The sequence below is a fragment of the Rhodococcus sp. NPDC058521 genome (assembly GCF_042719695.1).
Lineage (GTDB): Bacteria > Actinomycetota > Actinomycetes > Mycobacteriales > Mycobacteriaceae > Rhodococcus_F.
In genome coordinates this window covers 55,539-110,841 of sequence record NZ_JBHXNL010000015.1, presented here as the reverse complement: position 1 = coordinate 110,841, position 55,303 = coordinate 55,539, and the positions used below count along the sequence as shown (strand labels likewise).

Genomic DNA, 55,303 nt, shown 5'->3' with positions numbered 1-55,303 from the left:
CCTTCCCAGGAAGCGAGGTCGTCGATCGTGTGACAACCATGCTCGCGCAACAGCTCTGCGCGCGACCCGGTTGCCACGAGGCTGACGTCGCGTGACTCCATGAGTTGCGCTTTGCAGCCCGACCACCAGGGGCACGAACGGCATTCGCCGATCTGCGAGGGCTTGGTCGCGGTTTCCCCACGCGCAACGGCGATTCGGTCGGCGAACCGCTCGTCGTAATCGTCGAGGATCTCGGACAGGTCGTGCACGTAGATGCAGTCTCCGCCGTAACCGATGGCTCCACCCACGAGCGTCGGAGTGGCGAGGGATCGACGCTCGAGCATCCGGTAGATCTGCGCTACGCGCATCTGATCGCGGATCTGACTGCGCGGTTTTCGCTTCTCGTCGACAGAGGGCTCCCATTCGAAGAGCCCCGAGGTAGTCGCGCCGCGCCCCGGATCTGTCACCTTGTGGTTGACCACGATAACCGGAATGTATCCGCCGCGTTCGGCATCGCGCATCAGTATCTCGCAGTGCCCTTTGCGGCCGGTGTCACGCTCCGAGGGCAATACCGCACCCCAGACTCGGTCGGCTCCTGCCGCACAGGCTTCGAGGGTTGCCGCTACCCGGTCACGACGCGGCAGGTCCGCATCGATCACCACCCACCGATCTGGATCGGCCGCAACGAGCTGAGCGCGCACCTCCGCTCGCTTCGCGGCCGCAGATTCCTGACGCTGACGTACGCCGGGATCCTCCGGACCGTCGAAGACCTGCCCTGGGTTGGCGGAATCCAGTTGAACCCGATGTCGACAACGCGTGAGAGCCCCCGGATCGAGCAGCACAGCGGCGGTGCCCGGCGTCCGCTCGGGGCCGACGTCGGGTTCTGATTGCCGACCGTTTTTGGAACACACGATGACGAAGATTATGTGCTCCCCTAGGCTGATCCCGAACCACCGGATGCAGTTGGTAGCGTGGACTGCGCTGAAACACCAGGAAAAGGGGTCTTTTCGATGGCGTTGTTCAAGAAACGTACGTCCCGAGCTACCCGCAAAGCGGAAGCGAAGGCGCTCAAGCACAAGGCCGAGGTCGAGGCCAAGCTGAGCGCGAAGAACGAACGCAAGCGCGACAAGGCAGTCGCCAAGTCGCAGAAGAAGGCCGAGAAGGCCGACAAGAAGACGCAGAAGAAGATCGACAAGGCCCAGGTTGCGAGCCTGAAGGCCCAAGAGAAGGCCGCCGCCCAGAAGGGTTTGAGCGTTGCGAAGGTGCGCAAGTATCTCGGTGTCGCTCGTCTGCTGACGCCGGTCCTGCTCCCCATTGTGTACCGCGCTGCCACGGCTGTCCGCGGACAGATCGATGCGAAGCGCGCCCACAAGTTGGGCGTCGGTGTCGACCAGCTCGGCGAGTTCACCGGGCACGGCGGAAAGCTGAGCGCCCGTGTCGTCGGCGCCGAATCCTCTGTCAAGAAGGTCCTCGCACAGAAGCCCGACGATGCCGAGACCCAGTCGTTCGCCTCGGCGACCCAGGACCGGCTGAACGATCTGAACACTGCGGTCCACGCCGCCGAACAGATGCCGGCGACACGGCGGAAGTCCGCCCATGCCGCCATCGCCGCGGAGCTCGACGGGGTCGAGGCAGACCTCCTGGCACGCCTCGGCGTGCGTTGATGCAGCACCAGTAGCCCGCCATGTCCGCCGCTCATCCCGAACCCATCGCGATCCTGCGAGGCACCGCTGTCGGCGCCCTGTCCGCGGGCCTTGCGTTTGCGGCTCACGGGATGGGCGGCGGACCCGCGCCGCCACCTTCTGCTCTCGTACTGTTGTTGATCGTGTGCGCGGGCCTCGGTGCTGTCGTCGCCTCGATCCCCGCACACCGTCACGGTCGTATGTATCTGACCGCTGCGCTCGGTGCCGGCCAGCTGCTCGGGCACGTCGCTCTCAGCGCGACTGCACACGCGCATTCTGCAGTTCCACCCGTAGCCATGCTGTTGGCGCACACTGCTGCCGCGGTGTTGTGTGCTGCGCTGGTGGCCGGCGCCGAGAGGCTGTACTGGCCCATGGTCCGGGTCTTGCGCGTGATCCTGCGCAACCCCACGCCCCTGACCCCTCACGGCCCGTCTCCGGTCCTCGTGCCGGTCCACTCGGACCCGGTCGATGCTCTGCTTCGCGTCAGCATCTCGCGGCGTGGTCCTCCTGTACGCATCTGAATCCACTTCGATCCGTACAGACCAAAAGGACAAATTCATGAACTCCCTCGTTTCGCGTGCCCTCTTCACGGCAGGTGCGGCCGGCTGCGCCATGCTGCTCACCGCTGGTGTCGCGTCCGCACACGTCACCGTCGTCGCTCCCGACGCGGAGCAGGGCGGATACTCCGTTCTGACCTTCCGTGTCCCCACCGAGTCCGAGACCGCCTCCACCACAAAGGTTTCCGTGCAGCTGCCGGGCCTGAAGTCCGCTCGCACCGAACCGTTGCCGGGCTGGACGTCCGTCGTCGACAAGGACCCCGAGTCCCAGCTCGCGACCTCGGTCACGTGGACGGCCGATCCCGGGGTCGGCGTCGCCCCGGGCCAATTCCAGCAGTTCGTGCTCTCCGCCGGTCCCCTTCCCGAGGAAGAGGAGGTGTCCTTCGCTGCGGCGCAGACCTACAGCGACGGTGAGGTCGTCAATTGGGACCAGAAGCCGGCCGACGACGGCAGCGAGCCCGAGAAGCCCGCTCCGTCACTGACGCTCGCCGCAGCATCCGAGGACGGGCACGGCCACGGTGATCATTCCGCGGGATCGAGCGGCGCTTCCGAATCCTCCGAGGCCTCCGATGATTCGTCGACCGACGACACCGCCCGATGGCTCGGTGGAATCGGCCTGGTCCTCGGTGCACTCGGCGCCGCTCTCGGTATCGGAGCGACCATCAGAGGCCGCCGGTCATGAGCGCACCAATCCGCACGGTCGCGGTCGGGCTCCTCGCACTGGTCGCGCTGTTCCTCACCGCCGGTCCCGCAGCGGCGCACTCCGTCGTGACCGGTTCCGACCCGGAAGACGGCGCCCAGATATCCAGCGGTCCCGCAGAAGTCACCGTGACCTTCAACGAGGCGTTACAGGAGGGGTTCGCATCCCTCACCGTGGTCGGGCCGGACGGCAACCTGTGGTCCCGCAGCGACGCGAAGGTCGACGGGCCGACCGTCAGCACCGAGGTCGGCGATCTCGGCCCGGTAGGCGACTACACGATCGCGTTTCGTGTCACCTCTGCGGACGGGCACCCCGTCAGCGGAACCCGCACCTTCACGCTGACCGAGGAGGGTTCCGGCACACCTGGTCCGGCGGCGGACAGCTCCGGTTCCGGAGACTCGGGTTCGGGTGGCGTACCGATCTGGGTTTTCGTGGTCGCCGGTGTGGTGGTTTTCGCGGGCGCACTCGCTTTCGCGCTCCGGAAGCCCCGCGAGGACAACTGATGCGCGTGGGTGCGGTGAGCCGCTGGTGGCTGCTGCTCGCCGTACCCACGGCACTGCTGGGGGTCGGTATCGCGTGGGTGCTCGCCGATTCCGTTGGCCCGGCGCTGGTTCGAGTCCTGACGCTGAGCCTGGGTTCGGTGGTGTTGGGTCTCGGTGTGCTGTCGTGGATGAGCCGCGACGACCGTCGCCCGGTCATGTCTGCCGCTACTCTGTGGCGTGGCGCAGCCGGACTCGGCGGGCTGTGGGCATTGAGCGAAGCGGTGCTGTTTACGATGACCGCCGCCGACGTGGAGAACGTCGAAGTGTCCCGAATGTCCGGGGTCCAGTTCACCGAATTCCTCACGGATGCAACTCCCGGCCGAGTCGGCGCGGCGGCCGTCGTGTGCACGGTCGCCGTCACTGCCATGTCGGCCTACGGCTTTCGGTATGGACGCGACCTCCCCGTGGTACCCCTAATCGCGCTGTCTGCCGTTGCTCTCGTTCTACGTCCCGTCACCGGACACATGTCACAGCAGGTGCTGGGTTCGGCCCTCGATGCCGCTCACGCCCTCGCGGCCGCGACCTGGATGGGGGTGCTGGCGGCGATGGCCCTTGTCCTGAACTCACGGGGCGCCTGGGCCACGTGGCTGCCCCGCTATTCGGCCCTGGCCTGGCGCTGCGTGTGGGTCCTGTCCATCACCGGGGTGATCGATACAGCGGTGAAGCTCGGGTCCGTGGTCGCCTTCTACGAAACCGGTTACGGGCGAATTGTTCTCGCCAAGACGCTCGCCCTCGCGACGCTGCTCGGCCTCGGGTGGTGGTGGCGGCGAACGTGGGTGAAAGATGCTGCCGCCCACCGCGTCAGTGCCGATGCCTCCCTGACACGAGCGGTGATCGAGGTGGTGGCCATGGGCGTGCCCTTCGGACTTGCCGCAGCCCTGGCCACCACCGCGTGACGCAGTGCGACTAACGCGATTCGACTGTCCGGGCGAGAATACCCAGCGTCGCTCGCAGTCCCGCCTCCGGAATCACCGGGAAGATCCCTTTGTCCCGGTACCGCTCCGCTATGTGACTCCAGTCGTAATACGTGGTGACGAGGGTCCCCGTGTCGCTCGGCTCCAGCCGGTAACCGTAGCGGTGCTCGATGGGCGGCTGGATGGTGCCGGAGATCGTCCATTCGATGTGTGCATCCGGCTCGAAATCGGTGATGATCACCGTGACGTCGTACTTGCCCATCGGCAGATCGTTCAACGACTCGCGGTCCATGTGGACGACGAAGGTGTCGCCGGACCCACGAACGTGATCGCCGTCCGCCGATTGCAGCATTCCGGTGCTGTCGATGGCGACGTGCCCTGCCGGATCACACAGCAGCGCAAAGATTTCCGCAGGATTCGCTGCGATCTCACGCCGAACTTCGAATCGTTCCTCCGCCATATTCACAGTCCTTTCACGATGACATCCAGACGTTCGTACCCCTCACGTACACCAGTTTCCATACCGCTCTCGACCATGCCGTCGCGGGCCTCGACGCTCGGAAACACCGAGTGTCCCTCGATACGAGTGCGGCCGTCACCCAGGTCGACGAGGGTCATCGACTCGATACTGACGGCGTCGGCGAACATCTCGCATTCGAAGGTCTGGATGACGAAATCGTCACGGACGACATGAAAGACGCCGTTGAACGCGTACTCTTCGCCCTGCGGATCGCGGTGGATGTAGCGGTAGCGCCCGCCCGTCCTGAAGGCGTATTCCTCGATCTCCATTTCGTACCCGTTCGGGCCGAGCCACTGCTTGACCAGCTCAGGGTCGGAATGGGCGCGGAACACTGCCGCAACGGGCGCGTCCACGACCCGGGTGATGTCGATGAACGGGACACCTTCGGGCGCCTCGATGGTGACGGGGTTGGTCGACGTAGTCATTGCTCTGTCTCCTTCAGATCGTTCAGCACGTTGTCGAGTTTGCGAAACTGCTGCTCACTGACGAGTCGGTATCTGTCGATCCACGCAGTGAGGTCTTCGAGTCGGGCCGCATTCAGATGCACCGGCCGCCGTTGGGCCTCCCGCGTACGGGTGACGATCTCGGCCTGCTCGAGCACGTGAATGTGCCGGGAAACGGCTTGCTTGGTGATCTCGAAGGGTTCGGCCAGTTCGTTGACCGTTGCCGGTCCCCGACTGAGGCGGGCCACTATCCGCCGCCGCACCGGATCTGCGAGGGCCATGAACGCCCTGTCCAATCGGTCTTCGGCTTCAGGATCCCAGATCATTTATCAACCGTTTCCTTTATCAACCTTTACGTTGATAACGTTACGCCGGGAAACGTAGCGGGTCAATGGCTGCATCACCCAGGTGGCGACCGTCGCTCCCTCGCTCGCGCTACCCATGTCAGTGACCTTGCGACAAAGCCTGCTTCTCCGCAGCGGGTTCGACCGGGCTCGGGTTGGTGATGCGCGTCTGAACCGCGAAGAAGAAGAGGACGAATCCGACAGTGAGCAGGATGTGCCCGAGGCCTGCGATACCGGAGATCGCCGGAGAGACTTCCTTGCCGAGGACGGTCATGGTGCCGTGCACGGCCAACATGCCTGTTGTCACGACGACGCCCGCGTTGTAAGTGCGGAAGAACCAGGTGAACTGCCGACTCTCGCTCAGCCGGAACAACTTCTCGAATGCCAGCACGACGAGTAGGAAGACGACACCCAACGTCAACAGGTGTGTGTGCAGCACGCCGAGCTGGGTGTCACCGGTGAAGCCCTCCGCCTTGGTCAGCTCCCGGAAATAGAGTCCCGCGAGCAACCCGGCGATCAGGTAGCCGAATGCAAAGTTCCAGATCTTCTTCATGACGGTTCTTTCCTTGTCGGGCCGTCGCGTTCAGGCAGCGGCGGCGTATCGATCGAGACCGAGGGCTCCGTCCACCACGCGGTAGACGGTGTCCATCCGACCGAGATGAGCTTGGTCATGGGTGACCAGGAGAGTGGCTGCGTCGTGCTCGCGCGCCACGCCGAGGATGAGCTCGATGATGGCCGCACCCCGCTCCTGATCGAGCGCAGATGTCGGCTCGTCGATCACCAGAAGTGCAGGGTCGTTCATGAGCGCACGAGCAATGTTCACTCGCTGCCTTTGACCGCCCGACAGCTGCGCAGGACGCTTGCGCGCATGGTCGGCCAACCCGACCGCATCGAGCAGGCCCATCGCCTTCTCACGGGTGGCCTTCCGGATACTGCGCGGCGTGAAGATGCGCTGCCCGAGATGGGACATGGCTTCGAGCTGCTCGAGCGCACTGAGCGAGGACACCATGTTCGACTGCTGGAAGACGATGCCGATGTTGCTTCGCCTCAGCTCCGAAGCATCGCCGCGGCTGAGCGACGCGATGTCGGTCGTCCCTTCCTCGCTGCGAAACAGCACCCGGCCGGAATCCGGGCGGATCAGCGTGGACGCCACCGCGAGCAGTGTCGACTTACCGGAGCCGGAGGGACCGGTGATCGCGGCCACCTCGCCACGGCCGAGTCGCAACGACACGTGGTCCAGCGCGGTGATGCGACTCTGCCCGTCCGGGAAGGTGAGCGTGACGTCGTCGATGTCGAGAACGGTCTTGTTGTCGGCAATCATCGTGAACCTCCGAGTGCAGTGAGTGGATCCGTGGTGGCGAGGAAGCGAAGGGCGAACGCAGCGCCGACGAGGCCGAGGCCGATCAATGCGGCTGCGGGAACAAACGTGGTGGACGCGTCGAGAACGAACGGCATGGCGTCGCCGATGAGACTGCCGACGACTGCGGTGATGCCGATTCCGACGGCGACACCCGCAACCAGCACGATCAGTGCTTGACCGAGCGCGTCGCGGATCAGTGAAGACGTGGTGGCCCCCAACGCCTTCAGAGTGGCGATATCGGGCATCCGCTGGATGGTCCACACCGTGAAGAAGGCGCCGATCACCAAAGCCGAGATCGCGAACAACATCAGCGTCATCAGGGTGAGCGATCCGTTCTCGGATTTGTAGGAGCCGATCGCGTTCAGCGAATCCTGGACGCTCGTCGACGACGTGGAAGCGGCTGCGTCCGCGGCTGCTTCGTCGTGCACGCCGCTGACAGCGAGCACTGTTGCTTCGCCTCCGCGAGGGTTGTTCTGCTGCCAATCGGACAGTGTCATCCACACGACTGGGGTGTGGCTGTACCAGTCGTCTCCGTCGACCGCACCGACCGTGAACTGGTCCGAACCGATATCGACCGTGTCGCCGACCGCGGCCCCCAATTCCTTGGCGGCCCCCTCACCGAGAACGACCGTGCCCGGATCGGCCGGGGTGCGATCGCCGAACCCGGCGTCCGCACCGAACAGCGAGACCGACTTCTGGGCCTGGTCGGCGAGCCCGGCCTTGCCGCGTCCGATGCCGATCGGGTCCACCGTGTCCGCATTGGCCTGCCACGTGGAAATCTGCGCTGCGGACAGCGAAGATTCGTCGAACGAGGGGTCGGCACCGTTGTCGGCGAACACCACACGGTCCGCCGACACCGATTCGATGGCGGAAATGTTCTGGTGGCCCAAACCCGCCGTCAATCCGCTGAGGAAACTGACGAGCAGCGCCACCAGCAGAACGACGATCGAGATGAGCGCGAAGCGGCCCCGCGCAGCACGCAGGTCCCTCAATGCGACGAACACGACGTAGTCCTTTCGTTCGAAACCACCCTCGTGTGGCTTCGATACCCACTCTGTCGCGATTCGTCGCCCGTTCCATCGCACGTCGGATGGGGTTTTCGGTGTCGAAGGTTGGTGGTCGGACTACAACTTTCGATGGATGCCGACAACGCTATTCTGGCTAAGCTGGGCGGGATGCACCGATCACCCCTGACGCCCGTGTTCGCCGGCCTGCAGCTGAGCATGCATGTATTGGTCGGCGCGCTGACGGCTGTCGTGTTTCTGCGGGCAGTACTTCTCGATGCCCCGCACAAGATTCCGATCGCGGTGCTCTCGGTGCTCTTCGTCGCCGGCTATCTCTTCGGGCTCGCCCGCCATTGGCGTGGGGTGAAAATGCACGTGTGGCTTGCCGGCGGCACGCTCGTATGGCTGGCTCTCATGTGTCTTACCCCGGACGCGGCGTACATAGCCTTCGGCATGTTCTTCCTCTATCTCCACCTGCTACGTCCGCCGTGGAGCCTGATCGGCGTTACTTTTGCCACGGCCGTTGCCGTGGTTGGCACCGCGGCCCACCGCGGTTGGTCGGTGGCCGGCGTCGTCGGTCCGGTGTTCGGTGCGTGCGTGGCCGTGGCGATCGGACTCGGCTACCAGGCGCTGTATCGGGAAGCGGCAGAACGGGAACGAGAATCTGCCGAACGCCAGCGCCTGATCGACGAATTGATGAACACCCGCGAAGAGCTCGCGGTTCAAGAGCGCAATGCCGGTGTGCTCGCCGAGCGCGAAAGACTCGCGCGGGAAATCCACGACACCGTGGCGCAAGGGCTTTCGAGTATCCAAATGCTGTTGCACGCCGCCGAACGGGCAGCGCCCGATCACCCTGTCCTCGACCGAATCCATATGGCGCGCGACACCGCAGCCGACAGCCTCGCCGAAACTCGCCAGCTGATCGGCGATCTCACGCCGGCTGCACTGGACGGACAATCACTGGCCGAGGCACTCGGGCGTATCTGCGAGCGCGCGAGCAGCGATGCTCTGCGGGCTGAAGCAGTCGTGGAAGGCGAGGCAGTTCGGCTGCCGATGCCACTCGAGGCGGCGCTCGTGCGCATCGCTCAGGGCGCCGTGTCGAACGTGCAACGTCACGCGAACGCGTCCCGCGTGGCGGTCACACTCACCTATGCTCCCGATGTGGTGAGTCTGGACATCGTCGACAACGGCGACGGATTCGACGTCGAGGTTCTGCGCCGCGCGCCCGCCGAATCCTTCGGGCTCAATGCGATTCGCCGACGGGTCGAGATGCTGCACGGGACGATGAACGTGGAGTCCGAGCCAGGCCTCACAGCCGTGGCGGTGTCGTTCCCCGTGCACGGTATTCCTGTCCATGAATCCGAGGTGACCGCATGATCCGCCTGCTCCTCGCGGACGATCACGCCATCGTTCGTGCTGGGCTCCGCGCCCTGCTCGACGGGGAGGACGACATCGAGGTCGTGGGCGAGGCTCCCACCGCCGAGGATGCGGTGGCGTTCTGTTCCACCACGGCCGTCGATCTGGTCTTGATGGATCTCCGCTTCGGCCCCGGGAAATCGGGGGTGGACGCCACCCGCGCACTCAAATTACTGCCCGAGGCCCCGCACGTACTCGTCGTGACCAATTACGACACCGACGCCGACATCCTCAGTGCCGTCGAGGCCGGGGCAAGCGGTTATCTACTCAAGGACACACCACCCACCGAACTGCTGGCCGCGGTGCGTGCGGCGTCTGCGGGTGAGAGCGTCCTGTCGCCCGCCATCGCGTCGAAGTTGATGACGCGGGTTCGTAAACCGGAGACGAGTCTGAGCCCTCGTGAGATCGAGGTGCTGCGATTGGTCGCGTCCGGCAGTTCCAACCGGGACATCGGCAAAGCGCTGTTCCTTTCGGAAACCACGATCAAATCCCACCTGGTCCACATATTCGGGAAGCTCGGTGTGAGATCACGAACCTCGGCAGTGGCGCGTGCACGCGAGCTGGGCGCGATCTGACCGGAAACGAATCGCCATCGCGCGGCGAAGTACAGTTACGCACGTCACCGCCGATACGTATACCGAAGGGTCGAGCATGGCAATCGCGAGCAACACCGGGCGCAGCAACGTCGCAATGTTGGGAATCGGCGCATGCCGCCCGAAGCGCCTGGTCAGTAACGACGAGGTGTGTCAGGTTCTCGACTCTTCGGACGAGTGGATCTACGAACGCAGCGGCATCCGCAACCGCCGCTGGATCAGCGGTGACGAATCGGCTCGGACCCTCGCGGAAACAGCTGGTCGACGCGCGATCGAGAATTCCGGCATCCCGAAGGAAAAGATCGGCGCACTGATCCTCGCCAGCAGCAGCTGGAAGACGAAGATTCCACACGGGGCTCCCATCGTCGCCTACGACCTCGGTATGAACGGCATCCCCGCGTACGACGTCGGGGCAGGCTGCGGCGGCTTCGGATACGCCCTCGGCATTGCTGCAGACACGGTCCGCGCCGGCTCCGCAGAGTACGTGCTGGTGGTCGGTGTCGAAACCATGTCGGTCGTCATGGATCCGACCGACCGCGGCACGGCGTTCATCTTCGCTGACGGCGGCGGCGCTGTCGTCGTCGGTCCGAGCGAGGAGAACGGCATTTCGCCCACCGTGTGGGGCAGCGATGGCGAGAACGCCTCGGCGATCGGCCAGAACATCGACATCCCCGCATACATGGACCGCGCTCAGGAAATGCAGGGCCTCGACCCGGAAACCGACCCGGTCGGGCGCATGGTGGTCACCATGGAGGGCCCGCGCGTCTTCCGCTGGGCGGCCATCACCCTGCCCAAGGCTCTCAGCGAGGCCATCGAGCTCGCGGGCATCGACAAGTCCGAGCTCGATGTCTTCGTTCCCCATCAGGCCAACGCACGAATCAACGACCTCATGGCCAAGAACCTCGGCCTGCCGGACGACGTCCCCGTCGCCAACGACATCGAGAACACCGGCAACACCTCGGCCGCATCGATCCCGCTCGCCATGGAGGAAATGCTGGCCACCGGGAAGGCGAAGGGCGGCCAGACCGCACTCCTGCTCGGCTTCGGTGCGGGTTTGAGTTACGCCGGTGCCGTCGTCACGTTGCCTCCCGCCCCGAAGGTCACCAGTTTCGACGATCTGGACTGACTCACAATGTGACCGGTGGTTCGGCTTCGTACGCCTGATGCAGGATGCCGACCAGCAACGGGTATACCTGGACTCCAGGAGTTCATCACCACCCCTGCAATCTGTGCGCTCAGCTCGTGCGTGCGGATCGGGCGGGTGTACTGATCGATCTCGGGGGTCGCGAGCTGCCGTTGCAAGATCCTCGTATCCACGGCGCCGGACGCCTCGACCCGTGCGCCGTCCCGGTCGTGGTCGAGCACCTCGACGATTACGACGCACGGATCGCCGGTCTCGTCACCACCCGGAACTCGCTCCAAGGACTCATCGACGCCTCGACACCCGCCGCTGGCCTGCGGGACTGAACCCTCACTCCTCGTCGGGGTGCTTGTGGAGATGGATCAGGCTCAGCGCCAGTCCGCCCCAAAGCACCACCAGCGCGATCACCATCATCACGATAGATGTGAAGCTCACGAGTACTCACCAACCTTCGTCGTGTCGGGTGCGTCGTGCTCGGGCGTGTACTCGAGGTCGTCGGCAGAGCGACGCCACGGTGTGAAGGTCAGCAGAATCGCGACGACCACGATCAGCCCCTGAGCGGCCCATCCGAACGCCGTCACCAAGCCGTTCGGCAAATCGTTGTACCCGTCGTTGATCCGGGTGACCACCTCGTTGATCAGCATGTACGCGAGAACGATCGGGGTGATGACGCCGAGGAATACCCGCCAGACGATGCCGACCTTGAACGAGGAGACGGCGTTGAGGTGATCCTGCATCTCGGGCAGGCGACGCAGAACCCACGTCACCGTGACCACGGCGATCAATGCCACCGACACGATGCCGATGTTGTTGGCGAAGTTGTCCACGATGTCGAGGGTGTTGAGTCCGGTCGCCGTCGGGAACAGCAGCAGCGAGACGACGGTCATCGAGCCGCCGACACCGATGACCGCAGGCACCCGGCCGATGCCGAGCTTGTCCTGGACTGCTGCCACGCAGACCTGGACGATGCTGATGAGCGACGTGAATCCCGCGAAGAGCAGAGACACGAAGAACAGCACACCGAAGAACGGCCCGCCCGGCATCGAGGAGATGATGGTCGGGAACGCGATGAAGGCGAGACCGATTCCGCTGTCGACCACCTCGGCGACCGGGACACCGGAGATCGAAGCCATGTAGCCGAGGGTCGCGAAGACACCGATTCCGGCGAGCATCTCGAAGCCACTGTTGGTGAAACCCACCACCAGGCCCGAGCCGGTGAGGTTGGTCCTGCGCTTGAGGTACGAGGAATACGTGATCATGATTCCGAAGCCCACGGACAACGAGAAGAAGATCTGGCCGTACGCCGCGATCCAGACACTGGAGTCGGTCAGGGCCGACCAGTCGGGGTGGAAGAAGGCGTCGAGTCCGATGTTCGCGCCCTCGAGAAACAGTGAGCGGACGACAAGGACACCGAACAGGGCGATCAGTACCGGCACGAAGAACTTGGCCGATGCCCCGATGCCCTTCTGTACCCCCAGTCCGAGGATGACCAGAGTCGCGATCCATACCAAGAGCAGCGGGAACACCACTCCCGGTACGAAATCGAGGCCGAAGCTGGAACTGCTGTCCTGCTTCAGGAAGTCCTCACCGAAGAAGGTGGCGGGGTCGTCGCCCCACGCCTCGTTGAACGAGAAGAAGACGTAGCGCAGCGCCCACGCGATGATGACCGCGTAGTACACGGCGATGACGAAGCAGATGCCCACCTGCCACCACCCGAGGAACTCGGTGGGCTTCTTCAGACGACGGAAGGCGAGCGGCGGCGAACCCTTGAACCTGTGCCCCAAGGCGTAGTCGAGGAAGAGCAGCGGAATTCCCGCTGTCAGAAGCGCGATCAGGTACGGGACGATGAAAGAACCGCCACCGTTCGAATACGCCACGTACGGGAATCGCCAGATGTTGCCGAGGCCGACAGCAGAGCCGATCGCCGCCAGGATGAACACCGTGCGGCCGGACCACATCTCGCGCTTTTGTTCCACCGCAGGTTCCACTTCGTCAAGGCCTTTCGCTGTGCCGTGTTCCCGGAGCTCGATCGTCCGGCCCCGCGACACTATCGACTGTGGGCCGAAACCGTGACATTTCACCCAACATGCGGTGCCGGTGGCACACGACTACCGGCGCGCGACCTCGAGTTCTGTCTTCATGCTCTCCAGCGTCCGCTGCATTCCGTCTCGCATGAGTTCGTCGCGTCCGCGGCCCAGCAGTTTCGTCTTCTGGATCAGCTGCACGTACAGGGGCGGACTACCGAACTTGGCACGAGACTCCGTGACGAGTGTTCCGGTGTCCGAAGGCTCGAGCTGATACGTCCAGCGCGTCTTGGACTGGTGCACCTCGAACGAGAACAGTTCTTCCGGAACGGACTCCACCACCACGCACTGGGTGCTCCAACGGACCCAGCCGTGGCGATTGCTGCCGGTGAAGCGGGAGCCGACCTCGGCCGGAGTTCCCGCTGTCCACCGCGCGCCGGTGTTCTCCGGGCTGAACCTGCCCATCCCGGACACATCCGTCACCAGGTCCCAGACTTCGGACGCAGGTGCGTCGATGTGGATACTCACCGAGTCCACGAGGTCACCCCTTCCGCATCCACGAGGGTCACCGACCCGGCAGCCATTTCAGCGCCTTCACGAACGGAGGCATCACCTTCGCCCAGAGCTTCGGTGGCAGCCCGCGCGGCCCACCGAGGTTGAGGAGTCGAGTGGTGGCCACGGTCTGCTGTTCGGTGTACTTGATCAGACCGTCGGGTCCGTGCCGTCGGCCGACGCCGGAGACGCCCATTCCGCCCATCGGCGCACCGGTGCTGCCCCAAGCGGGCGCGTAACCCTCGTCCACATTGACGGTGCCGGAGCGTACCCGAGCGGCGATTGCCTCACCCTCGGCCTTGCTGCCTGCCCAGACACTGGCGTTGAGTCCGTATTCGGTGTCGTTGGCCCGCTCGATCGCCTCCTCGACGTTCTTCACCGGGTACACCGACACGAGCGGACCGAACGTCTCCTCGCGGTAGCACTCCGCATCCTCGGGAACATCGGTGAGCACGGTCGGCTCGTAGAACAGAGGGCCGAGGTCGGGACGGGCCTTACCGCCTGCCAACACCTTGGCACCCTTGGCCACGGCGTCGTCGACATGACTGGATACGGCCTTCACCTGGTCCTCGGACACGAGGCTGCCCATCTCGATTCCGAACTCGTAGCCGGGGGCCAGCTTCATGTTGCCGACTCGTTCCCCGAACATCCGACCGAACTCGGGTGCGATCGATTCCTCGACGTAGATCCGCTCGATCGAGATGCACAGCTGACCGGAGTTGGAGTAGCAGGCTCGCACTGCGGCGTCGGTGACCTCGCGCAGGTTCGCACCGGCGGCAACAATCATCGGGTTCTTGCCACCCAGTTCGGCGGAGAAGCCGATCAGGCGTCGACCTGCCTGCTCGGCGAGGAGCTTGCCGGTGGCGGTGGACCCGGTGAACATCAGGTACTCGGTGTTCTCGACAAGCGCGGTGCCGACGACCGATCCGGGGCCCGGAACCACCGCGAACAGGTCACGCGGGAGGCCGGCCTCGTACAGCAGCTCGACACACGCCAGCGCACAGTACGGGGTCTGGCTGTCCGGCTTGAGCACCACGGCGTTGCCGGCGAGGATCGCGGCGATCGCGTCGGACACCGCGAGAGTCATCGGGTAGTTCCACGGCGAGATGACACCGACGACACCCTTGGGGTGATACCGCACCGTCGCTTTGGTGAGTACCGGCAACATTCCCGTCACGCGGTGCGGGCGCAGCAGTTTCGGCGCGACGCGGGCGTAGTGTCTGGCGGTCATCGCGATGTCGAGGACCTCCTCCTGCGCGGCTGCCCTGGACTTGCCGGTCTCGGCCTGAGCCATGTCCATGAGAGCGTCACGGTTCTTCAACACCAGGTCGCGGTACCGGTGGAAGATTTCCGCGCGCTCGGACACAGGACGTTTCGCCCATTCTGCCTGGGCGACGCGGGCGCGGGCGATGGCCTGCTTGGCGTCGTCTGCGGTGCCGACGGGAATGGTCGCGATCTCCTTGCCGGTGAAGGCCTCGACCACAGGGCGGGTCGGGCGATCGGCAGCATCGGGAATTGCGATCAGTTCGGAAAGACGAGCGAACGTCGCGGCGGACGGAGCAGGCATCTCTAACACCCCTACTGGTGAGTAGTTCCTGGAGTTACAGACAACCTACCCGCTTGGTGGCGCGTCTCACAGAGTCGGACGATCTACCAGCGTCTTCCCGACTACGCTGACGGATATGGCCGAGCGCATGAGCGATGCCGAATGGCGGACTTTCGTGACCGAAGGAACCAGAACCGCGAAGCTGTCGACGGTTCGCGCCGACGGAAGCCCACACGTGGCACCCGTCTGGTTCACGCTCGACGGAGACGACATCGTCTTCAACACCGGCAAGGACACGGTCAAGGGCAGAAACCTGACCCGTGACGGACGGGCCACGCTGTGCGTCGACGACGAACACCCACCGTTCGCATATGTGATCGTGACCGGTCGGGCGACCACGAGTGAAGGCCTCCCTGGCGTCCGGCACTGGGCCGGGAAGATCGCCGCCCGGTACATGGGCAGGGACCGCGCCGACGAGTTCGGCGCTCGAAACGGGGTGCCGGGCGAGCTCGTGGTTCGACTGCACGTCGACAAGGTCCAGGCTTACCGCGGTATAGCGAACTGAACTGGGTTAGCCATGCCTCGGGTGAGCGTGTCGTCGGTGATCCCGAAGGAATGCGTCATCAATGGAAAGACTTCGGTTGTCAGCGACCAGCGCGAAGGTCCTCGCGGTCTCGCCACCACTGCGGTGCGTCGACGAAGTGGTTGTCGTACTCGTCCTGCGCGGCAGCGAGTTCTTCGGGTCTCGCTTCGCCCGACTGGATTCGGGCGAGCAGCCGAAAGTACCCGAACCGTTCGACTCCGGGCGTCAGCACGATCAATAGGCGCACGTCGGAATCGGGTGTCGCCCCGAAGGCGTGCGGCATCAGCTTCGGGACCATCAGCGAACCGCCTTCCGTGACCGTCTCGATCCGGTCGCCCGCCATGACGCGCAGTTCGCCGGCGACCACGTAGAACAGTTCCGAGGACAGGGTGTGGAAGTGCGGGAGGGCACCGTCGGCATCTTTCGCCAACCGAACCTCGAGTGAGCTGACTGCGCCGTCGGTGTCGGAGGCGTCGAACATCAAGTGCATGCTCGAACCCAGGTTTCCGAGCGGTTCGACCGTGTTGGAATTCCTGATTTCCACCGCCGTCATCCTTCCAGACAATCAGTGTCGTTCGCAGTTCACACGAAAGTGATGCGCGGAAGGTCCGACGATAGGTGGACGGCGAGACGTCGACCGCTGCGTTCTTCGTCGCCGGTGGTCTGTGCGCGATCGTCGCAATCGTGTCACTTTCCATCACGAAGGAGGCCCCGCCGGTGCGATGATCGAACCATGGCAATTGCACGGGCGTCGGAAGAAGTGATCGACAGGGAACCGATCGACAATCGGGCACAGTCGGTCGCGCGCTTGTTCATCGACCGGGTGGCAGCAACACCGAACGACGAGGCCTACCGGTTCCCCGAGCGGGGAGGTTGGGCAAGCGTCACGTGGGCCGAGACGGGGACCCGTGTCACCGCCCTCGCAGCAGGTTTGATCACCCTTGGTGTGCAACCGGAGGACCGAATCGCACTCGCGTCGTCGACCCGCTACGAATGGGTCCTGGCGGACCTGGCTGTGATGTGCTCCGGAGCAGCCACCACGACCGTGTATCCATCCACGACGGCACCGGACGTTGCCTACATCGTGTCCGACTCGGGTAGCCGGATCGTGTTCGCAGAAGACGAGTCACAGCTCGCCAAGCTCCGTGAACATCGCAGCGAGCTCGCAGCCGTCGAGAAGGTGGTGCTCATCGACGGCACTCCCGACGCCGCCGATGACGACTGGGTGATCACGTTCTCGGACCTTCAGAACCTTGGCACGGAGTTGCTGTCCGAGAGCCCGGACGTCGTGGCGGATCGCATTTCGGGAATCACGCCCGATCATCTCGCAACCCTCATATACACCTCCGGAACCACCGGCAAACCCAAGGGCGTTCGGCTCCCGCACTCGGCGTGGACCTACGAGGCCGCCGCCATCGACGCCATACACATCCTCGATTCGAAAGACTTGCAGTACCTGTGGCTCCCGCTGTCCCACGTGTTCGGCAAGGTGCTGCTCACCCTGCCGTTGCAGATCGGATTCCCTACCGTTGTGGACGGTCGGGTCGACAAGATCGTCGACAACCTCGCGGTCGTGAAGCCGACGTTCATGGGCGCCGCCCCACGCATCTTCGAGAAGGCGTACGCCAAGGTCTCTGCCACCATCCGCGAGGAAGGTGGCGTCAAGGAGAAGATCTTCGACTGGGCAATCGGTGTGGGGCTCGAAGCGTCCCGTGCACGGCAGGCAGGCAAGAGCCCGTCACTGCTGGTGAACGCGCAACTTGCGCTTGCAGACCGGCTTGTGTTCTCGACCGTACGGGACCGGTTCGGCGGTCGCCTGCGCTTCTTCATCTCGGGGTCAGCAGCCTTGGACAAAGACGTGGCGCAGTGGTTCGACGCGGTCGGGATCGTGGTCCTCGAGGGCTACGGGCTGTCGGAGACGAGCGCCGCCAGCGTCGTGAATCGTCCGGACGCGTATCGGTTCGGCACGGTCGGCTGGCCCGTTCCCGGCACCGAGGTTCGCATCGCCGAGGACGGCGAGGTACTGGTCAAGGGTCCGGGCGTGATGACCGGATACCACGAGAATCCGCAGGCCACAGCGGATTCTCTGAACGAGAACGGTTGGTTCCACACAGGCGACATCGGTGAGTTGGACACGGAGGGCTACCTGCGTATCACCGACCGCAAGAAGGACATGTTCAAGACGTCCAACGGCAAGTACGTCGCTCCGTCGGCCGTCGCCGCGACGTTCAAGGGCATCTGCCCGTACGCCGGCGAGATCATCGTCAGCGGCGAGGGAAAGCCCTACTGCGTTGCCCTCATCAGCCTGGACGTCGAAGCGATCACCGAATGGGCCGAGAAGAACGGCATGGCCGGACATTCGTTCGGCGAGATCTCGCAGGCACAGGCGACCCGCAACCTGATCGGCGGTTACATCGAAGAGCTCAATGCCGAACTCAACCGCTGGGAGCAGGTCAAGAAGTTCCGCATCCTGAACCGGGAGCTGACCGTCGAAGCGGGCGAGATCACCCCCAGCATGAAACTCAAACGCAAGGTCGTGATCGACAATTTTTCCGACGAAATTGCGGCGCTGTGTAACTGACTTGACCCTCACGCGACGTGAGGCTGCACGGTGGTTCCCGTGAGCGAGAAACACACGGTCGGCGTGGTCGCCAAGCTCGTCGGGGTGAGTGTGCGAACACTGCACCATTACGACGACATCGGTCTGGTGACCCCGTCCGAGCGAACGGCAAGCGGATACCGCAGCTACTCCGGCGCAGACGTCGAACGTCTGCACCAGGTGCTGCTGTACCGCGAGCTGGGGTTTCCCCTCGAGGAGATCGCGACCCTCCTCGACGATCCGTCCGTCGACGCCATGGCGCACCTGCGCCGCCAGCTCGAACTGCTCGACGAACGAATCGATCGCTTGCATCGCATGGCCGCGGCCGTAGAGAAGATGATGGAGGCGAGAACCATGGGTAACCAACTGACACCCGAAGAACAGCGTGAGATCTTCGGCGACGACTGGCCGGCAGAGGAGTACGCGGCCGAGGCCGAGCAGCGTTGGGGTGACACCGACGAGTGGAAGCAGTCGCAGGAGCGCACGGCCAACTTCACCAAAGAGGACTGGCAGAAGGTCAAGGAGAACACGGACGCGCTGATGGCCAAGCTGGCCGAGGGGCTCGCCAGCGGCGCCGCCCCTGGCTCCGTCGAAGCCAACGCGCTTGCGGAGGATCATCGCGCCAGCATCGCGCAGTTCTACGACTGCGGTTACGAGATGCAGGTGTGCCTCGGCGAGATGTACATCCAGGACGAGCGGTTCAAGAAAACGTACGACGACGTCCGGCCCGGACTCGCTCAGTACGTTCGGGACATCATCGTCACGAATGCCGAGCAGCAGCAGGCAAAGTAGGCCCGCTCATGTCAGCCACGCGAACAGCGCGGCCACACACCCGAGGAACAGGAGTGACACCCCTGTTCCGATCAGATCGGTGTGCGGCCGCGCGTTCTCGCGAGGTGCCAGCCAGAAGCCGAGGACTCGGGTCACCGTCGGCATCACCACCCAGGTCAGCAGGGCGACCGACGCGATATTGCCGACCAACAGGCTCGACCACAGTGGGGCACTCTCCCAGAGATCGTTCAGCACGACGGTCAGAATCACCACCGTCGGGTAGAGACCGACGAGGACGGACATCGCGGTCTTCCAGGAAGCGGGTTCACCGCCCTCACCGGCCGGAATCCACGCCCCGAACGGACTTGCCATCCGGTGCACTGCGAAGTCCTTGAACTCCTCTGCTTCCGCGAGCAATTCGGCACGTCTGGGTGAGTTCATCCACGCCTCGAGGTGTGGGGTCGAGTCGAACTCGTACATGATCGTCCAGTCGTCCTGCACGCCCGGAACGGGATCGAACAGTTCCGCTCCGAGAAAGCCGGGAAACGTGCGCTCGACGGCGGTGACCCGCTCCTGCCACTCCCGAAAGTCGTCCTCGCTGCCGGGCGTGACCCGATGCGACACGAACACGGTTACCGAACTCTCCGATTCGGACCTGCTCGCGGCGGACATGATCAGTAAGGGTGGCGGTCCGTCTTCGACATCCAGGCACCGTACGCCTCGGCCCCGAGATCCGGCCGACACTGCTCGATCCGCACTCGTCGTTCCTCGAACGGGCGGGTGAAGTCCTGGTACTGGAAGTCGTCGTCGAAGCCGATGGCGCTGGTAGCCGCCAGGTCACTGGCGAAGTGGACCGCATCGAGCCTCGACCAGTAGATGGCACTCATACACATCGGGCACGGAGCGCCGCTGATGTAGATCTCCATGCCCATCAGCATTCGAGCGCGTTCGGGAACGACGTCGGCCGAGCCCTCCGGCTTCGGCACCAACGTCAGCGTCGACTCGTTTCGGTGGGCCTTGGCAATCGACGGTGCGTACGGGTTGAGGGCGGCGACTGCCCGCCGGATCGCTTCCACTTCTGCATGAGCGGTGACGTCTCCGGTGAGCAACACTCGATTCTGGCCGCGCGCGACGATCTCGCCGTCCCGAACGATCACCGCGCCGAACGGGCCACCCCAGTCGTTGTCCACGGATTCGACTGCCAACCTGCACGCTTCGGTCATCAACTCATCCGGTGTCATGGTCAATCCCGATCGTCGAAGCCCCTCTTCGAAGTATGCGCCCGGGCACAGACGCTCGTCCATGCGTCATATTCTGTGAGGTATGTCCGCATCGCAACGCCCCAACGTTTCCCAGTATTTCGGGTACCTGTTCGGGAAAACGCTTCCGGATTCCATGCAGGACTGGGTCCGCAACGACCTGGTCGGTCCGGGCGCCTCCGTCCGGTACGTCCTGCGGTTCACACTGCCGGCCGTGGCAGTGCTGTGCCTTTTCCTGCTGATCCCGGGTCCCATCTGGATCCCCTTGGCGATGATGGCGCTGCTGATCCTGCCGTTGCTGTACTTCGCGGTCGCGTTGCAGAACATCTATCGGCGTCACCGCCTTCTCAGTCACGGACTCGACCCCGCACTTCTCAACGAGAAGGCCCAGAGGCGAGCCGACCGCACCCGCGAGGACTACGAGCGGCGCCACGGGCGGGCTGCCGGCTGAGGGTGGCCTACTAAGCTGTTGCGCATGAGCGAACCAGTAGCGACAGCTGACCTGGCCGACGAAATCGGCCCCGAGATCCGTAGCTGCGATACGCAGTTCATCCAGTTCGGAGGCCGTGAAGTCTTCTCCGGCCCCATCACCACCATCAAGTGCTTCCAGGACAACCTGCTGGTCAAGCAGACTTTGGGTGAGCCGGGCAACGGCGGCGTTCTCGTCGTCGACGGCGACGCGAGCATCCACACCGCACTCGTCGGCGACATCATCGCGGGCCGCGGTGTCGACAACGGCTGGGCCGGTGTCATCGTCAACGGCGCGATCCGCGATTCCGCGATCCTGAAGACCCTCGACATCGGAGTGAAGGCGCTGGGCACCAACCCGCGCAAGAGCACCCAGACCGGATCCGGAGAGAAGAACGTCCCCGTCGAGATCGGCGGCGTGACATTCAACCCCGGCGAGACCGTCTACAGCGACCAGGACGGCGTCGTGGTCCGCTGATTTTCCCTCCCCTTCTCCCGACGAATGTCACACCGGTTCGGCTCACGCGAACCGGTGTGACATTCGTCGGGGTGGGTCAGGGGGTTTCCGACTCCACCCGAGCCGTCATGCCGCCGATCTCGACGACATCCCCGTTGCGTAACTGCCGCCCCCGCCGCACCTCCACCTCACCGTTCACCGACACCAGTCCGTCGGCGATCACTTCCTTGGCCTCTGCGCCTGATTCGATGAGGTTGGCCAGTTTCAGGAACTGACCCAACCGGATGGATTCGTCGCGGATGGGGACGCTGTCATGGATGTCGGACATGCCCCTATTCTCGCTGTTCCCCCCATCGAGCACCCCAACCGGCCAAACTGGTAGCAGACCCCGCCGTCTCGTTGGGAGGAAGTACGTGATCCAGACCCAGACCAAAACCGCCAGAGCGATCCCCAAAAAGGCTCCTCTGCACCAGGTTCCCCACATCGCCGGACTGATCCTCGGTGTCTTCTCGGTTGCGGTCTTCCTCTGGAGCCTCTCGCCGGTACTGCGGTACTACGTTCACTCTCCCCGCGAGTACGTGGACAACTACTACTTCGATGCGCCGGACACGAGTCTGTCGTGGGCTCTCGTCATCGGACTGTTGGCGGCGGCGGTGGCGAGCCGGAAACGAATCGCCTGGTGGATTCTGACGCTCTACGTCGTCCTGTACACCGTTTCGAATCTCGTGGACCTCATCTCCGACCGCGACATCAATGCCGCGGTCGCGCTGGTCGTGCACCTGGCCGTACTGGCAGTGCTGGTCATGTCGCGGCACGAGTTCTACACCAGGGTTCGACGCGGGGCGGTATGGCGAGCCCTCGGCGTTCTACTCGTGTGCCTGGCGGCGGGAACCCTGATCGGTTGGTGTCTCGTCGAGTTGTTCCCGGGCACACTGCCTTCGGGTGAGCGGCTGCTGTGGTCTTTCAACCGCGTCACCGCACTGTCCGCACTGGACAACGAGCAGTTCTCCGGCCGCCCGCACGGTTTCGTGAATACACTGCTCGGGTTGTTCGGTGCGCTCGCGCTTCTGGGTGCAGTCGTCACTCTGTTCCGTTCGCAGCGATCCAGCAATGCGCTCACCGGCCACGACGAGTCCGCGATCCGTGGGCTGCTGCAGGAATCCGGAAGCGAGGACTCACTGGGGTACTTCGCTACTCGTCGGGACAAGGCAGTCGTGTTCGCTCCCGGCGGCACGGCGGCGATCACCTACCGGGTGGAAGTGGGTGTGTGCCTTGCCAGCGGCGACCCCATCGGTGACGAGGAATCCTGGCCGCAGGCCATCGAGGCCTGGCGCCGGCTCGCTGCCGCGTATGGCTGGGCGCCCGCTGTCATGGGCGCAAGCGAGCGCGGGGCCACTGCCTACACCGAGGCCGGCCTCACCGCTCTGCAGCTCGGCGACGAAGCGATTCTCCGTACGAGGGAGTTCAGCCTGAGCGGCCGCGACATGCGGCAGGTTCGTCAGGCCGTGACCCGCGTCCGGCGGCACGGCGTGGAGGTTCGTATTCGCCGGCATCGGGACATCACCGCGGAGGAGATGACGAAAGTCGTCGAGCGCGCCGATGCCTGGCGCGACACCCAGACCGAACGCGGATTCTCGATGGCTCTCGGCAGGCTCGGTGACCGACTCGACGGGGACTGCCTGCTGGTAGAGGCCTACAACGAATCAGGCGACGTGCTCGGCATGCTCTCGCTGGTCCCCTGGGGCCCGAGCGGAGTATCTCTCGACCTCATGCGCCGCAACCCCAAGGCCCCGAATGGGGTTGTGGAGCTGATGGTGAGCGAGCTGGCGATGATGTCGAACCAGTTCGGTGTCACCAAGGTGTCGCTCAATTTCGCGGTGTTCCGATCTGTGTTCGAGGAGGGCAGCCGAATCGGAGCGGGCCCGATTCTTCGGGCTTGGCGTTCGGTGCTGGTGTTCTTCTCCAGGTGGTGGCAGCTCGAAGCCCTGTACCGATCCAACGTGAAGTACCAGCCCGAATGGGTGCCTCGCTACATCTGTTTCGAAGACAATCGCGAACTCCTGCGGGTCGGATTCGCTTCCGGAATTGCGGAAGGTTTCGTCGTGCTTCCGCGATTCGGCCGCTCCCGCGGGGTCACCGAGCACACGGGTATCCACGAGGTCCTCCCCGCAGGATTGGTGGCCACCGAAGGCCTCAACGCGGACGGTAGCCCTCCGGCGGGCAAGTCCGTCGCACCCACCGGACCACGCCGTCCGGAGCAGGTCCGCGTGCGCCTCGACAAGTTGGATGCGCTCGCCGCGGACGGCATCGATCCCTATCCCGTCGCCTACCCGCCCACGCATTCGGTGCGCGGCGCGATCGAGTCCCCCGAAGGCACGACGGTGCGTATCGCGGGCAGGCTGCTCCGGATCCGCGATTACGGCGGTGTGGTGTTCGCACTGGTCCGGGACTGGTCGGGAGACGTGCAGGTTCTCGTGGACGAAGCACGGGTGGGAACCGATCGGATTCGAGCGTTCTCGACCGAGTTCGACCTCGGCGATCTCGTCGAGGTGTCCGGTGTCGTCGGTTTCAGTCGTCGCGGCGAGCTGTCCTTGCTGGCCAACGAGTGGCGGATCACCGGCAAATGCCTGCACCCCTTGCCCGACAAGTGGAAGGGCATGTCCGATCCGGAGATGCGGGTACGGCAGCGGTACGTGGACCTGGCCATCAACACCGATGCCCGGCGTCTGCTCGAGGCGCGCAGTGCGATCGTCAAATCGTTGCGGGATTCCCTCGGTGGGCGCGGGTATCTCGAGGTCGAGACGCCGATTCTGCAGCAGGTTCACGGCGGCGCGAACGCGGCACCTTTCCTCACGCACATCAACGCGTACAACCTGGACCTGTATCTGCGGATCGCCCCGGAGCTGTACCTAAAGCGGCTGTGCGTCGCCGGGCTCGAGAAGGTCTTCGAGATCGGACGTGTCTTCCGCAACGAGGGTGTCGATTTCAAGCACAACCCGGAGTTCACGATCCTCGAGGCGTACGAGGCGCACAGCGACTACGAGCAGATGATGGTGCTGTGCCGCGAGCTCATCCAGACGGCTGCGGTCGCCGCTTTCGGACGCGAGATCATCAAGCGCCCCGGTCCGGACGGCAAGCTGATCGACGTGGACATCTCCGGTGAATGGCCGGTCAAGACGATGCACGAGGCTGTTTCGGAGAAGCTCGGGGTCGAGATCGGCCCGGAAACTGAACTCGGAGACCTGCAGAAGCTGTGCGACGAGCACGAAATTCCGTATCAGTCGTCTTGGGACGCGGGTGCGGTGGCGCAGGAGATGTACGAGCACCTGGTGGAAGACGACACCGAATTTCCTACCTTCTACACCAATTTCCCCACCTCGATGTCGCCGCTGACGCGGCCACACCCGACCATCCCTGGTGTAGCAGCGAAGTGGGACCTGGTTGCGTGGGGCGTCGAACTCGGAACCGCATACAGCGAGCTGACCGACCCGGTCGATCAGCGAAACCGTCTTACCGAGCAGTCGCTGTTGTCGGCCGGCGGCGACGAGGAAGCCATGGAGTTGGACGAGGACTTCTTGAAGGCACTCGAGCATGCGATGCCACCCACGGGTGGTCTCGGGATGGGTGTCGATCGCATCGTCATGCTCATCACCGGCGGCAGCATTCGCGAGACGCTGGCCTTCCCATTGGCGAAGCCGAGGCAATGAAGCAGGTCGGTTCCACGTGAAACCTCCTGGGCATATGGTCTCGGGGGTTCACGTCGTCGTGGGCGGCGCGGGCCCGCCGGTGGTCATCTGCTCGGGCCTCGCCGGGCATTGGTTCGACTGGGACGACACTGCCGAGATCTTGGCTCGGGGCCACACGGTGATCCGATACGACCGACCCGGCTACGGTTCGAGTCCAGCCGCCACGGCGCCGCCCGAGGTCCGCACGGAGGTTGCCCGAATCGTGGCGATCCTCGACGCCCTCGCGATCACCCAGACTGCAATTCTTGTGGGGCACAGTCTCGGTGCCGTATACGCGGAGGCATTCGCGCGACTACATCCGGCCCGAACCCGCTCCTCGACGCTGCTCGATCCAGCTTTCAGTGTGCGTCCGCGCCGACTGATTCCCACCCGATGGCGGGTGACCTCGGCGCGCACAGTTTCGCATCTGATCAGCGCCTACGGGGTGCAACGCCTGCTCGGTCCCCTCACCCGGCGGCTACTCGACCATTCCGTCCCACCCGGCGGATTCACCGAACAAGCCCGGAGGCGGACCGCCGAGTTCGACCGACAGCCCCACTACCTCGAGGCGACTCTCGTCGAGAATGCCGTGTTCCCTTCGTTGGCACTCGAACTCGCGGGCATCAGAACTCGTGCGCCGCTGACCGTTCCGGTCACCGTCGCCGCAGCCGACACCGGGCGCCCCACACCGTGGGGAGTTCTCTGGCTCCGCCGAATGCACTCGTTCTCGCGGATACTCGGTGCGCGCTACGTGGTCGTCCGACCGGCACACCATCAGGCCATGATCGACAGACCGGCCGAGGTGGCGAAGGTGATCAGCGAGAGCGATCACTGAGGGCGGCGACCGCAGATCCCACCCATCGACGCAGGTAACCCCGGAGTTCGACCTCGCTCGGCGGCGGACTTCCCGGGGAGATGAAGAACGACTGCATGGTCCGCAGCTGGTACTCGACGAGTTCACGCAGGAGAGGTTCGTCGAAACCGCGTCGTTCCCAGTCGACGTCGAAGCGTCTGATCATCGTCATTCCGAAAACACGCGCTTCGTCCGACGTGATCCCCTCGGCATGGGAATGCGTACCGGACAGCATGATGCCGAGCTGCGGAATGCGTGGCGCTTGGTCGAGTGTGTAGATGATGGCCTCGACCACAGCTTCCGCGGGATCGTCGATGCCGGCCACGTGCTGTGCGAGACCGTCCAGAAATCCGCCGACGGCGGCAATGGCAGCGGCCCGAAGCAGTGTGTCGGTACTGGGAAAGTACCGGTAGACCGTCTGGCGGATGACTCCGAGAGATTCCGCGACGTCCGCAATGCTGATCGCGGTGCCCTTCGTGCCGATGAGTTCCATTGCGGCGGTGACTATTCGATTCGACGCTTCTTCGTCGCTTCCGGGCGGAGTACCACCCCAACCGCGCCTGCCTGCCACTTCCCGTCCCCTGCCTGTCACGATTCACCGTAATGCAAATGGGCGCAGCGCACTGCCCGACCCTCCCGACGCCTGCGGTCGGAGTGATGTCCGGAATCTTCATCATACAAGCAAGCCATTCTGTGTATGGTGTCCGCATCGATCAACCCGTACGAGACGAGGTGGCCCACATGTCCGACCTGCACCCCCGAAAGATGGACTTCGCGTTCGAGGAACGTGACGTGCCGTTCGTCTGGAACCCGGACAATCCGGCCTGGTCGAGCATGTCGAACGCGATCTCGTTCCTGGCTGTCGGTTTCGAGAAAATGATCGTGAAGGCGATCATGCAGGCAAAACCGCGCATGACCGATCCGAAGGTCGCCGACGAGGCCGCGGCCTTCATGCGTCAAGAAGGACACCACTCGGCCGCTCATCGCCAGCACGTGAAGGCGCTGATAAACCGATACCCCGGGCTCCAGAACACTCTCGATGCGGTGATCGGCGAGTACGACCTTCTCGCCGAGGCAACCAGCTTGGACTACCGCCTCGCATACACGGCAGACCTGGAAGCAACCTTCACGCCGGTGTTCAAACTGATGCTCGACAACGACGCGACGCTCTTCCGACCGGGCGACGACCGGGTTGCCTCCCTGTTCATCTGGCATTTCGTCGAAGAAGTCGAACACAGAAGCTCGGCCCTGATCATCTTCAATTCCCTTGTGGGCAGCGAGCTCTACCGGACGAGGATGGCTCCGTCGATCTTCACGCACGTCATGAAGGTGATGCGCATCGCGTCGGCAGGGTTCAACCTGCATGTGCCGATGAAGGATCGGAAGGTCGATGCGATGTCGATGTTCGCCACGCACCGCGCCAAGCAGAAGGTTCTCACCTCGTTCGCGCCGTACCTGAGCAAGGGCATCATGCCACGAGCCTTCGACGGACTCGGGCGTGGCGAGCAGTTCACGGCACTTGCCGGAATCATTCGCAGTCAGATGCCGCATCACGACCCCTCGCACGAGAAGCTGCCTGCCCTCGCCGACGAGTGGTTCGCTCGATACGACGCAGGCTAGGACTGCACTCGCTGGTACACGGCGGCGGTGAACTGCTGATGACGGATCTGTGCTCACCCACTTTCGATCAACTGTCGACGGCACTCGGATTCTCGTGTGCCGAAGCGGGCGGCCTCGTGGAGATCCGCAACCCGTTCGCGCTCGAGAACTGGACGTTGCCGGTTCTCGAAGTCACCATCGTGCTCGGGTCGGTGCTTGCTCTCGTCTTCGCGATCCTGCGCTGGCGACGGCACGGTGACCCGACCACCCTGGCGCTGTGGTTCGGCGCGACCGCGTATCTCTTCATCATCGAGCCGCCGCTCTACTTTCCGGGAGCGTTCGGGATCGAGGAGCACGTGGACACGATGTTCGCGCACAACGTGTTCACCGTGGACTTCCTGTGGGGACGCCTCCCCCTTTACATCATCGCGATCTATCCCCTGATGGCCACGTTGGCATTCGAGATCGTCCGCATGCTCGGTGTGTTCCGCCGATACGGGGTCGTGGTCGGCGCCGTCTGCGTGGGATTCGTGCACCACGCCTTCTACGAGATTTTCGACCACCTCGGGCCGCAACTGCGGTGGTGGGAATGGTCGACCACCAACCCGCTCAATCAGCCGATGTTCGATTCGGTGCCACTACCGAGCGTGGTGGTGTTCGCGACGCTGTGGCCGCTGTCGTTGGCTCTGTGTGTGCAGTTCTTCGTGGGTCGCCACGTCGACTGCGGCCGTGAATTCTCGGGGCTCGAACTGTTTTGGCGCACAATTGTCATCGGCATTCTGGCATCCGCGGGCACCTTCGTTCTGCCGCTTCCGGCGACGGTGTTCGGAATGGGGAGCGACACGGTACGGGGGATTCTCTACGCGGCCGAGCTGGTGGTCGTCGTGATAGTTGCGATTCCGGTCCTGTTCCGGCAATGGTCGCGACTACACAGGGAGACAACTGATCTGCCGGGTTACTCGAACGATTTCGTCCGCATCTACAGCGTGGTGTATCTGGGCGTGATGGGCGTGTTGTGGGTGTCCGCGTTGCCGGACTACTTCGGCGCGGTCGACGGGGTGACGGACGAGGGCGATCCCCTCGGGAACCTTTGGTTCACGGGCGCCTGCTTCGTGATCGCAGTTCTGTGTGTTGCGGCTGTGCTCGACGTATCGCGCAAGCCCCCGAATGGATCAAGCGATCCGGACTCCCTTGGGAAGCTTGCCGGCCGGCACTCGTAGTCGTCGTGCGGCGATCGTCACCCCAATGCCGCCGAAGACGATGTTTGCCAATAGGCCGAGATACCAACTGTCTCCGATCCGTCCGCGCTCGTGGGCTTCCTGCTGTCGATAGAACGACTGCTCACGTGGAGCCGGATCGGTGCTGTAGGAGGAACGTTGGTCGGCACATGTGGGTGCTGCGACGTACGGACCCGTCCGCGCGCTCGAGAGAAGCTGGGCTATCGAGGAGACCACCGTGGGATCCGTGTTCGTGGACCCTGCGAACGAAGAGCCCATCGATGGAAAGTCATTGGTGGCAACCACGTCCGGAAGGACGAGGAAGGGGTTCGGCGCCAGCAGCCACCAGGTGCGCTCGGTGTGGTAGAACGTCTCGACCTTCTCCACGTCCCGGCAGGTCGGGTAGTCGGAAGGATTCGCACTCGCCGTGTATTCCGTGCCGGCAACCCGATGATCCTGTGCGGTGGTCGAATACAGCAGCCCGAATACTGCGGGCAATCCGAGGATCAGGAAGAAGACGGTCGCCTGTGTCAGTACTGCGGACCCAGCGGGGCGAGCGGTGAGTGCCGAGAAACCGAGACCGATACCGCAGAAGCAGGCGAACAGCAGACACAGGACGAGGGCGCCGAGCACCCCACGCCCGATGCCGTACGGCGCCTCGATGATCCCCCACACCAGGTACGGAGAGGCGACCGCCACCAGGGCGAGGCACGAAACCCAGTTGCCGATGAGCTTTCCGATGGTCAACTGCCAGTTGCTGATCGGGGTCGCCTGCACGACGGCGAGGGTCGCGTCTTTGCGGTCACCGTTGATCGCAGTGGCACTGAGCGTGGGAGCCAGCACGATTCCGAGGAACAGCTCCACTGCCATGACGATCGCGTAGAGATTCTGCGCCCAGTCCCGGTAGTCGGCACTGCCCGGGCTCATCGAGACGTACATCGACCCGAAAACGATGAGAGACACCGCAGCGAAGGCGATTGCGAGCGTGACCTTCCATCGCGTGGTGCGCAGGCGCTGTCGTAGCTCCAGGCCCACCAGTACGCCGACTATCGACCACCATCGACGAGTGTCGTTCATTGTGCTGGTCACGGCTTCAGGTCCTCTCCGCGTCCAACGCGAGATACGCGTGTTCGAGTTCGGTGTCCACACGCGAGAACTCGGCAACACGAGTTCCGGCCGCGATAAGTTCGCCCAACCGCCGTGCAGCAGCCTCCTCGTCCGGAAAGCGCTCGGTCGTGGCCGACGCCGCTGACTGACCGACCTCCCGTATCCGCCACAGGTGACCGTCGGAACGCTCGGAGTCCCGGGTGCGCCCTTCGGTCATGATCACCACGTCGTCGACCATCTCCGACAGTTCGGTGAGGATGTGCGAGGAAACGAGCACCGCGCAACCGTCCCCGGCCATCGAACGCAGTTGATCCCGCAGCTCCATGCGTGAGCGCGGATCCATTCCGGACGCGGGTTCGTCGAGCAGGAGAACCCGAGGCCGATTGACCAGCGCACGCGCGAAGCCCAGCCGCTGTTTCTGTCCACGCGACAGCTCGTGCGCCGGCCGGTCGGCAAACGCCGACAGGTGCACCAGGTCCAGGAGCTCTGCAGCCCGCCCACGCGCCGCTCGAGGTGGCATAGCGTGCAACCGACCGAAGGTCGACAGAATCTCGCTGGCCGTCAGGCTGTCCCAGGTTCCGAACACATCCGGCATCCACCCGATCGCCGCCCGCAGCTGCGCCGACTCCACATCACGGTCGTCGAGCATGATCGAGCCGGAATCCGGAGCGAGAAGTCCGGCCAACATGAGGAGCAGTGTCGTCTTGCCCGCACCGTTCGGACCGACGAGCCCGGTGATCGCACCCGGAGTCAGTGTGACATCGGCATTCGCGACGGCGCAGTGGCGACCGAAAGTGCGAGTCAGTCCGCGAGCCCTCAGAACCATGCCGTGACACTAGCCGAGGCCCGTGCAATTCACCCCTCAGCCCATCGGTGTCAACGGGTGAATTGCGGGCTGTCCGGCGAGGAGTTCGCCGAACACGGCAACAGCGTTCTGCATGTGCTCGGACTTCATGTGGGTGTCCAGGTCTTCCTTCGCACGCCAGGTTTCGATGGTGACGAAGGTGCCCGGCTGCGCCGCGGACTCGAACAGTTCGTACGCAATGCAGCCTTCTTCGCGGCGGCTTGCTGCGGCAAGTTCGCTCAGCGCGCCGCCGAGTGCTTCCTCGGATCCGGGTTTCGCGGGAATGGTCGCGACGACACGCAGTTCTGCCATTGGAGTCCTTTCGTCGGGGCCACGAATGTGGCCGTCGTCACGAACGTACACAGTGAATCGGGCAAGATGGAGTCATGAGTCTTCTGAAGGACGTCCGTGGCTGGCGCAAGGGTGCGAAGAAGCAGCGTCGGTTGCGTGACCTCACCGGCACTCTCGTGGTGGTCACCGGGGCGGGTAGCGGAATCGGCCGTGAAACTGCGCTCGCGTTCGCCGCCGAGGGTGCGATCCTGGTGGTCAGCGACATCGATCTGGAGACCGCACAGGAAACTGCGGCGCTCATCAACGACCCGAGTTCCGTGGGCGGCGCCGAGGCCGTGTTCGGTGGCGGGGCACACGCCTATCAGCTCGACGTGTCCGCAGAGGCGGCAGTGACGCAGTTCGCCGAGGACGTGCTCGAGGAGCACGGCGTGGCCGACATCGTCGTCAACAACGCAGGCATCGGCTACTCGGGCACCTTCACCAAGACCACCCAGCAGGCCTTCGAACGAGTCATGAACATCAACTTCTGGGGGGTCGTGTTCGGGAGCCGCGCGTTCTCCGCCCAGATGATCGAACGGGGAACCGGCGGCCACATCGTGAACCTGTCCTCGGGACTCGGCTACACCCCGCAGAAGGAGCTCACCGCCTACGCCACCAGCAAAGCTGCAGTACTCATGCTGTCCGACTGCCTGCGCGCCGAACTGGTGCCCCACGGGATCGGCGTGAGCACCATCTGCCCGGGCGTCGTTCGCACCAACATCGTCAAGCACACGGGGTTCGCAGGAGTCGACCCGGATGAGGAACGTTCGAAGCAGGACAGGGCCGACAAGCTCTACCGGAAACGAAACTTCGGACCGGAGAAGGTCGCAGCCCAGATCGTGAAAGCCGTGAAGACAAACAAGGCCGTGGTGCCGGTGACCGCGGAGGCCAAGTTCGGGCGGGCGATGAGTCGCCTCTCCCCCGGAGCCATGCGCGTCGTCGCACGCTTCGACATCGACTGACGATGCGAGGCCCGCGTCAGATCTTGCCGCGAAGCCAGTTCTGCATCCATGCGGTGGCCGACGTGCCGGCACCGTCGACGGGATACGTGGCGTAGTCCTGGTGGACGGTCGAACCGTAGAACTGCTCGAGCTTCTGGATCCGCTCGTCGTTGGACGGCTCGTCCAATTGACTCATCAGAGTGGGGAGCCCGCCTGCAGCCATCAGATCGTTGAAGATCGACTGCGCTTCCTGCTGGAACTGGCCGAATTGGCCCGGTGCGGTACCCGAGATCTGACCGAGGAACCCTGCGAATCTGGAAACGAAGTCGTCCTGCGGGGTCGAGCAGTAGAGGTCTCCGACCGCACAGATGGTGACGACCTTGTCGCTGATCCACCCGAAACCGCCGATCCGGGCTCCGCCGACACCAGCCCCGACGACGCGCGCGCCGATCTGCACGTCGGACGGCGACCTGCGCGGGTCGGAGATGAGGCCGACTGCGGCCATCCGATCGGCGGGCACCACGCCGAGCCCGGTACCGATCTCCGCTGCCACGTCACCCGCGGCATCGGCTCCCTGGCTGTATCCGACCAACGCGAGATCGGTGCTCGCGCACCGGTCGGCCATCCCCTTCAGCAGGGCTTTCGCCCCGTTGACTGCCTGTGCTTTGGAACGCCCGTAGACCTCGGTCTCCCACGGGAAGGCGGTGGCCGAATACGTGACGTAGTCGGTCTGCACCGAGCTTGGCAGGCCACCGGTCACACCGGACAGCAGCCCGGGACCGGGACTTCCGCCGTTCGACGTCTCCCACGTCCCCGGCACCGCAACGACATACATGCTGGGGCACCCACCCGGATCGGCCTGCGCTGCAGGGGCTGCGACGGCGGGAACCAACGCTGCCGCAGCCAGCGAGGTGAGAAGCGCGAGAAGACGTTTCATGGCACGCATACTTTCATCACGACATGACCTGCATTTACACGACCGGTAGAACGAAAGTTACCAAACCGAAGTTCTCTTCGTTGTCCGAATACACAAAGATCCGCGCCCCGTTCGATTCGAACGGGGCGCGGATCTGTGATGCGTACTTACCGCTGCGGGGCGGTGGTCGGCAGGATCGGTGCCGGCAGAGCCGACGACCCCTCCAGGTAGGCGTCCACGGCTGCGGCGGCCGAGCGTCCCTCGGCGATCGCCCACACGATGAGCGACTGCCCACGGCCCATGTCACCGGCCACGAACACGCCGTCGACGTTGGTGGCGAATTTGTCCGAGCGGGCAACGTTGCCGCGGTCGGTCAGGTCGACACCGAGATCGGTGAGCAGGCCCGGCTTCTCGGGCCCGGTGAAACCCATCGCCAGGAAGACGATGTCGGCCTCGAGGTCGAACTCGGACCCCTCGACCTTCTGGAACTTCCCATCCACCATCTCGACCTCGTGGGCGCGCAGGCCGGTGACCTTGCCGTCCTTGCCCACGAACTCTTCGGTGTTGACGGAGAACACACGCTCGCCACCCTCTTCGTGAGCGGAGGACACGCGGTACATGAGCGGGTACGTCGGCCACGGGGTCTGCTCGGCACGAGTCTCCGGCGGGCGCGGCATGATCTCGAACTGGTGCACGACCTCGGCGCCCTGACGGTGCGAAGTTCCGAGGCAGTCGGCTCCGGTGTCGCCGCCACCGATGATGACGACTTTCTTGCCCTTGGCCGTGATCGTCGGCTCTTCCATGTCGCCGAGCTGCACCCGGTTCGCGATGGGCAGGAACTCCATCGCCTGGTGGATGCCGACGAGTTCACGACCGGGGATCGGCAGGTCGCGAGCCTCGGTGGCGCCGCCGGCCAGAACCACGGAGTCGAACTGATCGCGCAGTTCGTCGGCGGTGATGTCGACGCCGACATTGACGCCCGTGCGGAAGTTGGTGCCCTCCGCCTCCATCTGCGCCAGACGACGATCGATGTGCCGCTTCTCCATCTTGAACTCGGGGATGCCGTAGCGGAGCAGGCCGCCGATGCGATCCGCACGCTCGAAGACGGTGACCGAGTGTCCGGCACGGGTGAGCTGCTGGGCAGCCGCGAGACCGGCGGGACCGGAACCGACGACGGCAACCTTCTTGCCGGTGCGGCGGGACGGCCGCACGGGCTCGACCCAGCCTTCGTCGAATGCGCGGTCGATGAGCTCGACCTCGACCTGCTTGATCGTCACGGGGTCCTGGTTGATGCCCAGAACGCACGACGCCTCGCACGGTGCCGGGCACAGCCGCCCGGTGAACTCCGGGAAGTTGTTGGTGGCGTGCAGACGCTCGATGCCGTCGTGCCACTTGTCCTTGTAGACCAGGTCGTTCCACTCGGGGATCAGGTTCCCCAGCGGGCAACCGTTGTGGCAGAACGGAATACCACAGTCCATGCAACGGCTGGCCTGGTCGCGGAGAGTCTCCTTCGGGAACTCCTCGTAGACCTCTTTCCAGTCGAGCAGGCGCAGCGGAACGGGACGGCGGACCGGAACCTCGCGGGATCCGTGCTTCAGAAAGCCCTTCGGATCAGCCACGAGCTGCCTCCATGATCGCCTCGTCCACGTTGGCGCCGCGAATCTCGGCGTCCTTGATTGCCATGAGTACCTTCTTGTAATCGCGCGGCATCACCTTCGCGAAGTGCCCCACCTGCTGCGACCAGTCGGACAGGATGCGCGCGGCAACCTCCGAACCGGTCTCGTCGCGGTGACGCTCGATCGCGCCCTTGAGCCACGCACACTCGTCACCTTCGAGATCCTCGAGATCGACGAGTTCGGTGTTGAGATTGTCTTCGAAATCGCGGTCCGGGTTGTAGACGAACGCAACGCCACCGGACATACCGGCACCGAAGTTGCGACCCGTCTTGCCCAGGATGACCACCTTGCCGCCGGTCATGTACTCGCAGCCGTGGTCGCCCACACCCTCGACGACGGCAGTGGCGCCGGAGTTTCGGACACAGAAACGCTCACCGACGACACCACGCAGCAGCACCTCGCCACTGGTGGCGCCGAACAGGATCACGTTGCCACCGATGATGTTGTCCTCGGCGACGAAACCTGCTGCCGTTTCGAGCGGCGGGCGGACCACGATGCGACCACCGGAGAGACCCTTGCCGACGAAGTCGTTGGCGTCGCCGTGCAGGCGCAACGTCATGCCCTTGGGCACGAACGCACCGAAGCTGTTGCCGGCAGAACCCGTGAAAGTGATGTCGATCGTGTTGTCCGGCAAGCCCTCACCGCCGTACACCTTGGTGAGCTCGTGACCGAGCATCGTGCCCACCGTGCGGTTGACGTTGGTGATCTTCGATTCGAAGGCGACCTTCGTGCCCTTGTCCAGGGCATCACGGCTCTGGATGATGAGCTGCTGATCGAGCGCCTTGTCGAGACCATGATCCTGGGTTCCCGTGCAGTACAGGTCCTGGTCGAGGAACGCTGACTCGGTCTCGTGCAGGATCGGCGACAGATCGAGGTTGCCTGCCTTCGCGCCCTTCCAGTGCTCGAGAGCCTTGGTCGTGTCGAGCATGTTCACCTGACCGACCGCCTCGTCGAGGGTGCGGAAACCGAGCTCGGCCATGAGCTCGCGCACCTCCTCCGCGATGTACATGAAGAAGTTCTCCACGAACTCGGGCTTGCCGGTGAAACGCTCACGCAGAACCGGGTTCTGAGTGGCGACACCCACCGGGCAGGTGTCGAGGTGGCAGACACGCATCATGATGCAGCCGGACACCACCAGGGGCGCGGTGGCGAAACCGAACTCCTCGCCGCCGAGCAGTGCCGCAATCATGACGTCGCGTCCGGTCTTGAGCTGGCCGTCGACCTGCACGACGATGCGGTCGCGCAGACCGTTGAGGAGCAGCGTCTGCTGGGTCTCGGCGAGTCCGAGCTCCCACGGTGCGCCGGCATGCTTCTCGGAAGTCAGCGGAGTGGCGCCGGTGCCACCGTCGTGACCGGAGATCAGCACCACGTCGGCGTGCGCCTTGGAGACACCCGCGGCAACCGTTCCGACACCGACCTCGGAGACCAGCTTCACGTGGACGCGAGCCTGCGGGTTGGCGTTCTTCAGGTCGTGGATCAGCTGGGCCAGATCCTCGATCGAGTAGATGTCGTGGTGCGGCGGCGGCGAGATGAGGCCGACGCCCGGGGTGGAGTGCCGAACCTCGGCCACCCACGGGTACACCTTGTGCGCGGGCAGCTGGCCACCCTCGCCGGGCTTTGCGCCCTGCGCCATCTTGATCTGGATGTCCGAGCAGTTGCTCAGGTAGTGCGAGGTGACACCGAAGCGTCCCGAGGCGACCTGCTTGATCGCGCTGCGCCGAAGATCGCCGTTCTCGTCGGGGCTGAATCGGTCGACACTCTCGCCGCCCTCACCGGAGTTGGAGCGGCCGCCGAGACGGTTCATGGCTATCGCCAGGGACTCGTGTGCCTCGGCCGAGATCGACCCGTAGCTCATCGCACCCGTGGAGAAGCGCTTGACGATCTCGCTGGCGGGCTCCACCTCTTCCAGCGGAATCGGCTGGCGCACATCCTTCTTGAACTCGAAAAGGCCGCGCAACGCTGCGAGGCGCTCCGACTGGTCGTCGACGAGTTTCGTGTACTCCTTGAACACCTTGTACTGCCCGGTGCGGGTGGCGTGCTGGAGCTTGAAGACGGTGTCCGGGTTGAACAGGTGGTACTCACCTTCGCGCCGCCACTGATACTCGCCACCGACCTCGAGCTCGCGGTGCGCGTGCTCTTCCGGACGATCCAGGTACGCGTTGGCGTGACGGACTGCCACATCGGCTGCGATCTCGTCGAGGCCGATACCACCGAGGTGCGAGTTGAGTCCGGTGAAGTATTCGTCCACCAACTCCTGCGACAGGCCGATGACCTGGAACAGCTGCGCGCCGGTGTAGGAAGCCAGGGTCGAGATGCCCATCTTGGACATCACCTTGAGAACACCCTTGCCGGCTGCCTTGATGTAGTTGGCGATGGCCTGATCCAGGCTGATGCCGGACAGCTCGTCGTTCGTCACCATCTCGTCGATGGTCTCGAACGCCATGTACGGGTTGATCGCTGCGGCACCGAAGCCGATGAGGAGCGCCATGTGGTGCACCTCGCGGGCGTCGCCCGCCTCGACGATCAGCCCGACCTTGGTGCGACTCTTCTCGCGAACGAGGTGGTGGTGCACCGCCGAAGTCAGCAGCAGCGACGGGATCGGTGCGTACGTCTCGTTCGACTCACGGTCCGACAGCACGACGATGCGCGCACCCCCGGCGATTGCCTGCGACACCTGGTAGCGAACGTCGTCGAGCGCCTTGCGCAGGCCGTCGCCGCCTTCGGCGACCGGGTAGAGGCCACGGACGATGACGCTGCGGAAGTCGGGGAAGCGGGCGTCGTCGTTGGCGTGGATGAGCTTCGACAGGTCGTCGTTGTGGAGGATCGGCTGCGGCAGGAAGATCTGCCTGCAGGACTCCGCGGTGGGCTCGAGCAGGTCGTGCTCGGGTCCGATGGTGCCACCGATGCTGGTGACGACCTCTTCGCGGATGGCGTCGAGCGGCGGGTTGGTGACCTGCGCGAACATCTGCGAGAAGTAGTCGTAGAGCATCCGCGACCGCTTCGACAGAACCGCGATCGGAGTGTCCGTGCCCATCGAGCCGAGAGCTTCCGCACCCGAAGCCGCCATCGGCTTGACGAGGAGCTCGACCTCTTCGTTGGTGAACCCGAACATCTGTTGGCGCAGCACGACTCGTGCATGCGACATGTACGTGTAGGGACGGTCAGGCAGATCGTCCATGTGGACGAGGTTCTTGTCGATCCACTCCTGGTAGGGGTGCTCGGCAGCGAGATCGGACTTGAACTCCTCGTCGTCGATGATGCGACCCTGCGCCGTGTCGACCAGGAACATACGACCGGGCTGAAGGCGAATCTTCTGGACCACGGTGGCGGGGTCGATCGGCAGGACGCCGACCTCCGACGCCATGACGACGAGACCGTCCTCGGTGACCCAGAGGCGTGAGGGACGCAGGCCGTTTCGGTCGAGGACGGCGCCGATGACGGTGCCGTCGGTGAAGCACACCGACGCCGGTCCGTCCCACGGCTCCATGAGTGCCGAGTGGTACTCGTAGAACGCGCGGCGGGCGGGGTCCATGCTCTCGTGACGCTCCCAGGCTTCCGGGATCATCATGAGCACGGCGTGCGGGAGGCTGCGGCCACCGAGGTGCAGCATCTCGAGTACCTCGTCGAAGCGAGCAGTGTCGCTGGCGCCCTTGGTGCAGACCGGGAAGATCTTCTCCAGTTTGTCTGCGCCACCGAAGATGTCGGACTCGATGAGCGCCTCACGGGCACGCATCCAGTTCTCGTTGCCGGTGACCGTGTTGATCTCACCGTTGTGCGCCACCCGGCGGAACGGATGCGCGAGAGGCCACGACGGGAACGTGTTGGTGGAGAAGCGCGAGTGCACCAGGCCGAGTGCCGACTCGACACGCTCGTCCTGCAGGTCCAGGTAGAAACCCTTGAGCTGCGGGGTGGTGAGCATGCCCTTGTAGACGAACGTCTGGCTCGACAGGGACGGGAAATACACCGTCTCCTTGCCCGGCCCGTCCTGGCCGGCACCTTCGCTGCCCAGTTCGTGTTCGGTCCGCTTGCGGACGACGTAGGCTCGGCGCTCGAGGTCCATACCGGTGAGCGCATCGTTCTCGCTGCCGATGAAGATCTGGCGGAACGTGGGCATCGCGTCGCGCGCGAGCGCACCGAGGGAGGAGTCGTCGGTTCCGACGTCGCGCCAGCCGAGAACCTTCAGGCCCTCGCTCTCGACGATCTTCTCGACGGCCTCAGCTGCCTTGACGGCGTCCGCTTCGCCCTGTGGGAGGAAAGCGATACCGGTTGCGTACGCACCCTCGACGGGCAGCGGAAAGTCGACCACGGCGCGGAAGAACTTGTCCGGCACCTGCAGCAGAATGCCCGCACCGTCACCGGTGTTGGGCTCGGAGCCCGCGGCTCCACGATGCTCGAGATTGACCAGCGCGGTGATCGCCTTCTCGACGATGTCCCTGCTGCGGCGGCCCTTCATGTCCACAACGAATGCAACACCACAGGAGTCGTGTTCGTTGGACGGGTGGTAAAGCCCCTGGGGGCTTGGAAGTTGCTTCATACCCAGCCTTCGTATGCCAAAGAATCTGCACCGACGACCAGCAGCGCTGATGGCCATCTCATTGCAACGCCAGCACCGTCACGAGGTGATCGGTACCAATCCGTTCGGCTGTCGCCTCGCGCGGCACTCCAGGGGTGTGGTTCTCGCGCCAAGCGACATTGCCTCACGGTCGGGTCGGACATTCGTGAGTCCACCGTGTAAATAAAACGATAGGTCAAAACCCCCGCATTATCACAACTTAGGCTCACCTATCAAGGCCTTGACCTGTGCGTTCACTGGAGGCAGTGTCGACTCCTTCACAATCTCCTCGGCATTTCGCGCAGGTTTCCGGGCCTTGCCGACCCGGCTGGCGAATGGTTAAGGTGACCGACGCGCCCTTCCCGGGTGCCCCTGAGGGTGATCAATCTTCCCCGTCCCACACCACCAGTCCGTCGGTACGCAGTCTTGCCCCGGGTGCAGTCGGATGCGGGGTCAGCCTTCCGTCGTGCATGAGGTGGCGAACCATGCGCCCGTGGGACAGGGCGGCCACATCGGCCACGAGGCGACGGTGACATCGCCACCACACACTTTCACTGCACATCACAGCCGTAGTGCGCTGCTCCGCCGAAGCGAGCACGTCTGCCAACGCTGCGGCAAACTCCTCGGTCCGGGTGTGTGCCGCATAGGCGGCGAACTGTTCGACTCGCCACCAAGGATCATCGCGGGGAGCATCGGCCGAAAGTCTTCGACGGCCGCCCAGACGCGGTTCCACCCGGTAGTCGATTTCCGCCCGTGGCAGCCACTCCGCCATGGCGTCGCTTCGGACGTCGGGATTGTGTCTGCTCCCAGGAAACCGCCGAATGTCGACGATTGTCCGAATGCCGGCGCCTTGCAGCAACCGCGTCAGCCCGTCCCGGTCGAGCCGGCCATGTCCCACGGTGATCAGCGCCGTGTCCGTGTCGTTCATTGCGTGGCGACTCGCGCGAGGCAGGTGTGCGGGGTGTCCCAGGGCGTGAGAGTGCCTTTCGCTCCCGGCACGCCTGCTCGTTCCAGAACACCGCGCAGCAACCCGAGGTGCACAGAGCACACCACGCTCGGATTCTTCCGGGCGACCAGCTCGAAGGGACAGGTGTGCAATCGGATTCGAATTTCATCGGACTGTGTCTGCGTCTGGGGTTCGAAACCCATCTCTGCAAACAACGCCGCTGCGCTGTCGACCGCAGCGTCGAGCGTCCGCGGTGCCCCATCTGATTCGGTCATGCCGCGCAGCGCCCACTGCCTCCCGGCCTCCACCGCTCGTTCCTTCGGGTCTCCGCCTGGGCTCGCCCAGTGGGCGGCCAGCACCTCGGCCAAGTCTCCGTATCGCGCCTGGTGCCCCCACGCGCTGGGTTCGAGCGCTCGATACAGCCGTCGTGGACGTCCCCGCACGGGGTTCGTCTCGAACTCGGCGGTGACCAACCCCGCGTCTATCAGCGCGTCGAGATGGAACCGTACGGTGCTCACGTGCAGGGAAAACGAGTCCGCCAGCTCGCCGGCAGACTGCGGTTCGGAACTGGACCTGAGAGCGTCCATCAGTTCCGCGCGCCGATCGGAGGCCAACACCGCGTGCGAGACCGTGCGGTTCCTGTCGCGAACTGTTCCCTTCCGCCCGGCCATACGGTAAGACTTTATAGGAATGCATTCCTCTAAAACAGAGCGAGTCTCTGGAGGTGCGTATGACGTACGTGATCGCGCAACCGTGCATCGACGAGCTGGATCGCGGCTGCGTGGAAGAGTGCCCCGTCGATTGCATCTACGACGGCGCCCGAGCGCTCTACATCCGACCGGACGAATGTATCGACCGCGGCGCTCGAATATTGAGACCCACCGGCCTCGACACCGAACCGGTGGCGACCTTTCCGCCCCACTCCGAAATCCCCGGTCCCGAACGCTCGGGCACAGAAGGCGCACCGTGAACGCGCCGACGGTGACGAAACCTCGTCCTGCTCGCCCGTATCCGCCGCGTCGCGGCCTGAAGGGGTCGTATCTTTACCGGGCAGCAACCACCACCGATCCCAAGATGCTCGGGATCATGTACCTGGTCACGTCTTTCGGCTTCTTCATGGGAGCAGGACTCATGGCCCTGTTGATGCGCGCCGAACTCGCCCTCCCCGGCCTGCAGTTCTTGTCGAACGAGCAGTACAACCAGCTCTTCACCATGCACGGCACGATCATGCTCCTGCTGTACGCAACACCGGTCGTGTTCGGTTTCGCCAACTACATATTGCCGCTTCAGATCGGCGCTCCGGATGTGGCGTTTCCCCGCCTCAACGCGTTCAGCTACTGGCTCTACCTGTTCGGCGCATTGATCACCGTCTCGGGCTTTGTAACTCCCGGCGGCGCGGCAGAATTCGGATGGACTGCCTACACGCCGCTCAGCAACGCTCTGTACTCTCCCGGCGTGGGTGGTGACCTGTGGATAACTGGACTCGCCGTGGCCGGTCTCGGCACCATCCTCGGCGCCGTCAACATGATCACCACGGTCATCTGCCTACGCGCACCGGGAATGACGATGTTCCGGATGCCGGTCTTCACGTGGAACATCTTCCTCACGTCCATCTTGATTCTGATGGCATTCCCACTGCTCACCGCCGCATTGATGGGCCTATTGGTAGATCGGCACCTCGGCGCGCACATTTTCGATCCAGCCACCGGAGGTGCGCTTCTGTGGCAACACCTGTTCTGGTTCTTCGGCCACCCTGAGGTGTACATCGTCGCGCTGCCGTTCTTCGGGATCGTGTCGGAGATCTTCCCGGTGTTCAGTCGCAAACCCATCTTCGGCTACCTCGGTCTCGTCTACGCCACAATGGCCATCAGTGCTCTGTCGATGTCGGTGTGGGCGCACCACATGTTCGCGACCGGCGCCGTACTGCTGCCCTTCTTCTCGATGATGAGCTTCCTGATCGCCGTGCCTACCGGTGTGAAGTTCTTCAACTGGATCGGCACCATGTGGAAGGGGCAGCTGACCTTCGAGTCACCGATGCTCTTCTCGATCGGATTCCTCGCCACCTTCCTGTTCGGCGGTTTGTCGGGGGTGATCCTTGCCAGTCCTCCATTGGATTTTCACGTCACCGACTCGTACTTCCTCATCGCCCACTTCCATTACGTGCTCTTCGGCACGATCGTCTTCGCGACGTACGCCGGCATCTACTTCTGGTTTCCGAAGATGACCGGACGCTTCCTCGATGAACGACTCGGCAAGTGGCACTTCTGGACCACCTTCGTCGGTTTCCACGCCACTTTCCTCGTGCAGCATTGGCTGGGAGCCGAAGGCATGCCTCGGCGTTATGCCGACTATCTGCCGTCCGACGGGTTCACCGTCCTCAATTCGGTGTCCACCATCGGTTCGTTCGTCCTGGGCGCCTCACTGCTTCCGTTCGTGTGGAACGTCTTCAAGAGCTACCGCTACGGCGAAATCGTCATGGTGGACGACCCGTGGGGTTACGGAAATTCACTCGAATGGGCCACCACGTGCCCACCGCCTCGTCACAACTTCACCGAGCTTCCACGCATCCGGTCCGAACGGCCTGCCTTCGAACTCCACTACCCGCACATGGTGGAGCGGATGCGAGCCGAAGCGCACGTCGGTCGAGGCTGAGTGGTGCCCGACACGGCGGAAGCGCGGTGCTGATCGTTGCCCTGGTTGCTGGTGGTGTCCTTGCGCGATCCGAAGGAGGGACAGGACCTCTGCGGGCGGGAACGTCTCGTGGATGAACTGCTCGTGGTCCCTCGATCCCTGCGTCCTCTCGAGAGATTCGGCGGTCCTGATCACCGTGTGCAAGATCGCCTGATGAGCGGCTGTTCGGACGACTGGTTCTGCCGGTACGGTATCTTGGCGATTCGGACATGCAGGACGGGTGAACGACAGCTACGGGGGCGGAGAATAAGATTCGATGGTGACTGACACCGACCGCGGAGAACAAGACCGCTACGGTCACTGGTTCCCACCCTTCGCACCCGCACCGGCACCTACTTCGGCGGCTGCCACCCCCGACGCCGACGTTCCCGAAGTGAATCCGCAGGAAGCCGCTTGGTCGGACGGGTCCACAGAGCCGACCGGGATGATGTTCTCACCCGACAACAAGGCCCCCGCCGTGAGCGATCCCGGTGCCTCCCGTGACGCGCCGACGCCGACGTGGCTGTCCGCGGATCAGGGCCCGGACGAGATCGTGTCCCCCCGGAAGCCGCGTAAGCCGAAGAAGCAGAAACCCCCGAAGGCACCCAAGGCCGCCAAGTCCGCGCCTGCTCCCGCACCGGCGGCGGCGCCCAAACCCGCCCCCGCACCGGTCCCCGAGCCGACGCCTGCTCCCGCGCCTACTGGGTCCGTGCCTACAGGGGCCGTGCCTTTGGAAGCACCCCGAAAAGAAGGCGGCAGCAGCAAGCGCCCGTTGATCATCGGAGCCGCCGCGGCCGGCGTCGTTGTTGCGGTCGGCGCCCTGGTGATCGGACTCGTCCTCAGGCCGGACACACTCAGCAACAACGACTCGGCATCGGCGCAGCCGACAGCTGCTGGAACCGGCTTCTGCACGGAGTCCGAATCGAACGGCACTGTCGTGAGCAATCAGCCGGGCGATCAGAGCAGTGGCACCAACGCGATCCTGGCGTTCGAGTATGCGTACTACGTCGAGCGGGATGCAGAGAAGGCACGCGAAGTGGTCACGCCCGACGCCAAGGTGAGCGCGGCCGAACGACTCCAGACGTTCATCGACGACATTCCCGCAGACACCGACTATTGCGCGGAGATCGAACAGACGACCTCGGACCGGTATCTCTTGACGCTCCGAGTGAAGTCTCCGGGCCTGCCCGAGGAGAAGTACCCCACGGGCGTGGGCACCACCGAGATCGACGGCAAGACGTTCATCACATACATGGGGGCACCCGAATGACCGCAACCCAGTCCACGCTGACCCTCCCTCCCCTCACGCTCGTGCTCGGTGCGTGCGGTGGCGCGGGCGGCACCACCACTGCCCTCGGTATCGTGAACGTGACTGCGGCACACGGCTTTCCCGTCGTCGCTGTGGACACCACGCCCGCCGGCGGAGATCTGGCCGATCGTGGCGCAGACGATCGCCTGTCGAAGGGCAACCTCGAGCAGTTGGTGGCCACCTCGGCGGGCGGGCCGATCAAGGACGACGTCTTCGAGGCGTGCAGCTCTCGCACCAAGGCCGGTGCCCGGGTGCTGCAGCGGGTCGGTGAGCACACCGCCGGCAATGCCGATTACGGCGCCGTCGACCTGTATCTGCGTGCACGCGCGGTCGCGGGGGTCTACGACATCGGCCACCGCTTGCGGCCGTCGTATCTCGCACCCCTGCTCACCGATCCGCGTGCACCGATCGTGCTGTCGGTGCCGTGTCGTGCGGACGCGTTCAACCGCATGCGCGCAGCGCTGGAGACGATTGCGAGCACGCTGGGGCAAGCCGGGTTGGCACGCACCGTCGTCACCGTGTCGAACCAGGACGCGGCCGGCTGGCAGGTCGACGTCGATCTGCTCCGCGAATATCTGGCGGATCAGGTGTGGGGCATCGAGCAGATTCCTTACGACGAACACCTCGCCTCTGGTGTGGTCCTCGATCACACCGCGCTTGCACCCCAGACAGTGGCAGCCTACGAACGGCTCTCGGCGGCGACAGCGGCGATCGCAGTGCAGTAGTGTATTGGTGATCCATATCACACATACGAAGGGTGCGTCATGCCCACGCTGCTCAACCCGTATCTCAGTTTTCGTGACTCGGCCAGACAAGCCATGGAGTTCAATCACTCGGTGTTCGGCGGCGAACTGAACCTCAACACGTTCGCCGAGTTCCATGCGAGCGAAGACCCGGCCGAGGCCGACAAGATCATGCACGGAATGCTGACCGCCGAGAACGGATTGGTCGTCATGGGCGCCGATACGCCCGCCGGGATGGATTTGAACGTCGGCGACAATGTCTCCGTATCGCTGAGCGGTGAGGACGAAGCGGAGCTGACGGGCTACTGGAACAAGCTGTCGGACGGCGCGACTGTGGCCATGCCTCTCGCCGACGCGCCGTGGGGAGCCAAGTTCGGGGCACTGACCGACAAGTTCGGAATCAACTGGATGGTCAATATCGGCTAACGAGCCGCTGCCTCGATCACATCGGCTACTCGAGCGGCAGGATTCGATTCACCCGAGGCGAGTTGCTCTGCGAACCTCCGTGCCCGTTCGGAGGTGCCGGGCGACAGCACCGTTTCGATACCCGTCTTCAACGCGGTGTGATCGAGCTTGGCGAACTTCACGTGTGCCCCGACGCCGAGCTTGGTCACCTGCACACCCCACAGCGGCTGATCGAACGACACCGAGCAGACGAGAGTCGGCAGGCCCGCGCGCAGGCTCTCGTATGTGGTGCCGATGCCGCCATGATGCACCGCGGCCAGGCAGTGCGGGAACACGAGATCGTGCGCGAGGGGGCCGACGACCTTGACGTGGTCTCCGGTCGAGTGGTCCGCGACCTCGAGATCGCTCCAGCCCGCGCTGACCAGCGCGCGTTGGCCGAGTTCGGCGGTGATCCGGTCGACCATCCGCAGCACTGCGCGGGTGTCCTGAATCGGCATGCTGCCGAACCCGAAATAGATCGGCGGCGCGCCGTCCTCGATCCACTCGAGCACGTCGGCGTGCTCGTCCGCCAACTCCCCCACGGCTTCCCGGGCGGAGCGCGGCAAATCCAGGAAGCCCATCAGGGGCCTGCTGTCACCCCATTCCTCCGCGAGCCCCGGCACGAATGCCTTGTCGTACAACTGAAGTTCGGGCACCCCGTCACGTGCCAGCAGCGATTCGACGTTCGTCCGTGTCTTTCCGAGGCCGAGTTTGCTGCGCAACGCGTTGATGTACTTCATGAAGGCGAGTCCGCGCAGCTTCTCGGTCGCCACCCAACTTGCCCTTATGACGGGTGCGGGCAGGTTCCAATCGTGCGGGAGACCGCCGGGGAGCGTGTACAGGCTGTTTCTGCGGCACGGAAAGCTGTGCATGGTGACCAGCGGAACGTTCATCGCCTCCGCAATGGACTGCGACCGGTCTTCCGTGAGCATCGTCGAGACGATGACGTCCGCACCCTTGCACACGTCGATCATCTCGTCGTCCATGCGCTCCGCGTACTCGGACATCTGCTTGGCGACCATCGGCATGAGCTTGAAGGAACTGCCCGACGCGAGTGCCTTCTGTCCCTGCTCGGACGAGTACAGCTTCTGCACATCGGGGCCGCACTGCCGGGCTTCGAGCCCGGTCCTCGTGACGAAATCGACAAGGTTCGGTGGCGCACCCACCACCACGTCGTGTCCCCGCCCTGCCAGTTCCAGGCCAAGCGCAACAGCGGGTTGTACATCGCCGCGCGTTCCGGCCAGTGGGAGAACCACCTTCATTACCAGCCCCTTACTGCGTTGTGGTACCACCATAGTGACAGCGCTCACCCACGCAACCGCGACAGGAGCCGGCGCCCATGCCGCAACACGAGTCCGCCGTGCCCACCGCTCGGGGTCGGGTGCCTCTTCTCGGACACAGCATCTCCGCGCTTCGCGACCCTCTGGCTTTCATCAGGACGCTGTCCTCGTACGGCCCGATCGTGCGCATCTACCTGGGGCCCACGCCCGCATACGTCCTGACAACGCCCGATCTGATTCGCCAGGTGAGCTTCGGCGAGGCCGGCCATTTTCACCGTGACGAACTGCGCGAGGCGATCAAGGTCATCGTCACAGGATCGGTGAACGTTCTCAGCGGCACTGAGCACGACCTGCGCCGGCGGATGATCGCGCCGGCGTTCCGTCAGGCGCGGCTCGGCGTCTATGCCACGGTCGCTGCCGAGGTGGCCAACCGTTGGGCGGAGGGCTTCTCCGACGGCGCGGAGGTCGACCTCGGTAGCGAGGCGCACAGCCTCGTCCTCGAGACCATCTCGTCGACCCTCTTCACCGCACGCTTCAGCTCCGACGCCCAGGCAGCGATCCGCGACAACATTCCGTGGCTACTCGGCGAGGTGATCCGGCGGGGCGCTCTTCCGCCGGAGATCACCCGAATGCGTCTGATCGCCAACCGTCGGTTCGCGGCGAAGTCACAGCAGCTGCGATCGGCGATCGGCAAGGTTGTCACCGAGTACCGACGCGCCGACGAAGACCGCGGTGACGTCCTGTCCGCCTTGATCGCGCACACGGATGCCGAAACGGGCGCAACACTTTCCGATTCGGAGATCGTCGACGAGCTGATTCTCGTTCTGGCCGCGGGGGTGGGCTCCGAGGCGTCGATGCTCGCGTGGTTGATCCACGAACTCACGCAGCACCCCGATGTCGCCGCCGCGGTCCACACCGAACTCGACGCCGCGGTCGGCACCGATCCGGTCACACCCGAGCACATCCAGTCACTGCCCTACTTGCGGCAGGTGCTCCAGGAGACGCTGCGCTTCTGGGCGCCCTGGGTGAGCATGCTGACAGCGGGCGACAACGTGGTCGTCGGCGACCTCGCCATCCCCTCCGGGGCGAATGTGGTGTTCAGCCCCTACATGATTCACCACGACGCAGAATATTTCGAGAATCCCGAGGTGTTCGATCCCGACCGATGGGCACCCGAGCGTGCCGAGGACATCGACAAGAAGGCGAACATGCCCTTCGGGGTCGGCAAGCGTCGTTGCCCCGGCAATCACTATGCGCTGATGGCGATCACGCTTCAGGCAGCCGCCCTGCTGTCGCGGTGGGAACCGGTCCCCGATCCCAGCAAGAAGGTGAAGCCTTCCAACCAGGACTTCGTGATGTCCCCGTCACGCGTCCCCGTCACCCTCAGAGCACGAGTGCCTGCGCGATGAGCACCGAATACAGCGTGACGATGAACAGCACCGGCGGAAGCAGCGGATAATCGACCCGTTCGGTCCGAAGGTATTTCGCCGCACCCCACACAGGAAACGCGAGCAGTAGCACCGGAATCCAGACGAGTACGCGGTCGAGTGGCATCACGACCAGGTTCACGAGCACCGCGACGCCAGCGAACACCAGGCCCGCTGCGACAGCCCCGCCGGACCCGAGGAAGTTCGAGTAGTACATCTCGTCCGGACGAACCACTTTCGACGTCTTGCGAGCGAACTCGAACTGCAGAAATGCGCCCGCGAAGATCGCGGCGATCGCGAACGACTGCCAGCGCAGTTCCGCCTCGCCGGTTTGCACCGCCGACACCACGACGTAGGCGGTAACGAGCAGCTGAACGGGATACGTGACGACCAGATTGAGCAGAATGTTGTCGCGGATCGGGCGTGACATCGCTTCGATTCCCCACAACCCGAGCCCGTATGCCAATACCGAGGCGATCATCACGGCCGACCCGAAAGACAACGCCGCACTGGCGGATACCGATCCAGCTGCGATCACGGCCATGGCAATCCGCAGGTCCGTGGCCGTCACCGCGCCCGTGACGAGAGGACGATCGGGGTTGTGGATCCGGTCGTAGTCGAGGTCCTTCTGTTCGTCGACCATGCGGAGATACAGCAGCACGAACAGTACGACCACCAAGCGCACCGCGGTGTGCCACGTGGGCCGCCACGACTGAGGTGTGGAGACCACGGCGGCGGTGCCTTCGAGGGCCAGCACCCAGAGAATGCCGTACAGCACGTAATGGGGCTTGTACATCACCCTCGTGAATCTCGCGATTCGGGTCAGCAATCCGAGCCCCACGAGTTCCAGTGAAGCGGTGCGGGTTTACGCCGCGAACGCCCTCCCGCTACCGGCTTCAGATATCCGACCGGAAGCAGTGCTACCTGGGTCACCTCGTCGTAGGGAATGCCGAGAATTTCGGCAACCTCACGTTCGTAGGTGAGGTGGGCCGTGGTGATACTCGAACCGATACTCCTGCTCCGAAGCGCGACCATGAAACTCCACACCGCCGGGTACACGGAGCCGTAGAAACCGGCCAGCTGCTTCGCCGAGGCATCCTCGGGGAGTCGGCCGCGTTGGCAGGCGAGCACGAGAGCTGGGACCTCATGCAGATGCTCCGCGAGATATGCGGCCGATTCGAGCTCCACCCGCTGATCCGGCGTCGGAGTTCTTCCGGCGATGTTGTCCGCGAAGCCCTTGCGGTAGAACTGCGCAACGGCATTCTTCGTGTCGTGGTCGTCGATGACGACGAACTGCCACGCCTGCCGATTCGATCCGGTGGGGGCGTGTGTTGCCACGTTCAGACACTCTTCGAGAACATCACGCTCGACCGGTCGGGTCAGGTCGAGCTTGCGCCGGAACGCTCTGGTGCTGGTGAGCGCCTCGTCGACGTTCTCGCTGCCGGATTGCGTCATGAACCGTCCTCTTCCGAAAAGTGCAGCTCGATCACGGCGAGCGACTGGCCTTGCTGCATCACCTCGCAGCGTGTTCCGGTCTCGGTGACCTTCACGGCGCACGCGGCAGGAAGATCGAGTTCCACGAAGCCCGAGAAGCTGCTGAACACCGCTTCGAGCCGCGGAGCCGAGCCCGTTCGACGACGAGATACCGCGATGCTCGCCTGCCGACTCGCCTCGATCAGCAGGTTTCCGGGCGCGTGATCGAGCGGATGGTCGAACAGACTCGGATGCGACTGGTCGACGACCAAGGGGAACTCGAAGTCGACTTCCGCCCCGACCACCACATTGCGTTCGTCCAGGCGACCCACGTCCCGTGGCGCAATGCGGGCTCCGGGCCACAGTGCCACCGCCGCCTCTTCGAGCTGTCGGGCAGCCCGGGTCGCGCGTCGGATGCCTGCCCACTGCTGCGGGTCGTGCCAGGAGAAGGAGCCGTCCACGACCATCATCATCGCTCCGTCCCGCAGCACGGCCAGCTCCATCGCGACGCCGGTGACGACGTCGTCGGACCGGAAGTGGCGGAGGATCTTCGCCTCGATCACCAAGTTGGCGGCATCGGCTCCGATGTCCCACACACCGCCCGGTTCGGCGCGGCCGTTGAAGGTGCGGACCAGGAAGTGATGATCGCCCGGCAGGTCGAAGTACTTGTGAATCACCGCGATCGACGCCTGACGCGTAGCTTCCATCACCATGAGCGGATCGTGCCGGTCTCGCGCCCGGCCGAGATGGTCGCCGTAGTAGGCGTGCATCCGTGGAAGCTGAGCACCGATCACGAACTGGTCGCCGGAGCGACTCAATGACGTGAGAAGCACCTCCGAGACGGCAGTCTTGTGGACCAACCTCCGCGGGACCGTGTGCTGGTGACGTTGTGGTGTCGATGCACTCCCCGTCCGCATCGGCAGCACCGACGATCCCACCACGATCACAGCCCAGGGGTCGAGCTTCGCATCGCTCTCCCACGCGTTGCGCAGCAACGTAGCCCAGCCCGCGTCCGTGTCCACGGCGGGATCCGCGTCGGGGCCCACGCCGAGTTCATTGTCGTCCACCCTCAACTCACCGCGCAGGACGTCCTCCGCCTCACCGCGCTCGAAGCTCCGCTGCGGTGTCTGCGAGTACAGGTGGTTTCCGATGTCGCGGGCCTCGGCGCTTCGATCCAGCCCGGACACTGCCTCTTCGAGAACGGTCCTGCGAGCGTCGCTCCCGAAGTAGATCGCCAGCTCCCGAACGACGTCTGCGGGATCGTCCGGGGTGTGCACCATGTTGAGGAGATAGGTGTGCAGACCGAGCAGATGACGTAGCTGGCCTGGCTGACGATCCGCGGGATTCGTGGGACCCTTCAGCTCGGTGAGCAGCACGGACACCGGTTTCGTCGCCGTGTCGTGGGTGACGACGAGAACGAGCGAGTCCGAGATCTCCAACAGCAGGTCGGCGAGGCGGCGCCGTTCGGCAGACGCGATGTCCCATTGGAAATACCAGAGGGCCCGGACGAGATTACGGTCGACTCCGACCTGGCGCGCACAGACGATCCGGAAGCCGTTCTCCGACAGCCATTCCAGCGTCGGATCGACGGCCCTCGCCACGATGGCGTCCGGCTTGAGCAGCAGGATGCCGTTTCGGTGTGCGAAACCTGCTATGTCCGAAGTGTGTTCGGAGAGTTGCTGCAGACCCTCCTGGAAGTAGGTGTCCCGTGAATACGCCTCGCGCTTACTCGGCGAATCGAAAAGTCCGGCCGGTACCCGGTCCTCGTGATTGCTCATGATTTCTCCGCACCGCCGGCCAGGGAGGCCAGCACTTCTTCGATCGACGGCAGGGGCGCGCCGAGATATCCCGACTCGAGACAGTCGTCGAGCACCACCCGGAAGTAATCCGGGCCGCTCGGCGGGGACGGTCGGCCGAGCAATTTCTCCGCGCCCGAGACGTCGAACGCGAGCCGACGGTGGAAATAGCTGGTGTACAGCGATCCGACCCGGAGGTAGTAGTCCCGCTCCGTTCCTTCCAGGTCGGAATCCGAGAAGGAGGTGGGCGGAACGAAAGTGGCGATCTCGAAGGAGGGGTATTCGGCCAGCACGTCGGATACCTCGCGGAGCGAGAGTGCGTCCGCGCCGACAGCGTGGAACGTCCGTCCCCGCGCCTCGTCGAAGTCGAGGACGGCAGCGACGACGACGTCCGCGACGTGATCGAGCGGCGCCAGCGCCAACGTCGCGTCGTATCGTCCTGGCAGCGAACGGAGTTTGCCCTCCACCATCAGCTTGAGAACGGTATAGAGGTTCTTGTACTCGCGGATCGCCCCGGTTTCGGAATTGCCGGAAACGATGCCCGGGCGTATCACGGTCCACTGCAGACCGTCCGCTTCACGGACCAGTTTCTCGGCACGGAACTTGCTGCGCTCGTACAGGTTTCCGAACATCTGATCCACGTCGAGATCGTTCTCGGCCACCACGCCGTTGCGTTCTCCGCACACGTACGCCGTGCTGACGTGCACGAGGGGCACATCCCATCGTCGTGCGAGTTCGACGACGTTGCCGGTGCCCTGCACGTTCAGTTCTTCGTAGACCTCCGGTGCCGCGTCGAACGCCGTGGTGGCTCCGCAGTGCACGATTGCCGTGACCTCGGAGGCCAGCGCTTCGAGGTCCGCGGCCGCGATCCCGAGATCAGGGACTCGCACGTCTCCGATAACACGAGTCACGCTCTCGGCCAACGGGGTTCGATGACTCAGTGCCGTCACCGCCACGTTGCGGGCCGTCAACCGGGAGACGACCTCGGCTCCGACCAGGCCACTGGCCCCGGTCACCAGAACGTGGCTCATGACGATCCCTCGATCAACTTCACCACGGCGCCCACGGTGCGCACGGGAGCCAACTGTTCCGGCCGGAACGGCGGGAGCTCGAACGCACGCTCCAGGGCCACTGTCAGTTCCATCAGCCGCAGCGAGTCGTACCCGAGGTCCTCGACGAGACGTAACTCGTCGTCACCTGCCGTCGTCGGTGAGGGCGACATCGCTCCGACGATCGCGCGTACCTTCCGTTCCGTCATCGAGTCCCCTCGTCTCTCAGATGTGGTTGCAAGCCACCCGAACTCAGGAGGTCGCGTGCCTCGTCGATGGGCAGGGTGCCGTCGAGGTAGCCACCGAGCCTGAGCCAGTCGTAACCGATGTCCAGGGTTCGCCGCCACGTGACTCTCGAGTCGAAGGAGGCGGGGAATTCTGCGCCACCTGCCACCTGCCGTACGGCCGCCACGAACTTGTCCAGGGCGTCGACGTCCGTACCCGCGGTGGTGGCGTCCTCGAGAAGGCTCAGCAGATCGTCGTGACGCGGAATCAGTCGACGAACGGTGGCCACCGGTGCCACGTCGGCCGGTAGTGGGTGAATTCCGTGCGCGGACAGTAGGACTCGCACCGCCATGGCCGTCATCCGGTGGGCGGCCACGGCGGCAACTTCCGGTTGCTCCGATTTCAGGGCACCGACCAGGTCTTCCCGCGCGTTCTCCAGCACGATGTTGGACCACACCAGCACAAGAGCGCATTCGGCGAACCGAGTTGCGGGCAGAGGCGACAACGAGATCTCCGAGGTCTGGGTACGCGCACCGCCGGTGACACCGAGAGCCGGAGCTGCCGGGTCCGGGGTGGGTCGCACCGGACGCACCGGCTCGCACATCGCGAGGGCAGGCTCCAGGACGCGGCCGCCCTGCCATTTCAAGCGCACGAACCCGAGCTCGACGAACCGCGCAAGGTAGGGGTCGCGGCGGATCGGTTGACCGAACACGACGGTTCTCCAGGACCTACCTGCCTCTTCGGACAGCACGTAGACGTCCTGTTTGTCTCGAACGACGTGTACCCGCCCGCCGATCTGCCACGTCGTGACGCCGGGCATCCGTGCGAATCGAATTCGTTCGGGTTCGACCGGAACTCGGCCCACACCCAGATCTGCAGCGAGCTCCAGGCACTCTCGCAGGTTCGGATCTCCGTCGACCGCGTTGCGGTATCGGCCGACAATTACGTGGTCACCGAGTCGCCGGAGTTGCTCGGGCAGCCACTTGGTTTCCAGGTAGGTTTCGGCGCGGGCGGCAGCCCACGATTTCACCGCCTGCAGCAGCCCGTCCTTCAACCATCCGGCAGCCTCGTCGGGTTCACCGATGGTGTCCAGTGCCAGCGCATACCCGAGTGCGGCAACGGCACGCGCAGCCCACCAGTCGGCCATGCGCTTCTCGAATTCGGCGTACGGAAGCAGTGATCGCAACTCGTCGACAACCGGTCCCCCGCGCACCACTCCGGCGCGGAGGAATCGTTGACACCTGTTGAGTACGTCCTCGCCGGCGTCTTCGCGCCGAGCGCGCTCGAGTTGGTCCCGCAACTGCGCCTCCGAGCGAGTGCGTACCTCCACACGTCGGCCGTCCACGAACAGAACCGTCGGCATGGTGGGCAAGTCGGCTTCCCCTGGCACGACCACCAGGAAGTCGATGTCGGATCCCTCGTTGCCGAACCCCTCGGCGATGGAACCTTCCAGGAGCACGTCCGCCGAATCGGGGACGTGGACCTGTTCGGAGACTCGAGACAGCAGCTCCGTCAGGTATTCGGGCGGCAGGTTCACGTGTGGCGTGTGCACCGCCGCGCCGTCGAGCGCGTCGTCCTCGAACAACTGCCACATATGGCGCCGACGAGGCTTGCCGCTCGAGGTTCGCTTGACGAGACCGCGGGGCCCCGTCACGATCGTGACGGTCCGAGCAGGTCCGAGCTCACCGCGCAGAACTCTGCGAGCTTCCGAGATCCAGTCGCCCGGCTCCGTCTCGGCGAAGAGGGCAATACCCTGCGCACCTGCGTCGGAGATCGCGACGGCGGCGATCCTGCCCTTCGGCAGTCCCACCTCGCCGGCAAGCCGTGCTTCGACGTCCTCCATGAAGAGAGTCCGTCCGCGCACCTTCAGGCTGGTTCCCATCCGACCGAGTACGAACAGTTCACCGCTCCTGAAGAAGCCGGCGTCGCCCGTGTGCAACGAACCGTCGGCGTCGATGTGGCCGGCCGACACCGACTCGCCACGCACGACGACCTCCCCGAGGTATCCGTCCGGCAGCACGGTGCCGTCCTCGCCGAGAATCGTGATGTCGGCGAACCTGGTCGACGACCCGACCCCCGACACCCAGCCGCCACCGGGAACAGTCGTTCCGGTAGTCAACTGCCTCTCGCTCAGGACGGTCACCGGCGTGCCGAAGTGCAGCGAGGAATTGTCGATGCGCAGCGCGGTGATCGGACGGTCGCGGGCCGAGGTGCTGACCATCAGGGTCGCCTCGGCGAGCCCATACCCCAATGTGAAGGTGTCGAGCGAAAAACCCTGCGGTCCGACGAGTTCGGCGAAGTGCACGAGATCTGCAGCAGCGACCGGCTCCGCCCCGACGCAGAGGGTGCGCCAGCTCGACAGGTCCAAGTCGGCGATCTCTTCGGGTCGGACCCGGCTCACGACGTATCCGAGAGCGAACGAAGGAGCCGGGCAGTGCTGGGCGAATGTCATTGCGCGCAACCATCTGGCCGGGTCACGGACGAACTGATCTGGTCTCATCAGGTAGAGGTCGCCCTGGTTGGTCACGGCCGTCAGGAAGCTGCCGACGAGCCCCATGTCATGGTAGAGCGGCAACCAGGACATCATGGTGTCGCCCGAATGCCATCCGATGCGTTCGCTGATCATTTCGATGTTGCTGGCCAGGTTCTTCCAGGTGATGCTCACTCCGCGCGGCACGCCCGTCGAGCCCGAGGTGAACTGCAGCAACGCCCGTTCACCTGCTGGCG

Annotated in this window: 55 protein-coding genes and 1 pseudogene (2 of these 56 only partly in view); 25 read left to right on the top strand and 31 right to left on the bottom strand. The window is 64.4% G+C overall.

What is annotated here, in order from left to right:
• Window positions 1-818 carry the 5' portion of a TM0106 family RecB-like putative nuclease gene (locus ACFWO3_RS19530; RefSeq protein ID WP_378580874.1) on the bottom strand. The gene continues 739 nt to the left of window position 1, outside the view, so the window shows 818 of its 1,557 coding nt (coding positions 1-818); its start codon is at window positions 816-818; its stop codon lies beyond the left edge, outside the window.
• Between the two features lie 171 nt (window positions 819-989).
• Here ACFWO3_RS19530 and ACFWO3_RS19525 point away from each other — a divergent pair, with 171 nt between their 5' ends.
• Genes ACFWO3_RS19525 through ACFWO3_RS19505 form a run of 5 tightly spaced genes read left to right on the top strand, consistent with a single transcriptional unit; the run spans window position 990 to window position 4,356 of the window.
• Window positions 990-1,643 (top strand): DUF6474 family protein, encoded by a 654-nt coding sequence (locus ACFWO3_RS19525; RefSeq protein ID WP_378580862.1) that lies wholly within the window; start codon window positions 990-992, stop codon window positions 1,641-1,643.
• Between the two features lie 20 nt (window positions 1,644-1,663).
• On the top strand, window positions 1,664-2,182 hold the full coding sequence (locus tag ACFWO3_RS19520; protein WP_378580860.1) for a hypothetical protein: 519 nt from the start codon (window positions 1,664-1,666) through the stop codon (window positions 2,180-2,182).
• A gap of 37 nt (window positions 2,183-2,219) precedes the next feature.
• Window positions 2,220-2,900 (top strand): YcnI family protein, encoded by a 681-nt coding sequence (locus ACFWO3_RS19515; RefSeq protein ID WP_378580858.1) that lies wholly within the window; start codon window positions 2,220-2,222, stop codon window positions 2,898-2,900.
• Window positions 2,897-3,421, top strand: a complete 525-nt coding sequence (locus ACFWO3_RS19510) for a copper resistance protein CopC (RefSeq protein ID WP_378580857.1) — start codon at window positions 2,897-2,899, stop codon at window positions 3,419-3,421. Before ACFWO3_RS19515 ends, ACFWO3_RS19510 begins: the two co-directional genes overlap by 4 nt.
• On the top strand, window positions 3,421-4,356 hold the full coding sequence (locus ACFWO3_RS19505) for a CopD family protein (protein ID WP_378580856.1): 936 nt from the start codon (window positions 3,421-3,423) through the stop codon (window positions 4,354-4,356). Before ACFWO3_RS19510 ends, ACFWO3_RS19505 begins: the two co-directional genes overlap by 1 nt.
• A gap of 10 nt (window positions 4,357-4,366) precedes the next feature.
• Here the strand turns inward: ACFWO3_RS19505 and ACFWO3_RS19500 are convergent, their stop codons facing one another.
• From ACFWO3_RS19500 to ACFWO3_RS19475, 6 genes are all read right to left on the bottom strand, one after another.
• The gene (locus ACFWO3_RS19500; protein ID WP_378580844.1) at window positions 4,367-4,834 is read right to left on the bottom strand and encodes an SRPBCC family protein; all 468 of its coding nucleotides are present in this window, start codon (window positions 4,832-4,834) and stop codon (window positions 4,367-4,369) included.
• A gap of 2 nt (window positions 4,835-4,836) precedes the next feature.
• Window positions 4,837-5,319 carry an SRPBCC family protein gene (locus ACFWO3_RS19495; protein WP_378580842.1) on the bottom strand — a complete coding sequence of 161 codons (483 nt, stop codon included), beginning with the start codon at window positions 5,317-5,319 and terminating at the stop codon, window positions 4,837-4,839.
• Window positions 5,316-5,663 carry an ArsR/SmtB family transcription factor gene (locus ACFWO3_RS19490; RefSeq protein ID WP_378580840.1) on the bottom strand — a complete coding sequence of 116 codons (348 nt, stop codon included), beginning with the start codon at window positions 5,661-5,663 and terminating at the stop codon, window positions 5,316-5,318. Before ACFWO3_RS19490 ends, ACFWO3_RS19495 begins: the two co-directional genes overlap by 4 nt.
• A 118-nt stretch (window positions 5,664-5,781) precedes the next feature.
• Window positions 5,782-6,234 carry a DUF2871 domain-containing protein gene (locus ACFWO3_RS19485; RefSeq protein WP_378580838.1) on the bottom strand — a complete coding sequence of 151 codons (453 nt, stop codon included), beginning with the start codon at window positions 6,232-6,234 and terminating at the stop codon, window positions 5,782-5,784.
• Window positions 6,235-6,264: 30 nt separating this feature from the next.
• On the bottom strand, window positions 6,265-7,002 hold the full coding sequence (locus ACFWO3_RS19480) for an ABC transporter ATP-binding protein (protein ID WP_378580836.1): 738 nt from the start codon (window positions 7,000-7,002) through the stop codon (window positions 6,265-6,267).
• Window positions 6,999-8,045, bottom strand: coding sequence for an ABC transporter permease (locus ACFWO3_RS19475; protein WP_378580833.1), 1,047 nt, complete (start codon window positions 8,043-8,045; stop codon window positions 6,999-7,001). Before ACFWO3_RS19475 ends, ACFWO3_RS19480 begins: the two co-directional genes overlap by 4 nt.
• Before the next feature lie 171 nt (window positions 8,046-8,216).
• On the opposite strand from ACFWO3_RS19475, the gene ACFWO3_RS19470 reads away from it, so the two are divergent.
• From ACFWO3_RS19470 to ACFWO3_RS19455, 4 genes are all read left to right on the top strand, one after another.
• Complete coding sequence (locus tag ACFWO3_RS19470; protein WP_378580831.1) at window positions 8,217-9,422, top strand: sensor histidine kinase; 1,206 nt, start codon at window positions 8,217-8,219, stop codon at window positions 9,420-9,422.
• Window positions 9,419-10,036: a response regulator gene (locus ACFWO3_RS19465; RefSeq protein ID WP_378580829.1), complete on the top strand. Its 618-nt coding sequence runs from the start codon at window positions 9,419-9,421 to the stop codon at window positions 10,034-10,036. Before ACFWO3_RS19470 ends, ACFWO3_RS19465 begins: the two co-directional genes overlap by 4 nt.
• Before the next feature lie 76 nt (window positions 10,037-10,112).
• On the top strand, window positions 10,113-11,180 hold the full coding sequence (locus tag ACFWO3_RS19460; protein ID WP_378580827.1) for a beta-ketoacyl-ACP synthase III: 1,068 nt from the start codon (window positions 10,113-10,115) through the stop codon (window positions 11,178-11,180).
• Between the two features lie 44 nt (window positions 11,181-11,224).
• Window positions 11,225-11,521: a hypothetical protein gene (locus ACFWO3_RS19455; protein ID WP_378580825.1), complete on the top strand. Its 297-nt coding sequence runs from the start codon at window positions 11,225-11,227 to the stop codon at window positions 11,519-11,521.
• 4 nt (window positions 11,522-11,525) lie between these two features.
• Here ACFWO3_RS19455 and ACFWO3_RS19450 read toward each other — a convergent pair whose 3' ends face one another.
• The 4 genes from ACFWO3_RS19450 to ACFWO3_RS19435 all read right to left on the bottom strand — a co-directional run bounded on the left by ACFWO3_RS19450 (window position 11,526) and on the right by ACFWO3_RS19435 (window position 15,338).
• Window positions 11,526-11,630 (bottom strand): methionine/alanine import family NSS transporter small subunit, encoded by a 105-nt coding sequence (locus tag ACFWO3_RS19450; protein ID WP_378580823.1) that lies wholly within the window; start codon window positions 11,628-11,630, stop codon window positions 11,526-11,528.
• On the bottom strand, window positions 11,627-13,153 hold the full coding sequence (locus tag ACFWO3_RS19445) for a sodium-dependent transporter (RefSeq protein WP_378580872.1): 1,527 nt from the start codon (window positions 13,151-13,153) through the stop codon (window positions 11,627-11,629). Before ACFWO3_RS19445 ends, ACFWO3_RS19450 begins: the two co-directional genes overlap by 4 nt.
• A 150-nt stretch (window positions 13,154-13,303) precedes the next feature.
• A complete protein-coding gene (locus tag ACFWO3_RS19440) occupies window positions 13,304-13,756 on the bottom strand; it encodes an SRPBCC family protein (protein WP_378580822.1) in 453 nt (150 codons plus the stop codon).
• A 28-nt stretch (window positions 13,757-13,784) separates the two neighbouring features.
• Complete coding sequence (locus ACFWO3_RS19435) at window positions 13,785-15,338, bottom strand: succinic semialdehyde dehydrogenase (RefSeq protein WP_378580820.1); 1,554 nt, start codon at window positions 15,336-15,338, stop codon at window positions 13,785-13,787.
• 115 nt (window positions 15,339-15,453) lie between these two features.
• Here ACFWO3_RS19435 and ACFWO3_RS19430 point away from each other — a divergent pair, with 115 nt between their 5' ends.
• A complete protein-coding gene (locus ACFWO3_RS19430; RefSeq protein ID WP_378580818.1) occupies window positions 15,454-15,882 on the top strand; it encodes a PPOX class F420-dependent oxidoreductase in 429 nt (142 codons plus the stop codon).
• A gap of 79 nt (window positions 15,883-15,961) precedes the next feature.
• Here ACFWO3_RS19430 and ACFWO3_RS19425 read toward each other — a convergent pair whose 3' ends face one another.
• Window positions 15,962-16,381: a cupin domain-containing protein gene (locus tag ACFWO3_RS19425; RefSeq protein ID WP_378580871.1), complete on the bottom strand. Its 420-nt coding sequence runs from the start codon at window positions 16,379-16,381 to the stop codon at window positions 15,962-15,964.
• Window positions 16,382-16,633: 252 nt separating this feature from the next.
• Here ACFWO3_RS19425 and ACFWO3_RS19420 point away from each other — a divergent pair, with 252 nt between their 5' ends.
• Together ACFWO3_RS19420 and ACFWO3_RS19415 are read left to right on the top strand one after the other, a co-directional pair.
• Window positions 16,634-18,481, top strand: a complete 1,848-nt coding sequence (locus ACFWO3_RS19420) for an AMP-dependent synthetase/ligase (protein WP_378580816.1) — start codon at window positions 16,634-16,636, stop codon at window positions 18,479-18,481.
• 39 nt (window positions 18,482-18,520) lie between these two features.
• Window positions 18,521-19,291 (top strand): MerR family transcriptional regulator, encoded by a 771-nt coding sequence (locus ACFWO3_RS19415; RefSeq protein WP_378580814.1) that lies wholly within the window; start codon window positions 18,521-18,523, stop codon window positions 19,289-19,291.
• A 6-nt stretch (window positions 19,292-19,297) separates the two neighbouring features.
• Here ACFWO3_RS19415 and ACFWO3_RS19410 read toward each other — a convergent pair whose 3' ends face one another.
• Together ACFWO3_RS19410 and ACFWO3_RS19405 are read right to left on the bottom strand one after the other, a co-directional pair.
• Complete coding sequence (locus ACFWO3_RS19410; protein ID WP_378580812.1) at window positions 19,298-19,942, bottom strand: antibiotic biosynthesis monooxygenase; 645 nt, start codon at window positions 19,940-19,942, stop codon at window positions 19,298-19,300.
• Window positions 19,943-19,944: 2 nt separating this feature from the next.
• Window positions 19,945-20,574, bottom strand: coding sequence for a nucleoside deaminase (locus tag ACFWO3_RS19405; protein ID WP_378580810.1), 630 nt, complete (start codon window positions 20,572-20,574; stop codon window positions 19,945-19,947).
• A 19-nt stretch (window positions 20,575-20,593) separates the two neighbouring features.
• Between ACFWO3_RS19405 and ACFWO3_RS19400 the strand changes: the two genes are divergently transcribed.
• On the top strand, window positions 20,594-20,980 hold the full coding sequence (locus ACFWO3_RS19400) for a DUF5313 family protein (RefSeq protein WP_378580808.1): 387 nt from the start codon (window positions 20,594-20,596) through the stop codon (window positions 20,978-20,980).
• A 24-nt stretch (window positions 20,981-21,004) separates the two neighbouring features.
• On the top strand, window positions 21,005-21,475 hold the full coding sequence (gene rraA / locus ACFWO3_RS19395) for a ribonuclease E activity regulator RraA (protein WP_378580804.1): 471 nt from the start codon (window positions 21,005-21,007) through the stop codon (window positions 21,473-21,475).
• 76 nt (window positions 21,476-21,551) lie between these two features.
• Here rraA and ACFWO3_RS19390 read toward each other — a convergent pair whose 3' ends face one another.
• Window positions 21,552-21,782, bottom strand: coding sequence for an RNA-binding S4 domain-containing protein (locus tag ACFWO3_RS19390; protein ID WP_378580802.1), 231 nt, complete (start codon window positions 21,780-21,782; stop codon window positions 21,552-21,554).
• 85 nt (window positions 21,783-21,867) lie between these two features.
• Here ACFWO3_RS19390 and lysX point away from each other — a divergent pair, with 85 nt between their 5' ends.
• On the top strand, window positions 21,868-25,161 hold the full coding sequence (gene lysX, locus ACFWO3_RS19385) for a bifunctional lysylphosphatidylglycerol synthetase/lysine--tRNA ligase LysX (RefSeq protein ID WP_378580800.1): 3,294 nt from the start codon (window positions 21,868-21,870) through the stop codon (window positions 25,159-25,161).
• Between the two features lie 34 nt (window positions 25,162-25,195).
• Complete coding sequence (locus tag ACFWO3_RS19380) at window positions 25,196-26,014, top strand: alpha/beta fold hydrolase (protein ID WP_378580798.1); 819 nt, start codon at window positions 25,196-25,198, stop codon at window positions 26,012-26,014.
• On the opposite strand, the gene ACFWO3_RS19375 is transcribed toward ACFWO3_RS19380, so the two are convergent.
• Entirely contained in the window at window positions 25,995-26,603 is a 609-nt protein-coding gene (locus ACFWO3_RS19375) for a TetR/AcrR family transcriptional regulator (RefSeq protein WP_378580870.1), read from the bottom strand. The two genes, ACFWO3_RS19380 and ACFWO3_RS19375, sit on opposite strands and share 20 nt — an antisense overlap.
• A gap of 170 nt (window positions 26,604-26,773) precedes the next feature.
• Here ACFWO3_RS19375 and ACFWO3_RS19370 point away from each other — a divergent pair, with 170 nt between their 5' ends.
• Both ACFWO3_RS19370 and ACFWO3_RS19365 read left to right on the top strand, forming a co-directional pair.
• Window positions 26,774-27,652, top strand: a complete 879-nt coding sequence (locus ACFWO3_RS19370; RefSeq protein ID WP_378580797.1) for a metal-dependent hydrolase — start codon at window positions 26,774-26,776, stop codon at window positions 27,650-27,652.
• A 38-nt stretch (window positions 27,653-27,690) separates the two neighbouring features.
• Window positions 27,691-28,851: a hypothetical protein gene (locus ACFWO3_RS19365; protein ID WP_378580795.1), complete on the top strand. Its 1,161-nt coding sequence runs from the start codon at window positions 27,691-27,693 to the stop codon at window positions 28,849-28,851.
• Here ACFWO3_RS19365 and ACFWO3_RS19360 read toward each other — a convergent pair.
• Genes ACFWO3_RS19360 through ACFWO3_RS19350 form a run of 3 tightly spaced genes read right to left on the bottom strand, consistent with a single transcriptional unit; the run spans window position 28,804 to window position 31,111 of the window.
• The gene (locus ACFWO3_RS19360; protein ID WP_378580793.1) at window positions 28,804-29,937 is read right to left on the bottom strand and encodes an ABC transporter permease; all 1,134 of its coding nucleotides are present in this window, start codon (window positions 29,935-29,937) and stop codon (window positions 28,804-28,806) included. The genes ACFWO3_RS19365 and ACFWO3_RS19360 overlap by 48 nt on opposite strands.
• A 4-nt stretch (window positions 29,938-29,941) precedes the next feature.
• The gene (locus tag ACFWO3_RS19355; RefSeq protein WP_378580791.1) at window positions 29,942-30,781 is read right to left on the bottom strand and encodes an ABC transporter ATP-binding protein; all 840 of its coding nucleotides are present in this window, start codon (window positions 30,779-30,781) and stop codon (window positions 29,942-29,944) included.
• 36 nt (window positions 30,782-30,817) lie between these two features.
• A complete protein-coding gene (locus ACFWO3_RS19350) occupies window positions 30,818-31,111 on the bottom strand; it encodes a putative quinol monooxygenase (protein ID WP_378580789.1) in 294 nt (97 codons plus the stop codon).
• 74 nt (window positions 31,112-31,185) lie between these two features.
• Between ACFWO3_RS19350 and ACFWO3_RS19345 the strand changes: the two genes are divergently transcribed.
• Entirely contained in the window at window positions 31,186-32,091 is a 906-nt protein-coding gene (locus ACFWO3_RS19345) for an SDR family NAD(P)-dependent oxidoreductase (RefSeq protein WP_378580787.1), read from the top strand.
• A gap of 16 nt (window positions 32,092-32,107) precedes the next feature.
• On the opposite strand, the gene ACFWO3_RS19340 is transcribed toward ACFWO3_RS19345, so the two are convergent.
• The 5 genes from ACFWO3_RS19340 to ACFWO3_RS19320 form a co-directional block, all read right to left on the bottom strand.
• A complete protein-coding gene (locus ACFWO3_RS19340; RefSeq protein ID WP_378580785.1) occupies window positions 32,108-33,007 on the bottom strand; it encodes a cutinase family protein in 900 nt (299 codons plus the stop codon).
• 146 nt (window positions 33,008-33,153) lie between these two features.
• Window positions 33,154-34,605 carry a glutamate synthase subunit beta gene (locus ACFWO3_RS19335; protein ID WP_378580783.1) on the bottom strand — a complete coding sequence of 484 codons (1,452 nt, stop codon included), beginning with the start codon at window positions 34,603-34,605 and terminating at the stop codon, window positions 33,154-33,156.
• Window positions 34,598-39,196: a glutamate synthase large subunit gene (gene gltB, locus ACFWO3_RS19330; protein ID WP_378580782.1), complete on the bottom strand. Its 4,599-nt coding sequence runs from the start codon at window positions 39,194-39,196 to the stop codon at window positions 34,598-34,600. The genes ACFWO3_RS19335 and gltB overlap by 8 nt, the downstream gene beginning before the upstream one ends.
• 400 nt (window positions 39,197-39,596) lie before the next feature.
• Window positions 39,597-40,142, bottom strand: coding sequence for a DUF488 family protein (locus ACFWO3_RS19325; protein WP_378580780.1), 546 nt, complete (start codon window positions 40,140-40,142; stop codon window positions 39,597-39,599).
• The gene (locus ACFWO3_RS19320; protein WP_378580778.1) at window positions 40,139-40,831 is read right to left on the bottom strand and encodes a helix-turn-helix transcriptional regulator; all 693 of its coding nucleotides are present in this window, start codon (window positions 40,829-40,831) and stop codon (window positions 40,139-40,141) included. Before ACFWO3_RS19320 ends, ACFWO3_RS19325 begins: the two co-directional genes overlap by 4 nt.
• Before the next feature lie 59 nt (window positions 40,832-40,890).
• Between ACFWO3_RS19320 and ACFWO3_RS19315 the strand changes: the two are divergent.
• The 5 genes and pseudogenes from ACFWO3_RS19315 to ACFWO3_RS19295 all read left to right on the top strand — a co-directional run.
• Window positions 40,891-41,025, top strand: a pseudogene (locus tag ACFWO3_RS19315) (ferredoxin family protein); the annotation flags it as partial.
• Window positions 41,026-41,126: 101 nt separating this feature from the next.
• Window positions 41,127-42,812, top strand: coding sequence for a cytochrome c oxidase subunit I (gene ctaD, locus ACFWO3_RS19310; RefSeq protein WP_378580776.1), 1,686 nt, complete (start codon window positions 41,127-41,129; stop codon window positions 42,810-42,812).
• A gap of 298 nt (window positions 42,813-43,110) precedes the next feature.
• Window positions 43,111-44,100, top strand: coding sequence for a hypothetical protein (locus ACFWO3_RS19305; RefSeq protein WP_378580774.1), 990 nt, complete (start codon window positions 43,111-43,113; stop codon window positions 44,098-44,100).
• The gene (locus ACFWO3_RS19300; RefSeq protein ID WP_378580772.1) at window positions 44,097-44,864 is read left to right on the top strand and encodes a hypothetical protein; all 768 of its coding nucleotides are present in this window, start codon (window positions 44,097-44,099) and stop codon (window positions 44,862-44,864) included. Before ACFWO3_RS19305 ends, ACFWO3_RS19300 begins: the two co-directional genes overlap by 4 nt.
• Window positions 44,865-44,903: 39 nt before the next feature.
• Entirely contained in the window at window positions 44,904-45,308 is a 405-nt protein-coding gene (locus ACFWO3_RS19295; protein WP_378580770.1) for a VOC family protein, read from the top strand.
• On the opposite strand, the gene ACFWO3_RS19290 is transcribed toward ACFWO3_RS19295, so the two are convergent.
• On the bottom strand, window positions 45,305-46,588 hold the full coding sequence (locus tag ACFWO3_RS19290; RefSeq protein ID WP_378580768.1) for a glycosyltransferase: 1,284 nt from the start codon (window positions 46,586-46,588) through the stop codon (window positions 45,305-45,307). The two genes, ACFWO3_RS19295 and ACFWO3_RS19290, sit on opposite strands and share 4 nt — an antisense overlap.
• A 77-nt stretch (window positions 46,589-46,665) precedes the next feature.
• On the opposite strand from ACFWO3_RS19290, the gene ACFWO3_RS19285 reads away from it, so the two are divergent.
• The gene (locus tag ACFWO3_RS19285; protein WP_378580766.1) at window positions 46,666-48,015 is read left to right on the top strand and encodes a cytochrome P450; all 1,350 of its coding nucleotides are present in this window, start codon (window positions 46,666-46,668) and stop codon (window positions 48,013-48,015) included.
• Here ACFWO3_RS19285 and ACFWO3_RS19280 read toward each other — a convergent pair.
• The 6 genes in view from ACFWO3_RS19280 to ACFWO3_RS19255 are tightly spaced (at most 26 nt apart) and all read right to left on the bottom strand, a layout consistent with a single transcriptional unit that may run on beyond the window.
• Entirely contained in the window at window positions 47,990-48,829 is an 840-nt protein-coding gene (locus ACFWO3_RS19280; protein WP_378580754.1) for a hypothetical protein, read from the bottom strand. The genes ACFWO3_RS19285 and ACFWO3_RS19280 overlap by 26 nt on opposite strands.
• 26 nt (window positions 48,830-48,855) lie before the next feature.
• A complete protein-coding gene (locus ACFWO3_RS19275) occupies window positions 48,856-49,488 on the bottom strand; it encodes a nitroreductase family protein (protein ID WP_378580751.1) in 633 nt (210 codons plus the stop codon).
• Complete coding sequence (locus ACFWO3_RS19270; RefSeq protein ID WP_378580748.1) at window positions 49,485-51,284, bottom strand: AfsA-related hotdog domain-containing protein; 1,800 nt, start codon at window positions 51,282-51,284, stop codon at window positions 49,485-49,487. Before ACFWO3_RS19270 ends, ACFWO3_RS19275 begins: the two co-directional genes overlap by 4 nt.
• Window positions 51,281-52,333 carry an SDR family oxidoreductase gene (locus ACFWO3_RS19265; protein WP_378580745.1) on the bottom strand — a complete coding sequence of 351 codons (1,053 nt, stop codon included), beginning with the start codon at window positions 52,331-52,333 and terminating at the stop codon, window positions 51,281-51,283. The genes ACFWO3_RS19270 and ACFWO3_RS19265 overlap by 4 nt, the downstream gene beginning before the upstream one ends.
• Window positions 52,330-52,560: an acyl carrier protein gene (locus ACFWO3_RS19260; protein ID WP_378580742.1), complete on the bottom strand. Its 231-nt coding sequence runs from the start codon at window positions 52,558-52,560 to the stop codon at window positions 52,330-52,332. Before ACFWO3_RS19260 ends, ACFWO3_RS19265 begins: the two co-directional genes overlap by 4 nt.
• Window positions 52,557-55,303 carry the 3' portion of an AMP-binding protein gene (locus ACFWO3_RS19255; RefSeq protein ID WP_378580739.1) on the bottom strand. It continues 430 nt past the right edge of the window, so only the last 2,747 of its 3,177 coding nucleotides appear in the window; its start codon lies beyond the right edge, outside the window; its stop codon occupies window positions 52,557-52,559. Before ACFWO3_RS19255 ends, ACFWO3_RS19260 begins: the two co-directional genes overlap by 4 nt.

What these genes read in the sequence shown, in the direction of transcription:
- ACFWO3_RS19525 (WP_378580862.1), top strand. Translation starts at nt 990, where the DNA reads ATGGCGTTGTTCAAGAAACGTACGTCCCGAGCTACCCGCAAAGCGGAA.
- ACFWO3_RS19520 (WP_378580860.1), top strand. Translation starts at nt 1,664, where the DNA reads ATGTCCGCCGCTCATCCCGAACCCATCGCGATCCTGCGAGGCACCGCT.
- ACFWO3_RS19515 (WP_378580858.1), top strand. Translation starts at nt 2,220, where the DNA reads ATGAACTCCCTCGTTTCGCGTGCCCTCTTCACGGCAGGTGCGGCCGGC.
- ACFWO3_RS19510 (WP_378580857.1), top strand. Translation starts at nt 2,897, where the DNA reads ATGAGCGCACCAATCCGCACGGTCGCGGTCGGGCTCCTCGCACTGGTC.
- ACFWO3_RS19505 (WP_378580856.1), top strand. Translation starts at nt 3,421, where the DNA reads ATGCGCGTGGGTGCGGTGAGCCGCTGGTGGCTGCTGCTCGCCGTACCC.
- ACFWO3_RS19500 (WP_378580844.1), bottom strand. Translation starts at nt 4,834, where the DNA reads ATGGCGGAGGAACGATTCGAAGTTCGGCGTGAGATCGCAGCGAATCCT.
- ACFWO3_RS19495 (WP_378580842.1), bottom strand. Translation starts at nt 5,319, where the DNA reads ATGACTACGTCGACCAACCCCGTCACCATCGAGGCGCCCGAAGGTGTC.
- ACFWO3_RS19490 (WP_378580840.1), bottom strand. Translation starts at nt 5,663, where the DNA reads ATGATCTGGGATCCTGAAGCCGAAGACCGATTGGACAGGGCGTTCATG.
- ACFWO3_RS19485 (WP_378580838.1), bottom strand. Translation starts at nt 6,234, where the DNA reads ATGAAGAAGATCTGGAACTTTGCATTCGGCTACCTGATCGCCGGGTTG.
- ACFWO3_RS19480 (WP_378580836.1), bottom strand. Translation starts at nt 7,002, where the DNA reads ATGATTGCCGACAACAAGACCGTTCTCGACATCGACGACGTCACGCTC.
- ACFWO3_RS19470 (WP_378580831.1), top strand. Translation starts at nt 8,217, where the DNA reads ATGCACCGATCACCCCTGACGCCCGTGTTCGCCGGCCTGCAGCTGAGC.
- ACFWO3_RS19465 (WP_378580829.1), top strand. Translation starts at nt 9,419, where the DNA reads ATGATCCGCCTGCTCCTCGCGGACGATCACGCCATCGTTCGTGCTGGG.
- ACFWO3_RS19460 (WP_378580827.1), top strand. Translation starts at nt 10,113, where the DNA reads ATGGCAATCGCGAGCAACACCGGGCGCAGCAACGTCGCAATGTTGGGA.
- ACFWO3_RS19455 (WP_378580825.1), top strand. Translation starts at nt 11,225, where the DNA reads ATGCCGACCAGCAACGGGTATACCTGGACTCCAGGAGTTCATCACCAC.
- ACFWO3_RS19445 (WP_378580872.1), bottom strand. Translation starts at nt 13,153, where the DNA reads ATGTGGTCCGGCCGCACGGTGTTCATCCTGGCGGCGATCGGCTCTGCT.
- ACFWO3_RS19435 (WP_378580820.1), bottom strand. Translation starts at nt 15,338, where the DNA reads ATGCCTGCTCCGTCCGCCGCGACGTTCGCTCGTCTTTCCGAACTGATC.
- ACFWO3_RS19430 (WP_378580818.1), top strand. Translation starts at nt 15,454, where the DNA reads ATGGCCGAGCGCATGAGCGATGCCGAATGGCGGACTTTCGTGACCGAA.
- ACFWO3_RS19425 (WP_378580871.1), bottom strand. Translation starts at nt 16,381, where the DNA reads ATGTTCGACGCCTCCGACACCGACGGCGCAGTCAGCTCACTCGAGGTT.
- ACFWO3_RS19420 (WP_378580816.1), top strand. Translation starts at nt 16,634, where the DNA reads ATGGCAATTGCACGGGCGTCGGAAGAAGTGATCGACAGGGAACCGATC.
- ACFWO3_RS19410 (WP_378580812.1), bottom strand. Translation starts at nt 19,942, where the DNA reads ATGTCCGCCGCGAGCAGGTCCGAATCGGAGAGTTCGGTAACCGTGTTC.
- ACFWO3_RS19405 (WP_378580810.1), bottom strand. Translation starts at nt 20,574, where the DNA reads ATGGACGAGCGTCTGTGCCCGGGCGCATACTTCGAAGAGGGGCTTCGA.
- ACFWO3_RS19400 (WP_378580808.1), top strand. Translation starts at nt 20,594, where the DNA reads ATGTCCGCATCGCAACGCCCCAACGTTTCCCAGTATTTCGGGTACCTG.
- rraA (WP_378580804.1), top strand. Translation starts at nt 21,005, where the DNA reads ATGAGCGAACCAGTAGCGACAGCTGACCTGGCCGACGAAATCGGCCCC.
- ACFWO3_RS19390 (WP_378580802.1), bottom strand. Translation starts at nt 21,782, where the DNA reads ATGTCCGACATCCATGACAGCGTCCCCATCCGCGACGAATCCATCCGG.
- ACFWO3_RS19380 (WP_378580798.1), top strand. Translation starts at nt 25,196, where the DNA reads ATGGTCTCGGGGGTTCACGTCGTCGTGGGCGGCGCGGGCCCGCCGGTG.
- ACFWO3_RS19370 (WP_378580797.1), top strand. Translation starts at nt 26,774, where the DNA reads ATGTCCGACCTGCACCCCCGAAAGATGGACTTCGCGTTCGAGGAACGT.
- ACFWO3_RS19365 (WP_378580795.1), top strand. Translation starts at nt 27,691, where the DNA reads ATGACGGATCTGTGCTCACCCACTTTCGATCAACTGTCGACGGCACTC.
- ACFWO3_RS19355 (WP_378580791.1), bottom strand. Translation starts at nt 30,781, where the DNA reads ATGGTTCTGAGGGCTCGCGGACTGACTCGCACTTTCGGTCGCCACTGC.
- ACFWO3_RS19350 (WP_378580789.1), bottom strand. Translation starts at nt 31,111, where the DNA reads ATGGCAGAACTGCGTGTCGTCGCGACCATTCCCGCGAAACCCGGATCC.
- ACFWO3_RS19345 (WP_378580787.1), top strand. Translation starts at nt 31,186, where the DNA reads ATGAGTCTTCTGAAGGACGTCCGTGGCTGGCGCAAGGGTGCGAAGAAG.
- ACFWO3_RS19340 (WP_378580785.1), bottom strand. Translation starts at nt 33,007, where the DNA reads ATGAAACGTCTTCTCGCGCTTCTCACCTCGCTGGCTGCGGCAGCGTTG.
- gltB (WP_378580782.1), bottom strand. Translation starts at nt 39,196, where the DNA reads ATGAAGCAACTTCCAAGCCCCCAGGGGCTTTACCACCCGTCCAACGAA.
- ACFWO3_RS19325 (WP_378580780.1), bottom strand. Translation starts at nt 40,142, where the DNA reads ATGAACGACACGGACACGGCGCTGATCACCGTGGGACATGGCCGGCTC.
- ACFWO3_RS19320 (WP_378580778.1), bottom strand. Translation starts at nt 40,831, where the DNA reads ATGGCCGGGCGGAAGGGAACAGTTCGCGACAGGAACCGCACGGTCTCG.
- ACFWO3_RS19300 (WP_378580772.1), top strand. Translation starts at nt 44,097, where the DNA reads ATGACCGCAACCCAGTCCACGCTGACCCTCCCTCCCCTCACGCTCGTG.
- ACFWO3_RS19295 (WP_378580770.1), top strand. Translation starts at nt 44,904, where the DNA reads ATGCCCACGCTGCTCAACCCGTATCTCAGTTTTCGTGACTCGGCCAGA.
- ACFWO3_RS19290 (WP_378580768.1), bottom strand. Translation starts at nt 46,588, where the DNA reads ATGAAGGTGGTTCTCCCACTGGCCGGAACGCGCGGCGATGTACAACCC.
- ACFWO3_RS19285 (WP_378580766.1), top strand. Translation starts at nt 46,666, where the DNA reads ATGCCGCAACACGAGTCCGCCGTGCCCACCGCTCGGGGTCGGGTGCCT.
- ACFWO3_RS19280 (WP_378580754.1), bottom strand. Translation starts at nt 48,829, where the DNA reads ATGTACAAGCCCCATTACGTGCTGTACGGCATTCTCTGGGTGCTGGCC.
- ACFWO3_RS19275 (WP_378580751.1), bottom strand. Translation starts at nt 49,488, where the DNA reads ATGACGCAATCCGGCAGCGAGAACGTCGACGAGGCGCTCACCAGCACC.
- ACFWO3_RS19270 (WP_378580748.1), bottom strand. Translation starts at nt 51,284, where the DNA reads ATGAGCAATCACGAGGACCGGGTACCGGCCGGACTTTTCGATTCGCCG.
- ACFWO3_RS19265 (WP_378580745.1), bottom strand. Translation starts at nt 52,333, where the DNA reads ATGAGCCACGTTCTGGTGACCGGGGCCAGTGGCCTGGTCGGAGCCGAG.
- ACFWO3_RS19260 (WP_378580742.1), bottom strand. Translation starts at nt 52,560, where the DNA reads ATGACGGAACGGAAGGTACGCGCGATCGTCGGAGCGATGTCGCCCTCA.